The sequence below is a fragment of the Marinobacter sp. AL4B genome, from assembly GCF_019916045.1.
Taxonomy (GTDB): domain Bacteria; phylum Pseudomonadota; class Gammaproteobacteria; order Pseudomonadales; family Oleiphilaceae; genus Marinobacter.
The window spans coordinates 745,227-802,897 of the sequence record NZ_JAILWZ010000013.1; the positions used below are offsets into that span (position 1 = coordinate 745,227).

Genomic DNA, 57,671 nt, shown 5'->3' on the forward strand with positions numbered 1-57,671 from the left:
TCGGGTGAAAACCAGATTACCTGGCTTAATCTCGGCATCCTGACGCTGGGCGTGATGGTTGCGACCGGGAGCCATTTTTATACCGGGGCCTGGAAGGCATTCAAGCATCACAACGCGAACATGGATACGTTGATTGCGCTGGGCACCGGCACTGCCTGGTTGTACTCCATGTTGGTAGTGAGCATTCCAGAGGCGCTGCCCGAAATGGCGCGGCATGTGTATTTTGAAGCATCCGCGATGATCATTGGTTTGATCAATCTCGGGCAGGCTCTGGAGCTACGAGCCAAAGGCAAAACCTCTGAAGCCGTGCGGCGGCTGTTGGATCTTCGGGCGAAAACCGCTCGGGTGATTCGGGACGGCGACGAGCAGGACATTCCGGTCGAAGACGTTCAAAAAGGCGATCGTATTCGGGTTCGCCCCGGGGAAAAACTGCCGGTGGACGGCGTGATTGCAGAGGGCACAACGCGCATCGACGAGAGCATGCTCACTGGCGAACCCATGCCGGTAAACAAGGCCGAAGGTGATGAAGTGTCCGCCGGAACTTTGAACACCCACGGGTCCATTATTTATGAAGCCACGCGGGTGGGCAGTGAGACCGCGCTGGCACAAATCATTAAGCTAGTGAAGAAGGCCCAGGGCTCAAAACCGGCGATCGGTCGGTTGGCTGACAAGATTTCTGCGGTGTTCGTGCCATCAGTCATGTTGATCGCGGTGGCATCGGCACTGGTTTGGTACAACGTTGGGCCGGAGCCAGCGATGGTGCACATGATGGTCGCGGCCACTACAGTGCTGATCATCGCCTGCCCGTGTGCGCTTGGCCTGGCGACGCCGATGTCGGTAATGGTGGGGGTTGGCAAAGCGGCGGAATACGGTGTCCTGATTCGCCAAGGCGATGCACTGCAAACCGCCGGCAAGATTGACCTGGTGATTCTGGATAAAACCGGCACCATCACCGAAGGCCATCCGGCGGTGACCCGAATCCACGCGCTCGACAACGATAAAGACAAACTGCTGGCGCTGGCCGCAGGGCTGGAGCGGCACTCGGAACACCCTTTGGCAGAAGCCATTGTTGCTAAAGCCAAAGGTGACGGCATTTATCCCGAAGCGGTTTCCGGCTTTGAAGCCCTCAATGGCAAAGGAGTTCTTGGGCACGCAAACGGCCAAACCCTTCGCTTGGGCAACCGCCGCTGGCTGGAAGCCGAAGGCTTATCCGTTGATAGCCTGTCTGATGCCGCGAAAGGCATTACCGACGAAGCCGGTACGCCGCTGTATCTGGCGCTTGGCAATGACGTGCTAGGTGTGATCGGTGTTGCTGATGCCATCAAGCCCGATTCCAAGGCAGCTATTGAGCGCCTGCACGACTCTGACATTAAAGTCATGATGGTGACCGGTGATATCGAAGCCACTGCCCGGGCTATCTCAGATGCCGCCGGCATTGACGATTTCCGCGCTGAAGTGCTGCCGGAAGACAAAGCCGACGTGGTGAATGAAATGCGCAAACAAGGCTATACCGTAGCCATGGTCGGTGACGGCATCAACGACGCACCGGCTTTGGCCGCTTCGGATGTCGGCTTTGCCATTGGCACCGGCACCGATGTAGCTATCGAAAGCGCCTCGATTACTTTGATGCGGGGTTCGCTACACGGCGTTCCGGATGCCATCGAGATTTCTCAAGCGACGGTCACCAACATCCGGCAGAACCTGTTCGGCGCCTTTGTCTATAACACCTTGGGCATTCCTGTCGCAGCCGGTTTGCTGTATCCGATCTGGGGCCTTCTGATGAGCCCGATTCTGGCCGGCGCGGCCATGTCGTTGTCATCCGTGACCGTTGTATCCAACGCCAACCGTCTGCGTTTATTCAAAACCACTCAGCAACCCGTTCAGCACAAGGAGCCGAACTAATGACGACATTTCTGGTCAATACTGGCGGTATCGCACTGATGGTCGCCATTGTGTGGTGGTTCTGGCTTTCTGGTTCAGGCAAAGATTCTACTGATAGCCCACATCAGCACTGAGGTAATACTATGAAAAAACCCACTTTGGCCTTTGGTTTTACGGCGATTCTCGGATTCTCAACTGCAGCCCTTGCCGGTGGTGCAGCGCCCAGTATTCACGTTTACAAATCACCCACCTGCAGCTGCTGTGTCGATTGGATCGACCATCTCGAGGAAAACGGTTTTGACGTGACCGCCACCAACAGCAACAACATGGGCCGAATCAAAGCTGAAGTCGGCTTGATCCCCGGTCTGGGCAGCTGTCACACAGCAATCGTCAATGACTACGTGATTGAAGGCCATGTACCGGCCGGCGATATAAAACGCTTGCTCAGCGAAGCCCCCAAAGCCACCGGGCTGAGCGTACCGGGAATGCCAGTGGGCTCTCCGGGGATGGAAATGGGCGATCGAAAAGATCACTACAAAGTGATTTTGTTCAACGAGCAGGGCCAAACCCGAGTTTTTTCTGAGTACCATTGACCCTGTCAATACGATGCCGAGGCGCGAAAGCCTCGGCACAAACTGCCTATTTTTTCTCCACTCAACCGGCCTAGTGTTCTATTATTGAGTCTTACCGCAGACAGACCAATAACAAGGATAAGTTTTGAGCCTCAAAACTCGGTTTCTAGGCATCGTAACGCTGCTGATCTTAATTGCGGCAACGGCATCTTGGCTCGCCTATCAACACTTGTCTTCAAGCATTGTCGAGCGCTGGGGTAAGCAGGTCGCAGAAATCCAGGTTCGGTACGACAGCGCACGTCTTCTCCAATCTTTGGAGCGGGAGATCGGGCTTGCCCGACAAATGGCACAATCCTCAGCCATTCTCGATTGGGCAAATAATCCCGAAAACGACCAAGCAAAAAAAATAGCGCTCAAACAATTGGAAAGTTTCCGAAGCAACTTCCGGGGTAAAAGCTACTTTGCTGCTCTCAGAAACAATAACCACTATTACTTCAACAATGCAGAAAACGAATATGCGGATAACCCATTTCGTTACGTGCTCGATCCCAATAAACCCGACGACTCCTGGTTTTATCAGCTGATTGAAGAGGGGCGAGATTTTCACATCAATATCAACCCAGACCAAGAACTGGGGGTCACCATGCTCTGGATCGACGTGCTGATGCGCGATGAAAACAGCAACATACTCGGCATGGTCGGTACCGGTCTGAATCTAGACAACTTTCTGGAAAACATTGTCGATCTGAACCAAGAGGGCATCACCACGCTGTTTGTAGATTACAACGGCGCGATTCAGCTCTACCGAGACCGTAACTACATCGACTTTGCCAGTATCGTCAAACCCGAAGGCCAAAAAAACACCATCGATTTGCTGTTTGAAGCCTCCCAAGACAAGCAAAAGATTCTGGGCATGCTACAGATGCTCAAAAAACGCACGCATGAACACAATCCGATTGAGAGCGGCTTCGTCACAATTGATGGAAAAAAACACCTAGCGGGCGTTGCATTGCTACCCGCCATAGGCTGGTTCGAGATTACCCTTCTTGATTTAAATGCACTCATTCCACCCAGCTTCCTGTGGCCGCTTATTGCTGTTTTTTTAGCCAGCTTGCTGATCACCCTGTTAGTCTTTCACCAAATTATTCAATCACGAATTCTGAAGCCAGTAATGAGTTTGGAACAAGGTGTTCAACGCCTAAGAGATGGCCGCTTTGATCTGCCGTATCTGTCTAAACCGGATAACGAAATTGGTCGACTGGTCGATCACTTCGAAAAAATGACGACTGCCCTGCGGGACACTACCCATGATCTCGAGAGCAAAGTCACCCAACGTACAGAGGAGCTGTACAAACTCGCACGCATCGATGCACTCACGGGGCTCAAAAACCGCCGCGGCCTGGACGAAGCCATCAACTCCTCTGCCCACCAATCCCGGCGTGAAGACACAGGCTTGGGTCTCATCTGGCTGGACATCGACCACTTCAAGGTCATCAATGACACCAAAGGCCATCAAACTGGGGACGAGGTTCTTCAGAATGTTGCTCGCTGGCTTGAAACCTCGGTACGCCCTTATGATCATCTCGGCCGCTGGGGCGGAGACGAATTTGTCGTCGTGCTATCGCCCTGCGATGAAGAGGTTCTGGAACATATTTGCCACCGCATACGAGCCTGTATTGAACAGGAGAGTATTAACACCGGCATCCCGGTTACAGCGAGCGTGGGTGGCTATCTCTGCCAACCAAACGATAGTATGGAGACCATCCTTCGCAATGCAGACAATGCTCTTTATATTGCCAAAAATGAAGGTAGAAACCGGGTCTTCATCCAGATCGGTGCTCGCGAACACGTTCTGACCTCCCGACAAATCTGACTCACACTGGCAGAACCGTTATACTTCGCAGCATCATCCATTTTAAGCCCAGGTTACTTCTTCATGCTCAATGCCGACGCTCTCAATCAGTTGCGCCAGCTGAAAACCGATATCAAAGAAAACAAGGTGGTCTTCCCCGGAACCGTTAAGTCCACCAACGGGCGATTCGGGTTCGTCGCCCTTGATGAAGGCCGGGATGTGTTCCTGCCCCCCGAGGAAATGCAGAAAGTACTGCCGGGTGATCGGGTCAACGTTGTTGAACAGGAAGCCGACAAGGGTAAAACGCAGGGCGTCATCGACGAGCTGTTGGAAACCAACCTGACCACCTTTGTGGGTCGTTATCTGGTCAAAGGCAAAGGCCACTTCGTGGCTCCGGAAACCCCCGGCATCAATCGCTGGATCTTCATTCCGCCAAAAGAACGCATGGGCGCCGAACCCGACGATTTCGTGTATTGCCAAATCCACCGTCACCCGATCAAGGATGGCAAAGGACAGGCCAAGATTTTGCGGATTATCGGTAAAGCCGGCGAACCGGGCATTGAACGAGCCTTTACCCTTGCCAGCTTCGATCTCGCTGACTCATGGCCCGAGAATGTGCAGCAACAGGCTGACAAGCTGACAGAAGAGAGTATCACTGCCGCTGCCAATGACCGCGAAGATCGCACCGCCGAGCCCTACGTCACGATCGACAGCCCGGGCACACAGGATATGGACGATGCCCTGAAGGCAACGCCAAATGCCACCGGCTGGATATTGTCGATCGCCATTGCGGACCCTACCGCTTTGATCGAGCCAACCAGCCCGGCCGAACAAGAGGCTTATAATCGGGCCACGGCCATTTACTTCCCCGGTGAGCCACTGCCCATGCTGCCGGACAGCATCAGCACTCGCTTGTGTTCACTGATGCCCGATGTACCGCGACTGGTTCTGGTGTGCGACCTGCAAGTAAATAACGATGGCAGCCTGGGTGATTACAGCTTCCATCAAGCAGTCATCCGCTCAAAGGGTAAGCTGAGTTACGAACTGGTGTCTCACCTGATCGAAGGCCGAGAAGACGAAGAAATCAACGCTCTGCCTGACGATGTCAGCAACAGTCTGGATCAGTTGCACCAAGTCGCCACAGCGCTACGTAAGTGGCGTTCTGAACACGCACTGCTCAGCACCGACCGACCGGAATTCCGCCTGCGACTGGATGAAAACCGCCGTATTCGACTGATTGAACCGTCCGTGCAGAACGAAGCTCACCGCTTGGTGGAAGAATGCATGGTGGCCGCCAACCGTTGTGCCGCCGACTTCCTGAGCCAGCAAGGCAAGGGTTTATTCATCCAGCATCCCGGCTTGCGCGACGACCGTGCGGACAACATCCGTAAACTGTTGGAAGGTTATGCTCCGCATCTGTCCGATATCGACGCCATTAGTGCAGAGGGCTTCAAAGCATTGATGAAACAATGCGAGCAACTGGACGCAGAAGTTCCGGTGAAATCCATCCTGTCACGGCAGTTGGCGCGGGCGGAACTGAGCGCAGAGCCTGCACCGCACCAAGGCATGGGGCTGGCGGCTTATACCACCTTCACCTCGCCGCTGCGCAAGTTCTCGGATTACTACGTCCACCGACTGATCAAAGCTGCGCTTTGGGGTGCGCCCATCACCCCGTTGGACAAAAACCAGCTGGAATCGCTGCAAGCGACTCAGTTCAAGGCGCGCCAAGCCGCTAACTCACTGGAAACCTGGCTGAAGGCCGACTTCGCCAAGACACTCACGGACGAACCGATGGAAGGCACCATCAGCCGCACGGTACCGGCTGGCTTCTTCGTCCGTCTGGACTGTAATGGGTTGGAAGGCTTCGTCAGCTGCCGGGATCTGGACGGCAAGTTTGGTTTCGATCCGATTACGATGCGACTGGTGCACAATAAAAACGGTCGTATTTTTCAGATCGATCAGCGAGTAACCGTCAGCTTTGTCGGTGTGGACGAAGAGCGGCGACAGATCAACTTTAAACTGAAGAGTGCTGTCGAAGTCCCAATCGCCAAATCGTCTACATGACCACAATCAGGGCATATTTACGATCCGTTACATAAATATATATATCTACACACGGTAAGCCTCTTTAGAAAAAGGGGCTTACTTTTAATGACTTACTCATCTTTTTCGCGGCTCGTCCCGCACTGATCGCTTCAACGCCAGCCACACTGGCACTTCCTGCCTAACACCTTTATTAAAAGTTGGTTATAAAATCATCCTATTGATAATGCTTGGCCTTCCCTTTTGGCCTTCACTTCTTTCATAGGATCTCAAGGATGACGTCTCGCCCCGTTCATACCTCGCCCAAGGCACCACGTACTTTCCTTCAGCGTGCCGGCAGGGCACTTATCGGCTTGAGCATAATCGTTCTGCTCTCCGGTTGTCAGACCTTCAATTTCAGCCCCGACAGCGTTCAGGTTACCGCTCCATCAGCCCATGGAACCGCCCTGGTCCCCTTTCGTCTTGTGGGCGACGATCAACCCAATTGGTTAATCCCGGCCGACGGTTTAGCACCTGAACTTACCGTTACCCGTCAAACTGAAAAAACCGATCAAGACACCAACTGGCTTAGCGTTCTACTGTACGCAGTCACTCTGACCCTCGTGCCCGCCCACGACGAACACATCTACACCGATAGCTACGAACTCAGCTGGCAAGGTGAACCGTTGGTAAAGAGTGAAATCGAATACACCATCGATACATATTTCACACTCTATTTCCCGACCGCTTTATTCTTCGGTTCCTTAGATTCGGGCCCGGAGATACAACAACAAATTGCCCGAGATTATTTATACGACTTTCATAAAAGTCAGGTACTGACGGCAATTGATCAGCAACGCGAGGAATTCGAGCTCACCGATCCTCAAACACGAACGGAACTCGCGGAATATCTGTTAGGACCGGGGCAAAACTCGGTATACCGTCCATCGGCACTCATACGTCTCGCCGAGCTCGCTCCGAAAGAGGATGCGCTGGCCTACCACGCGGAACACGTTTCTATGCCGGGTTATATCCAAGTTCTCCCGGAATCAGACCAAGCTTGGCTCATAGGCCCTCAAGGCTTAAACGGTTTTGACCTCCAGGCCGAGCTGAATCAAGGTGTCGCGGCCGACGAATTGTTGGTCCAGGTGCTGAATGCCTATCCAGAGGGCGAATACGCAATACCCGTTGTGGTAAACGGCCAGACCACCGATATTCAGGAATTCCCCTCCGGTTATTACAACGGCCTGACAGACAATCATCGCGAAATACTCAAAGCCGGTGGCCTGCCCTCAGGCTTAGTGGACCGCATGACCAACAAAGCTCCAGACCCGCAACTGCTAATGGCCGCCCGAAGCGGCAAGTTGCGCGATGCCGACGGGAACATTCGTATCCCGACCGAAGACGAACTGCTTGAACAGTTGGTGCGCCATGATAACCAGGGCCAATACATGAGCCCGTACACCAGTGACGATGTGCTTGCTGAGTGGGTCAACTCCGCCATCAACGCCAACATTGGCGCCACCGCGGGCACCGGCGTCGGCGCCGTAGCCGGTGCCTATCTGGGCGAGAAAGCGCTTGAGCAGATTCCGTTTGTCGGGAGCTTTTTGGGCGGCGCTGTTGGTGCGGAGATCGGCAAAAGTGTCGGCCGGGAGACCGCTATCAGCGCGTCAGGCGGCTGGGAAGCTATTCGCGCCGGCTCCGACCGCAGCTTTGATGACATCGCTTCCATGGCGCGATATTTGAAAGCCAAATATGGCACGACGGAAAATTTCACCGATGCCATGAACGCCACGCGACAAATTTACCCCGAACTGGCCGAAGTCCTCGCGCAAGTCCGCTAACCCCCTAATGGAGAACGAAATGTTTAGGAAAACTACGTTGAAAACGGTCTGCGCTCTGGCAACCGCCAGCCTTGTTCTATCGGGTTGTGCGAGTAATATCGACAACGCTAAAGGCAAGCCGAGCGTTTACGAAGATGTGTCCACCACGGGCAGTGTGGGAGGCGTAGGCATCGAGAGTCAGGACGTGGTCGCCGTAACTGACAAAATGATGCGCGACATGCTGGCTAACCCTCTGCTGACCGGTCGTTCAACACCGCCACGCATAATCATCGACAACGAGTACATCAAAAACGAAAGCACGTCGGTCGTAAATACCAACATGCTCACCGATCGTCTGCGCATCGAACTAAACCGCGCTGCCAACGGCCGCATGATCTTCGTTGGTCGCCATTTCTCAGACATGGTTCAGAAAGAACGGGACCTGAAACGTGACGGCACTGTAGATGGGGGAACCATTCGCAAGACTGCCGCACAAGCCGGCGCAGATTTCCGTCTGGGTGGCCGGATTTCGTCACTGGACGCCATCGACCGCAACACCGGTACCCAGTCCCGTTACAGTCAAATTAGCTTTGAAATGGTTGATCTTGAGCTTGGCACCATCGTGTGGAGTGGTCTCTATGAAATGAGAAAGGCAGCTCGTGACAATGTGGTCTATCGATAATCGTTTCTTGAAGCCTGCACTGGCCATGGCCATTGCAGGTACGTTGGTCGGCTGCGCAAGCGGCCCCAAGGTGTACGACCGCGCCGCACTCGCTCCTGCGGAACAAGCACTGATTACCAGTAAGCCGGCGCCGTTACGTGCAGATTTTCAAAACCTGTTCGAAGAAGGCCCACGCAATAAAGTACTGAACCTGATGGAAGTCGGTGTCAAAGCTTACCGGGCTGGCTACAAAAGCGAGGCTAAGAACACCCTCACTCAAGCTCGACTCGAAATCGAGAACGTTTACGCCGACACCGATTCCGCCAGAAGAGCACGAAGTATCTGGTACGAAGAAGCCGAGAAGGACTTTAAAGGCGAACCTTATGAACGGGCCATGGTGTACTTTTATCTTGGCCTAATTTATCTGGAGGAAGGCGACTACGGCAACGCCCGGGCAAGCTTTTTGGCTGGCCTGCTGCAAGATGCTTTCGCCGAAGAGAAACAAAACAGCGCCGATTTCGCTCTGTTACTGTACTTAGCGGGCTGGTCAGCACTGCAGATGGGTAGCGAGCAACTGGCCCAACAACATTTCGAAGAGCTCAAACTGTACCGCCCCGATGCCCCAATCCCGAACGCCACCGACAATGCCTTACTGATTGTTGAAACCGGCCACTCCCCTCGAAAACTCGGCGATGGCGTCGGTCATTATCAGCTGGTGTACCGCCGAGGTAAAAATTTCAGGGATGTTGGCGCGGAGGTTCGCGATGGCGAACAATGGTCTGCCGTATACCCTATGGAAGATATTTTCTTCCAGGCTTCAACCCGAGGTGGCCGAGCCATTGACCGAATTGTTGAAGGCCAAATTCAATTTAAGGAAAACACCCGGGCTGTTGGCTCCGCACTCAGCACGATCAGCCAGGACAGCATGCTGGCTGGCGCTGGTGCCGCTGCCGGTGGGGTAATCGGCGCCGGTTTCGCCGCGGTGAGTCTGATCAGCGTAGCGGCTGACGGCCTCTCAGCCTCAGCCAACACCCGGGCGGACATACGTTACTGGGCCGGGTTGCCCGATACCGTGCACGTACTGCCTGTCACCGCAACCGAAGGACAGTCCGTTACTGTCCGTTTTCTTGATAAGCACGGGCACCAAATCCCGGGACTCAAGGACTCAACAGCGTTCACGTTTGATGGTCGCGGTGCAGGTTTGGCTTTTGCCACCTCGCGCCGACCAAGCCAAGGAGCAATACAATGAACTCTATCGTTAAGACATTCACCGCCGCCGTCATGGGATTGGGCTTACTGGCGGGTTGCACCAACTTGCCTTCGGACAGCACCCGACTCACCGAACGCACCGCACCGATTACCATGAATTCCGTGGTGTTTAGCGACTACAACCTGAGCCGTACATGGGATGGCGGTATATTTGGCGATGGTGAACGCTACCGGCTGACCGTGGCACAGCACGGCCAGCGGGCAACAGCCACAGGCACCACCGAGGTTTATGCCGTGCTTCGTAACCACACCGACTATGACTATCAGGTCGAGGCACGCACGCAATTTTTCGATCAAGACGGTGTACCCGCTGACGTTAAACCCACTTGGCAACGCCTTACCGTTTCGGCGAACAGTCTTGCGACTTACCGTGAACTGTCCACCTCCACGCAACCCCTGCAATACCGCGTGGAAGTACGGGAGCTGAACTAATGAAACGCCTGGTCATCGCACTTTGTGTGCCACTGCTGGCGCCCGCTCTGAGCGTTTCAGCCAGCACCAGCCACGAGGCAGCGCCGATGATGGCGCCTGCCCAAAAACCTCTGACCGAGAGTGATCTACAAGACGAACGCCTCGCACCTCAACGGCAAGAAAGCGCAGAAGACATCCTCAAGCGTTTCAGAGCCTCCTATGGCAGCAACATGCCAAGAGTAGCCGTGTTCTGGAACCGGGCTTTCGATGATCAAGTAAGTGACTGGAGTAGTAACAGCCGAAGCGTCGTATCGGCACGCGGCACTCTTAAAGGTGAAATCCCCGACGGCAAAGTCAATTTGCAGGGCGCCAGTCAGGCGGCGGCACAAGCCGAATACCGCTCAAACCGTAACAGGGGAGCTGCCAGCCCTGCCTTTGAGTTGCAGAGCGGTTTGGTCAGCCAGCTCACGGAGGCCGGCGTGACCGTCGTCGACCGCGACGCGATCATGAGGATTACTGATAACGCGTTGGAAACTGGTGATTTTTCTAGATTATCCCCAGATCAACGCCGCCTTGAAATGCGCGCGCTCGCTGAACACGCCGATATGTTGATGGTCTTTAACCGTTTAACCTCGCGCGCGTTCGAAATTGAAGTGCTCGATGTTAGCAGCGGCGCCATTAAGGTCATGCTCAGTTCCAACGGTGTCCCTCCTGAAAAACAGAAGGCTTACCAATGGAAAGCAACCGATCACGGCTTCCAGAAAATAGAGCAAACCGTAACCCTGAATGAAATAGGCGAGGAACTCGCGCTTCAAACGCTGGCAAAAGTAACTCGCTAAAACTCTTTTAAAGGGAAGAAAGGCTGCATGACTTTGCGAATAAAACCGGTTTTATGGCTGCTTCCGTTAGCCGCTGCTTTGAGTGGTTGTGCAAGCGCTCCTGAAAAGCCCTCGGACCCCGCGCAGATGAACGCATACCAGCGCTTAGAAGCGGGGCTCACCCTGTGTATACGATATGGCTCTATGGGCGACGAAATTCGGATTTATCCCAAAAACACTGCGGTAACCCATGTCCCCGAATCGTTCAATTACACTTGGTGGTGTCAAGACGAAGGGCGTGGTTTTAGACACTCCGATGTCAGCAGCCATCCGATCGCCGAAGCCGATAAACCCGGCGACGGAGTGATCGGTGCCTCTCTTAAGAAAACAGAGGACGGGACCATAGTCACATGGCTCGCACCGGATGGCCCAGCCCTCACCAGCGGCGCAATATCAGAGGGTGACCAGATCCTTTCCATTCAGCCCTCTCCAAACGAACCAGTTTACCCGGTGAACGACCTGTCGCTAGCTGAAATGATTTGGCTGATTCGCGGCACTCCCGGCTCAGACGTTTCGCTGACGATTCTGCGCTCTGGCAGAGATTCACCCAAGGACGTCGCGCTCACGCGAGCACTAGGAACGGGGAAAAGCTACCTCGCTTTGAAACAGCATAATGCCAAGATGAAACGGAAAGCGGCAGCTGAAGCACAAAAAGAATTGGTCATCCGAAACAACACTGGCCAGTTCATGAGTCCTTATACCAGCGATGGTGTCACCGCTGAATGGGTCAACAAAGCGATAAATGCCAACATTGGTGCGACAACAGGCAGTGCCGTGGGAGCAGTGGCTGGCGCTTATGCCGCCAACAAAGTGCTGGAGTCTGTTCCCTTTGGCAGTTTCCTCGGCGGCATGATTGGTTCAAAAGTCGGCAAGGAAGCAGGGCGGAGCACTGCCATCGATAGCATTGGCGGCTGGGAGTATGTCAGATCGACATCCGACATGAGCTTTCGCTCACTTGCCGATATGGCTCGTTACCTTAAAGCGGAGCATGGCTCGGACCCCAATTTCAACGACGTCATGACGGCGACCAGCCAGATCTATCCCGAGTTCGCCACACTTCTGGCCTATTCTCAATAATTATCGCCTTTGGAGCGGTTGGACAGCATCTTCGTCAACCGCTCATCTTTCGCCTGCCAGATCTCACCCAACCACGTCTTCATGTTCTGACGGTGCTCAGCATCGTTGCTGTAATCCCGTCCGTTCAGATGTCCGGGGATATTTTGGGTTCGAATATCCATCTGGATCTCAGGCACCTTGCCGCACAGGAAATTCCAAAAGCTTGGCGCGCCTTTCGGATAAGCGATGGTGACATCCACCAGCGTTTCGATGGAATCACCCATCGCATCCAGCACAAACGCAGCACCGCCCGCTTTAGGCACTAACAAATGCTGATACGGTGAATTCTGTTTATCGTGTTTGGCCTTGGTAAAGCGAGTGCCTTCCAAAAAGTTCATCACGCTGACCGGGGTATATCGAAATTTCTCGCAAGCCTTACGAGTGGCCTTCAAATCCTCACCACGCTTTTCCGGATGCTTGATCAGGTATTCCCGGGTGTACCGCTTCATAAACGGGAAATCGAGCCCCCACCAAGCGAGGCCAATCACCGGTACCCAGATTAGTTGCTGTTTCAGGAAAAACTTTAGAAACGGTGCCCGACGGTTAAACACGCGCTGCATGGCCAAAATGTCGACCCAGCTCTGATGGTTACTGAGTACCAGATACCAGCTTTCCCGCTTCAGATTATCCGCACCACTCACTTGCCACTTGGTACTTTGAGTCAGTTTCATCCACCCGGTATTGCAAGCCACCCAGGATTCCGAGATCCAGATAATCAGCTTGGTGCAAAGCACCCGGAAGCCTTTATGGGGAATCACCAGTTTTAGCAGTGCCGGGATATACAACAGCACGCACCAAAACACCGTATTGATGGCCAAAAGAATGGAGTTGATGACACCGATAAGAGGAGCAGGCAGAAAACTGAGCATGGTGGTCCTGTTTTGATTATTGTCGCCAAAAGATGCGCCATCATAGCAATCCGCAGGGGCCTTGGGCAGTGGCCAAACGTGACCCTTTCGCCGGCACCAAATGACAATTTCGCCATGGACTGAATATTTATTCAGCCTTACGCTTAACGCATTCTGACTCTGAAGCTCCACGGAAACACCTATGCTGAAGCCACTAAAGCTAGCTCTCAACACAGCCTCCGGTTTATCCCACAAAGGCCTGCACTACGCTAGCAACGCCTTCGATCGCGTTTTTAAAGCCACCAGTTTGGTACAGGCTGGACAAACGCCGTTCGAAACCCTGCACACCAATGGGCTCGTCAGCCTACGTTACTATCCGCCTCTGGAAGAGGATTCCATTGAAATAGACGGCATGACGATCCCGGTCGAGCCCTCAACACACAAAACCCCGATCGTGATCATTCCACCCTTGGCGGTGAACATGCTGATCTACGACTTGTTCCCGACCCGCAGTCTGATGCGCTTTCTTCGTGCCAAGGGCTTTGAGGTGTATTTAATCGATTGGGGCATCCCACAACGGGAACATACCCACTACAACTTGCACACCTATGTTGCCGAATTTCTGCCCGAATACCTGAACCGCGTGCGCGAACACAGTGGCGAGCAAGAATTATCGCTGCACGGTTGGAGCATGGGCGGCATGTTCACCATGTTTTATTCGGCACTCAGCCAGGACCAGCACATTCGCAACGCCATCGTTGTCGGCCTGCCCATCGACAGCCACGCGTCTGGCATTCTCGGCATGATGTACCAGCGGCTGGCCGACATTTCCGGGGCGGTATACCGACGCACCGGTTTCCACATCCATAAAGTAAAACCGCACTGGTTCCACACCCCGGGCTGGGCCAACACCCTTGGTTTCAAACTGACCAATCCGATTGGCAGCGCCATGGGCTATTGGGAGTTGCTGGTGCGCTTGGGAGACCGGGAGTTCGTCACCAACCACGCCACGACCTCGGCATTCCTCGACAAAATGGTTGCCTACCCTGGCGGCGTTATTCAGGACACTCTGGTTCGCGTCTGGATTGACAACCAACTGGCGAAAGGGCAAATCCAGATCGGCGACGACTTTGCGCGCTTAGCGAACGTGAACGCCAATCTACTGGCCATCGCAGGGGAAACCGATACCCTGGCAACACCTGGCGCCGCCAAGCGCATCATGGACCACGTTAGCTCTGTGGATAAAACTTTCCGGGTAGCGCCCGGTGGGCACATGGGCATTCTGGCTGGCAGCAAAGCGCCAAAAGCTAGCTGGCTGGAATTGGCGGAATGGCTGGCCGCTCGCTCGAACTGAGCCTCTCGCGGAGTTTGGTATAAGGGTGCGCCGTGACAATCCGGGCACCCTGCCCTAAACTCCAATCGATGAAATCCGTTGATATATTAAATCTCGATCTTCGATCGCTGGCCACGTTTATTGCCGTGTTGGACGAAAGCAGCGTATCCCGCGCGGCCGTTCGCCTGGGCGTTAGCCAATCTGCGGTCAGCCACACCTTGGACCGCCTGCGTTTGGCTTTCGGTGACCCACTATTTGTAAAATCAGGGCGAGGCATCGTGCCGACCGAATACGCGCTGCGCACCGGCCCTCACATTCGCCACCTGCTGGACGACCTTCGCACCCTGCCCTCAGGCCCCCCGTTTGACCCGGCCACCGCCGAGTTCACCTTTACCATTGCCGCTAACGATTACCAGCGGGACCTGCTGCTACCAGGCTTGGTGAAAATCCTGCGAGAGCAGGCACCGGGCATTCATTTACAGGTGATTCCTTCAGGCATTCCCAACCCCGATATGCTCCGAAAAGAAGCCTGCGATCTGGTGATCAGCCCCCACGCCCCGGAGGCCACCGACATCATGCAGCGAGGCTTGATGGCCGATCGCATTGTGGTGTTCTTCGACCCGAGCATGCGCGAAGCACCCGTGGGCATGGACGATTACATGAAGGCGGACCACATCACCGTGCTGTTTTCCAGCGGCGAAAGACCCGCTCTGGACAGCACTCTGGATACCCGGGGCGTTCAGCGCAAGAACACGGTGACGGTGTCTAATTTCTCGGGCTTGCCCGAACTGTTGCGAGGCACCAGCATGCTCGCTTCGGCGCCCGAGCGAATGAGCACCCAGCTGATGCGTGATTTCGCCCACGTGCCGCTGCCGTTTGAATACAACCCCTTCACCCTGCTGATGCTTTGGCACCGTCGACACCAAACCGACCCCGCCCACCGCTGGCTTCGCAACCAGGTGAACTCAGTCGCGGCGACCATGAATGGTTTGAACGACTAATCAATCGATTTCATTCATATATTAAATGAAAATCTGACCGTTATTTTTTCTGCCTTCGCCCCCTAGACTTCATCTCCTCAGCAGACGGCAAGTGTGGGGGTGTCCTTCCAAAAACCGCTCCTTCGGCACATCCCTGTGACGCTTCTGCTCCGCCATCCATGGCTGCGCACATTTTTGGAAGGACACCCCCACACTCGCCTCGCAACCCTCAACATGGCGTCAAAATCGCAATGCTCGCACTGACAAGTATCTGGACAACTGTATTATTGGCGGCAGCCGTTGCCCTCGCGCCCATGGCAATCGACATGTATTTGCCTGCATTTCCGCAAATCGGCAGCGATTTTGGTGCGAACACCGCACAAGTTCAGTTAACACTGAGCATTTACATCGCGGGCTTTGCCTTCGCGCAATTAATCTGCGGGCCATTGGCGGACCGCTTCGGGCGCAAACCCATCATGATAGGCGGTATGCTTTTGTTCGCTCTGGCGAGCATCGGCTGTGCACTGGCCACAAATATCGAAACGCTGCAATTGTTCCGATTTCTGCAAGCCTTGGGCGGCTCCGCTGGGCCAGTACTTGCCCGAGCTATTGTCAGAGATGTTTATACCCCCCGAGAAGCCGCCAAAATCCTCGCCATGCTCGCCGGCATGATGGCCCTGGCACCAGCCATAGCGCCCACATTAGGCGGTTTCATCGTCGCGATCTTTGATTGGCACTGGATCTTCATCGTCATGGCCGCCTATGCCCTGATCATGGTTGCCGTCATCGCCTTCGGCATCCCGGAACCTCTGCGACCAGAAAACCGCCAGCCATTCCGCCTGTGCAGCCTATTGCGCAACTACCGGTTAGTAAGCACCGACCCAACCTTCATCGGCTATGCACTCACCAGCGCTGCCGTCTACGGCGGCTTGTTCGCTTACCTGTCGGGTTCTGCCTTCGTGTTAATTGAGGTACTTGGCGTGCCCCCCGAGCATTTCGGCTTCTACAACGCCGTGCCGGCCGCAGGCTACTTGCTCGGCAACATCACCTCGATTCGTTTAGCGAACCGGTACGAGCCCGATCAAATCCTGCGCTTTGGTCTGCTGGGCGGCCTCACCTCCGGAGCGATCATGACGGCACTGGCCTACAGCCAAGTCCAAAGCCCATGGGCCGTGGTAATGCCGCAAGCCGCCATCATGGCCGCACTGGGTATGATCCTGCCTCAAAGCATGGCCGGGGCACTGGCCAACTTCCCGAAAATGGCCGGCTCCGCCTCGGCCTTGCTCGGCTTCACCCAAATGGCCGCCGCAGCCACTGCAGGCGCCTTAGTCGGCCACCTACACGATGGCACCCCCTTAGTCATGGCGACCATCATCACCGCCTGCGCGGCACTGGCTTTGTTCGCCTACTTGTTCCTTGTTCAGCGTTACCCTGATCAAGCCCCTCAGACTATTTATATCCAGTCCAACGAATAACAAAGATGAAAACTCATCCGATTTAAGCTAAACAGGGTAAGTACACGAACTCAAAACCAACAATGGGAGCAAAACATGCCAACCAACGTAACTTTGGACGGAAACCCGATCGAACTCAGCGGCACCTTCCCAAATGCCGGCGACAACGCCGCCCCCTTCACCCTGACCAGCAGCGGTCTGGAAGAAGTCAAACTCGACAACTGGGCAGGCAAGCGTAAAATCCTGAACATCATCCCCAGCATCGACACCGGCGTATGTGCTGCCAGCACCCGTAAATTCAACGAAAAAGCCGGCAACCTGGACAACACCGTCGTACTGGTCGTCTCCGCCGACCTGCCTTTCGCAGCATCCCGCTTCTGCGGTGCAGAAGGTCTGAACAACGTTGAAACCCTCTCAACTTTCCGTAACTACAGCTTTCAGCAAGACTACGGCGTAGGCATCCAAAACGGCCCCCTAGCCGGCCTGTGTGCTCGTGCGGTTGTGGTTCTGGACGAAAACGACAAAGTTATCCACAGCGAACTGGTCAGTGAAATCAAAAACGAGCCAGATTACGAAGCTGCATTGAAAGTGCTCTAACCAGCTGGCAGCTATACGCACTGTTCGTGCACTGGAGAAAACATCTCCGGTGCCGAAGCAGTCGTGCGGGGAGGGCCTTCCAAAAATGTGCGCAGCTATGGATGGCGGAGCAGATGCACCAAACCCATGACCTGTTAGAATCTGCGCCAAACACCCAACCGAAGGCCCCAAAACCAACGTGCAACAAGCCCTGCAAAACGCCTCCCTAGGCCGCCAGCTCTACCACATGACCTGGCCCATGCTGTTCGGCGTCCTCTCACTGATGACATTCCAACTCACCGACAGCGCCTTCGTCGGCCAACTTGGCCGCGACCCACTCGCGGCACTGGGCTTCACCGTACCCATGCAGCAACTCGTCAGCGGCATGTACGTCGGCCTCGGCATCGCCACCACCGCCATCATCTCCCGAACCTTAGGCCAGGGTGACGACCAGCGAGCACAACGCCTTGGCGGCCTCGTCATCGCCGTCGGAGCCGGCCTCGCACTAACCTTATGCATCTCCGTGTGGTTACTGCAAAGCGTAATACTCGATTTACTTGGCGCCGAGCCGGCGCTACGCCCAGTCATCCGTGAATACTGGGCACCCTGGCTCACCTCCGCCTGGGTCGGAGCCATGGTCTACTTCAGCTACTCCATTAGCCGGGCCAACGGCGATACCCGATTGCCTGGTTACATGATGATCGTCAGCAGTTTGCTCAACATCGCATTGGATGCCCTCTACATTTTCGTATTCGGCTGGGGCCTGCCCGGTGCCGCTTGGGCCACCATCACCGCCTTCAGTATTGGCGGCCTCGTTATGTACCCAATACTACTGAAACGCCAGTGGCTAAGGTTCGACCTGCTCCAACTGCAATTACTCAAAGCAGCGAAACAGCTGGGTGGCATCATGGCTCCCGCCATGGTCAGCCAACTCATGCCGCCACTGGCCGCCATACTCGCCACAGCCCTGGTCGCTGGCTTCGGCTCATCCGCAGTAGCCGCCTGGGGCCTGGGCACCCGGCTGGAATTTTTCTCCATCGTGGTCGTACTGGCACTCACCATGTCCATGCCTCCCATGGTCGGACGCTTGCTGGGTGCGGGAGAAATCGATCAAATCCGCAAACTGGTGCGCATTGCTGCGCGCTTTATCATCGGCTGGCAGTTATTCATCGGACTGGTGTGGCTTGGCGTCTCCGGCGTTGTGTCCACCTTGTTCAGCTCAGACGCCAACGTGCAAGACGTGCTGGTCAGTTACCTGCTGCGCGTGCCGCTGAGCTACAGCGGTCTAGGCGTGTGCATCCTGATGGTCTCCATCAACAACGCACTCGGCATGTCCATGCGCGCACTTTTGATATCTGTCCTGCGCCTGTTTGGCTGCTACCTGCCCTTACTCTGGATAGGCTCACAAATCGGCGGGCTACCCGGCCTGATGACCGGAGCGCTTATTGGCAACTTGCTCGCGGGCATCATGGCTTACAGCCTCTACCGTCAGGGACAAAAATCGTTAGATCGCAGCGCGGGCCAGTAGACTCCAGACAAGGCAAAGGACAGGTGGGAAAGCTTTTAAGCAACCACCTTACGACAAGCTCACAAAGTCGTAACACGGGATAAAAATTGCCATTTTTCAGTGGGATAACAGAACGCGCGCTCACGCAAATTCTGCCGCAGACAGCTCACAGGTTGTCAGAGCAAAACACCTATGCCAGCCTGATTATTGAGCAGCACAGCTCAACGACAAAGCAGCATAGTTTTACCTTGAGCTAAAGGCCGCCACTTCCCTTTAACGCTATACGGGAAGCGAACACAGGCATACGGTATAGGATTAAGGATCACCTGCCCCTTTAGCTCGTAATTCATGCAATTATTTTCAAGACGAGGATAAAGTTATGAATAACGACATTCTGGAAGGCAACTGGAAACAGCTGAAAGGTAAAGTGCGCGAACAATGGGGCAAGCTGACCGATGACGACGTTGATGAAATCGGCGGCAAGAAAGACAACTTTATCGGCAAGCTTCAGGAAAAGTATGGCCTGAAAAAAGAAGAGGCCGAAGAAGAGTGGAACAAACTCTCCAGCTAATGATTTGTTCACACGACTGACCCCGATACCGATGGCGCGCCCGCGCCATCGGTTGTTTTTTGACCTACCTTTTTATGCAAACCTCGCGCGGAAACTCTCCGGCACCGGCGTGACTTCACGGGTGTTGTAGTTGAAGAACACAAAACCGTACTTCGCCAGCGCAACCGGCTGACCGCTATCGGCCTTGGTCACCCGGAACACGAAGTCGCCACCGTATTTATTAAAATCCATCAGCCCCACGTCAAAGCGCAGCATATCCGGGTAAAACGATTCACCCTGATACATAGTGGCGAGATCGGTAACAATAATGCCGTTACCGCTCGGATCGGCCTCTTTAATGCCATTAGCCACCAAAAACTGCGCCCGGGCCTCCGAGAGCATGGAGATCAGGGCATCGTTGCCCAAATGATTGGCTCCGTTAATATCGCTGATTCTAACGGGCAGCAGAGTTTCGAAGCTGAAGGCGTCGTCCGGAAATTCCAGTTTGATTCTTGCCACGGTGGTGTCCTGTTTAACGATCGTTTTTGAAGTGGACGCATCATACCCTTGCGCTTGTGACTTCTCATCTTACGTCGGTATCGGGTATCTTGGTTTCTGTTTCTGTTTCTGCGTTCTGGCTCAGAAGTAGGGATGGCTTGGGGGAAGGCTTTCCAAAAATGTGCGTAGCCATGGATGGCGGAGCAGAAGCGTCACATGGACGTGCCGAAGGAGCGGTTTTTGGAAAGCCTTCCCCCAAGCCATACCGGCAACTTATGCACGTGCCGAAAATAACGAAAAGAGTGATCTATGAGCATTCGTCCTGCGGCCACTTTGGCCCTGACTCGTGATAGCGAGAACGGTATTGAAGTCCTCCTGCTGCAACGCACCTGGGAGGCCATTTTCCTGCCCGGTTATTACGTCTTCCCCGGCGGAGCCGTGAATGTGGAGGAGACCGAGTGCCGGGATCATGCGATCGGTGTGGAAGACTCCGCCATCAGCCAGACCATGAGTTTGGTGGAAGGTGGCGGAGTGGATTACATGCTAGCCGCGGTTCGGGAATGCTTTGAAGAGTCCGGCGTTCTGCTGGCCCTGGACAAAACCGGAAAACTGATCGGGGCAGACCACCCGGTACACGCAGATCGGGACGCGCTATTCCAGGAAACCATTTGCCTGGCGGATTTGTGCAAGAAGCATGAGCTAACCTTGCCGCTCGACCATTTGGCGTATCTGAGCCACTGGGTCACGCCACCGGGACCGCCTCGCCGGTTTGATACCCGCTTCTTTGTCGCCGCCGCGCCCGAAGGGCAAATTGCCAGCCACGACGGCTCGGAAACCATTGATCACGTCTGGATTTCACCGACGCAAGCATTGGCGGAACACAAAGCCGGGCAGCGCTTGTTGGGGCTCCCCACCATCCGCACGTTGCGGGTGCTGTGCGACTTCGACACCACAGCTGAATTGATGCGCTACGCCCACGCCAACCCGCCAGAGCCCTTCCCGACCGATCCCTGGCCAGCGATTCGCAAAGGCAAACCGGTTTTTCTTGAGCCGAACGCACCGGCTTACGACGAAGCCGTAAAACTGGACCCGGAAGGTGCAGGCTCGGTGCAGGCGCAGATTACACCGGGTGAACCGGTTGAGGTGGCGGCCGGGGTGGTTCGATTAACCGCGCCGAATCCGGGAATGATGACAGGCCCCGGCACCAACACCTACATTCTCGGTTTCGATCGTTTTACTGTGCTCGATCCCGGGCCGGCCGATGAAAGCCATATTGAACGTATTCTGGAGGTGACCGGCGGTGCGGTGGATCAGGTAGTGATCACCCACACCCATCTCGACCATTCTCCCGGCACCCGGTTGCTGAAAGAACGCGCCAACTGCCGGGTTTTCGGCTGGCCAGCGCCGAAAGGTGCCGCGCAGGACACCGCATTCACTCCGGATGATATCCCTGAACACGGAGAGCTGATCGCCACCGAAGCCGGGGTATTGAAAGTTATCCACACCCCCGGCCACGCCTCGAATCACCTGTGTTATTTACTAACAGACCAAGACCTGCTGTTTTCCGGTGACCACATCATGCAAGGCTCGACCGTGGTGATTAATCCGCCGGACGGCGATATGAAAGCTTATGTGGAATCGCTGTACGAATTGCTGGAAGAAAAGATTCAGTTCATTGCCCCGGCACACGGGTTTCTTATGGGTCAGCCAGAAGCTGTGGTGGATTATCTGATTACCCACCGCCTGTCACGGGAGCATAAGGTGTTCCGGGCGCTGGAAGCGCTGGCACCGGTATCCCTGAAAGATTTGACCGCGAAAGCCTACGACGATGTGCCAGCCGCAATACACGGGCTGGCTGCCCGCTCCGCGCTGGCACATCTTCTGAAGTTGGAAGCCGAGCATCGGGCCTACCAAAAAGAAAATCTCTGGCATACCGTAAGCCCGGCGTAATCGCTGGGCTATTTTTTAGCGATCACCCATACCGCATGAACAATGCCCGGGATATAGCCGAGAATGGTCAGTAGGATGTTGATCCAGAAGTGCTTTCCGATGCCCACCTGTAAAAACACCCCCAGTGGCGGTAACAGAATAGCAATCAAAATACGCAAAAGGTCCATACAGTTCTCTCCTTAGTCTCGGTATAACGGTCTTATGATTGAAAGATAGTTCAGTTATACACAATCAGCAGCCAGAATTCGGACCAGAATCATGAAAGTGGCATTACAGCTTCTTCACAGCCGTATTCATTACTCGCTGCGAGCCCTATCCTAGGCCCGTTTGGTCAAAGTACTCGAGGATTTATGCTGTTTCAACGTCATCACAACCGCACCACCCCCACATGGTTCGCCTACTTGGTTCTATCCATGACATCCGTGGGTGCCGTGGCCGATAGCCAAAATTCAAAGGCGGATTCCGAGCCGCCGGCTCCTCTGGTCGCCCAGTTGGCGGAGGATGAAAGTGTAGAAGACGTGGTTCAATCCGAGCCCCGGCATGACACTAAAAAGGCATCGTCGAAGACCAAAAAAACTGCAGAGCCCGACACCACAAAGAAGGCTGACGCGGAACCCACTGCAACCAAACCCAAGCAGCCGCGAAAGATTGCCCCCAATGTGGATCTCAAAGAAGTCGCGCCCATGCCTGAGCCTGAACCCGAGCCAGAACCCGCACCGGAAAACGCGGCGACAGACTCTACAGAACCCCCAGTGCCGGCTCCGACCGAAGAAATCGAGCCAGAGGTGACTGAAGCCGAGCCCATTCCTTCGGAAACCTTCGCCATACTGGGTAAAGAAGTGCTGCCCGGCACCTCGACCCGTCTTGCTTGGTCGCCAAACATTCAAATTGCCGGGCTTTCCCAGATTACACCGGTTCTGGTGGTGAACGGCGCTCACGCTGGTCCGACTCTGTGCCTGACCGGCGCTGTTCACGGCGATGAATTGAACGGCATCGAAATTGTTCGGCGGGCTATGTACGACCTGGACCCCGCCAAACTGAGTGGCCAAGTCGTTGGTGTGCCCATCGTAAATCTTACCGGTTTCCAGCAAGGCACCCGCTATCTGCCCGACCGCCGTGACCTGAACCGTTACTTTCCAGGCCGTGCCGACGGCACCTTGGCAGACCGCATCGCACACTCTCTGTTCAACAGTGTCATCCGTCATTGCGACATGTTGGTGGACATCCACACCGGCTCGCTCAAGCGCACCAACCTGCCGCAGCTGCGTGCCGACATGAACGACCCCGAAGTCGCCGAATTCACCAAGGGCTTTGATCGCATGGCCGTTGTCCACAGCTCAGGTTCTGGTGGCATGTTACGAACCGCCGCGGTCAACGCGGGCATCCGCGCGGTGACACTGGAAGCCGGCGAGTCGCTGCGCATTCAGGAACACCAGATCAAAGCCGGCGTAAACAGCCTCAACAGCCTGATGGAAAAACACGGCATGATCTCCCGGATGTTTGTTTGGGGTGACCCGCAGCCCGTGTACTACGATTCGCTGTGGATTCGCGCCCAGCACGGCGGCATTCTGTTCAGCGAAGTCGCCTTGGGCGATCGTATTTCCGAAGGGGACATCCTCGGGTACGTGTCAGACCCCATCACCAACGAGCAATACCCAATTCGCTCGGATGCCAACGGCCGCGTGATCGGTATGGCGGTAGACCAAGTGGTGATGGCAGGCTTTGCGGCCTACCACATTGGTACAGAGGCAGAAGTTCCAGGAGAGTAGTATGCTAGGCGTTTAATGCATCGAGCCAGAAGGATAATGACGTGGCTGCAGAGAACGCTGGCATCGCGCCCCGCACCCCGGGGCTGGCCTATATCGGTTTAGTACTGACGCCCCTGTTTTGGGCGGGCAACGCTGTGGTCGCACGGGGTACGGTAGACAGCATTCCGCCGCTTTCCATGTCGTTCTGGCGCTGGGTGATCGCCCTGTGCATTCTGTTGCCTTTCGGTCTACCCGGCGTTTGGCGCCACCGGCGAGTGATTCGCCAGCACCTCGGCTCTATGCTGGCCCTGGCCACCTTCAGTGTGGCGGCGTTCAATTCGTTGCTGTATTACGCAGCGCTGACCACCACCGCCACCAACATTGCTCTGATCAACTCCACCATTCCCATTTTCGTGGCCCTACTTGCCTGGATCTTGTTGGGCGACAAAACCCGCCCACTGCAGGCGTTAGGCATTGGGTTCGCAATTTTGGGTATTGTCACGGTGGTGGCACAGGGCGATCTGTCGATCCTGCTGAATCTGCAGGCACAACCCGGCGATTTGATTATGGTGGCGGCCGTGGCCAGTTGGGGGCTATTTTCGGTATTGCTGCGGCGGCAAGCCGTGCCATTGCCACCCCTGACCTTTCTGACTACCCAGATTCTGCTGGGCAGCTGTGTACTGTTTCCGTTCTACCTTGTCGATCTATTGTTCTTTTCCGGTGGCTTCAGCTGGTCAACTGACACGGCGTTGCCGTTACTGTATTTCGCCATCTTCCCCGGCATTCTGGCCTATGGTTTCTGGAACTATGGCGTGAAGCTGATCGGCCCCGCCAAAGCGGCCATTTTCATGTATCTGGTACCGGTGTTTGCCTCGGTTCTGGCCAGTGTTTTTCTGGACGAAGCACTGGGCTCAGCGCATCTGATCGGCGGTGCTTTGATACTGTCCGGGCTGCTGCTGGCAACCCGGGTAGGCCGGCGCCCGCCGGTTTAGCCTGCGTTACCACTGCGCCAGGGCCGACTCCACACGGGCCATTACCTGTTCTAATACGGCTCGAGGGCAACCAATATTGAGCCTCATAAAGCCGCTACCTGGCTCGCCAAAGGTGATGCCTGGGTTCATGCCCACGCCCGCCTGTTGCACAAAGAAACGTTTCAACCCGGCATCGTCCAGCCCCAACTCGCGACAATCTAGCCACATCAGATAAGTACCTTCCGGCGCTGACACCCGAATACCGGGCCAGCGCGTAGCAACCTGTTCCAGCACGTAGTCCCGATTAGCCTGCAGATACACCATCAGCTGATCCAGCCATTCACCTCCCTGTTGGTAACCGGCTTCAAAGCCCGTCACGCTGAAGGGATTACACTGAGGCACATGCAAAGAATCAAACACCGCTTTTATGGCCCCGCGGCGTTCAGCATCTGAAATCACCAACGCTGATAGACCCAAACCGGGCATGTTGAAACTTTTGCTCGGCGCAATGGCCGTGACCAGCGCATCGCTCTCACCCGCCAGCCGGGCCAGCATGGTGTGAGCGGGCTTGTCCGGATACACCAAATCGCAATGAATCTCGTCGGTCAGAACCAACAGTTGATGCCGACGGGCGATATCAAGAACCGCTTTTAACTCGTCTTCGGTCCACACCCGGCCCACCGGATTGTGAGGTGAGCAAAACATCAGAATGCGCGCGTCCGGCCGGGCGGCGCATTGCTCAAGGTGCTCCAGATCCATGCGGTATTGGCCGGTCTCCGCGTCCTGCACCAATGGGTTTTCGATCACCACCCGGCCACTCTGCTGCACGGAACTAAAGAACGGAGGGTACACCGGCGGCTGAATGATCACCCCTTCGCCGGGCGCAGCATAAGCCATGCAAGCAGCATGCAACGATGGCACCACACCCGGCGCCATCAGAATCCATTCTTTCTCGATCTGCCAATTGTGGCGTTCGGCAAACCAATCAATGATGGATTGGTAAAGGCTGTCCGGAAAAATCGTATACCCGTACACCGGATGCGCAGCCCGAGCCTTTAAAGCGGCGGTTACCGCCTCGGGCGCAGAAAAATCCATATCCGCGACCCACACCGGAATCACATCGTCACGGCCGAACACCGCCTTACGCACATCAAATTTCACCGAGGCGGTGTTTTCTCGTTGTATCGGCTGGTCAAAATCCATAGCTACCGTCATTCCCCATTAGCTTTACTAACAGCTACTTGTCGAAACCGTTCAGAATTGCGAACCTGCCTAGTTTTAACACAGTCCGCACCGGAAAATTTATGATCGCGCAAATACTGGCCACCATGCTACCCGTATTCCTGATTGCAGGCTGCGGAGCTTTGTACGGGCGTTACCGCACGCCGGATATTCAAGGCCTTAATGTGCTCAACATGGAGCTGTTTGTGCCCATGTTGGTGTTTGCCGTATTGGCCGACCAGCAAGCGCCCTTGCAGGATTACGGCTGGCTGGCGCTGGCCGCAACCGTGGTGGTGCTGGGCTCCGGCATCATCCTGTACCCGTTAGCCCGGGTGCTAGGCCTGAACCTGAAAACCTTCCTGCCGCCAATGATGTTCAACAACTCAGGCAACATGGGCATTCCGCTGCTGGTGCTGGCTTTCGGAGAGGCTGCGTTACCCGCGGCCATCGTGCTATTCATTGTCGAAATGCTGCTGCATTTTTCCGTCGGTCTGTACATGCTGGACCCGTACACCTCGGTGCTGAAACGCCTGCGCCAGCCCATTGTCTTTGCCAGCATCGCCGGCCTTGCGGTGAATTTCAGCGGCGTGGCCCTACCCAGCTGGCTACTGGAAGCCCTGAACATGCTCGGCGGTGTGTGCATTCCGCTGATGTTGTTCGCCCTCGGCGTACGCATGCTGGACGTCGACTTCAGCGACTGGAAGCTGGGTGTAATCGGCGCCATCGCCTGCCCTCTAAGCGGCCTTGTGCTGGCGTGGCCGCTCATCGCTGTGCTCGACCTTCCGGGCCTTCAGGTAGCGACACTTTGGGTGTTTGCCGCCCTGCCCCCGGCGGTTCTGAACTACATGGTGGCTGAACAGTATCGCCAGGAACCCCACAAGGTCGCCTCACTGGTACTGATCAGCAATCTGGGCAGCCTGGGGGTAATGCCCATCGTGCTGGGCCTGGTGTTTGCGGCAGGTTACCTCTAGGCAACTTGCAACAACCTATATTTTGGCCGATGGTTAGAGTTCAGCTTGCTGATTTCAAAACCGATACGGAGGTCTGCCCTTGAGCGTTCTGCTTCTTGTTCTCAGTGCTTTGGTGCTGATTTATTTCAGCATAGGCGGAAAAACCGCTGCAATTATTATGTCAGCAGCCACCTTGGTTGGCGTGGCACAAGACGACTGGCACATTCTCAGTTTTCTAATCGGCGGTTTGTTACTGGCGCTCGCTTTGTTGGTGGTTATGCCCAGCGACCTGCGCCGGGAAAAACTCAGCCGCCCTTTACTCGGTTGGGTACGGGGCCGGTTGCCAAAGCTTTCCTCCACTGAAGAAGAAGCCCTGAAATCTGGCTCGGTAGACTGGGACGGCGAATTATTTTCAGGCAAACCGGAGTGGAACAAGCTGTTGGATGCGGCTCCGGCGCACCTCACCAGTGAAGAACAAGCCTTCCTCGACGGCCCGGTGGAAGAGCTCTGCAACATGCTGGATGACTGGCAGATCACCCATGAAAACTACGACCTGCCGGAAGAAGCCTGGTCGTTTATTCGCAAGAACGGCTTTTTCGGCTTGGTAATCCCCAAAGAAGACGGCGGCAAGGGTTTCTCCAACACCGCCCATTCCGAAATCGTCATGAAAATTTCTACCCGCAGTGTGTCGGCCGCAGTCACCGTTATGGTGCCTAACTCTCTAGGCCCGGGCGAGTTGCTGATGCACTACGGCACCGAAGACCAGAAACAACACTATCTGCCCCGCCTCGCCGGCGGCGAAGAGATTCCTTGTTTTGCCCTGACCTCGCCCATTGCGGGCTCTGATGCCGGGGCCATCCCGGACAAAGGCATTGTTTGCAAAGGACAATGGAACGGCGAAGAAGTGATGGGCCTGAAGGTCACCTGGAACAAACGCTACATCACGTTGGCCCCGGTTGCCTCACTGATAGGCCTCGCCATCAAAGTTTATGACCCGGAAAACTTGCTCGGCGAACAGGACGAAATTGGCGTGACCTGTGTGCTGGTGCCCCGAGATACCGAGGGTGTGCACGCCGGTACACGCCACCTGCCGATGAATACGGTCTTTATGAACGGGCCGACCTGGGGCACCGAGGTATTCATTCCGATGGATCAGGTTATTGGCGGGCAAGATATGCTCGGCAAAGGCTGGACCATGTTGCTGGAATGCCTTTCCATCGGCCGCTCAATCTCGCTTCCGGCGTTGGGCACCGGAGCTGGCAAACTGGCCAGCCTGGCCACCGGCTCTTACGCCCTTTCCCGTGAACAGTTTGGCCGCACCATCAGTCAGTTTGAAGGGGTTCAGGAAGCTCTGGAACCCATCGCTGGCTACACCTACATGATGGATGCCGCGCGCCTGCTCACCGTGGGGATGCTTGACCGTGGCGTACGCCCGGCCGTGCCTTCGGCCGTGTTGAAGTACCGCAACACCGACCTGATGCGCGAAGTCATCAACCACGCCATGGACATTGTTGCAGGCCGGGGGGTGATCACCGGTCCTCGCAACTTCTTGGCTCGCGCCTATCAAGCGGTGCCGATCGGCATCACGGTAGAAGGCGCGAACATCCTGACCCGCAGCCTGATGATCTTCGGCCAAGGCTCCATCCGCTGCCATCCCTTCATTGTGGATGAGATCGAAGCCGCTGGCATGGACGATAAAGAGGCCGCGACCAAGAAATTCGACGACATTTTCTACAGCCATCTGGCTCACACCACCCGAAATTCGTTGCGGGCTTTCGTACTGGGCCTAACGAAAGGTTTGTTGGAAACCGCTCCCAGACAGGGCGATATCCAAGGCTATTACCGCCAGCTTGGCCGGTTCTCGGCAGCCTTCGCCATGATGACCGACGTAACGCTACTGACGGTAGGCGGTGGCCTGAAAGCCCGTCAACGGCTGTCTGGCCGTATGGCCGACTGTCTGGTGCATCTGTATTACGCCACCGCCGTGATCAAGCAATGGCACGAAGAAGGTTACCCGGAGGATCAGCGGGATTTGGTGGAATGGAGCCTGCAAACCTGCCTGCATGACCTGCAAAACTCCATGCGCGAAGCGATCATCAACTTCCCGGTTCCGGCGCTTCGCTGGCCCTTGCGCATTCTGGTCTTCCCACTGGGTGCTACAGGCCTTAACGGCCCGGATGACAAGCTGGGAGCGAAAGTGGCCGCCACCATCGTCGACGACACGCCTGCACGCCAGCGGGTGAGCCGCGGCACCTTTACCACTGAAGACCCGAACGACCCGTTAGGGCGAGTGCTGAATGCATACCGGCTGGCCAACGAAACCCATGAGATGCGCCAGCGTCTGCACGAAGCCATTCGTAACCGCAATGAGGATGAGCTCGATGGAATTGCTCTGTTGATGGGCCACCAGCGCAAAGAACTGGTGGACTGGGCCTGTGCCCAAGGCATCGTGACTGCTGATGAGTGTCCGAAACTGGAAGAGGCCCTGACCGCCTTGTACGACGTGATTCGCGTTGATGCGTTTGAGCCCGATGGGCTGAAGTCTCTGGCGAAAACAGCCAAGGGCAAGCGCAAAGTGGTCGAACGGCCCAAGAAAAAGCACTAACCCTTGATTGAGGGGCGTTCACTCGCCCCTCAAACCTGCCCGAAACGCCTCATCCACCAGCCAGCGCCGCAAAGTCTGGATGCCTCGCTCCCGCCGACGACTCGTCTTCCAGGCAAAGTAGAACTTATCACCGGTCATCACGGCATGGGCCGGCAGCCGCACAAAGTCTTCCGAATCCTTACGGGTGCTAAGCATGTAGTCGTTGGTCAACGCGATGCCTTGATTGAAGCGCGCTGCTTCCAGGGCCAACAACATATGGCTGAAGTGCTGAACCCGAGTGCCACCGGGCAGAGGTTGATCCACCGCGCGAAACCACTCGGCCCAATCGCCGGCCGGTCTGTTGAAAATGCTGTGCGTCGATAACAAAGGAAATTGAGCAATCTGCTCCGGCGAAATAACCAACTCACTTCGGGCATCGGGCTCTGTGTCCCAGCCCATTTCTCGCCGTATTCGCTGCCAATAATCCTGACTGCACACTGGAAACAGGCGCTCGGTGTATAGATGTTCGTAACTGTAAGCCGGGGCCGAGGTGTAAATGGTGATGAAACAATCGGCGACCCGATCCGACAACACCGGATTTTGACTGCTCATCTCCAGCGCCAGATCAATCTGCGGGTGCAACCGCTGCAACTCGGGCAACCGTGGCACCAGCCAGCGCACGGCAAAGGAGCTGAACACCGACAACCGCAGCCGCGCCTCTTCATGTCCCAGCAACTGCTCACTGGCCCGCTCGATCTGCAGCAGCGCCGAGCCAATGGCATCGAAGTACTGACGGCCTTCGTCGGTCAGGGTCACCATGCGCCCTGAACGCCAGAACAAAGGCTCACCCAGATAGGTTTCCAGCTGTTTGATCTGGTGACTGACGGCACTTTGGGTGATCGACAATTCCTCGGCGGCCGCGGAAAAACTGGTCAGCCGGGCAACCGCTTCGAACACAGGTAACGCTTTTAAGGGCGGAAGTCTCATCTATCTAAATTTCTAATAGTAAGTGAATATTCATCATTTTATCGGATAGTAAATCACAGATAGATTGGTGTTCACAGTTCACCGAGGCGATCGCCTCTTCGTCACAGCTCAATGGTTAAAAAAAAGGGGGGATTGAATGTCAGGCAAAACCGTAAATAGCGCTATCTTGTTACTGGTCATCGGCAACGCTATGGCCATTCTCTCTGATATTTTTATCAAAACGCTGGAGCCCGGTGGGTCCGTTTTTCAGTTCGCTTTTTTGCGCATCCTTATCACGCTTGTGTTCTTATTGCCGCTGATCGGCAAACTGAACCGTGATCACCTGTTCAGCGGTTTCGGCGTTCACGCGCTTCGCGCACACGTGCATCTGGCGGGTATTCTGGTGATGGTTATCGCCCTTACCAATCTGCCGCTGGCTACTGCAAACGCGTTGTTTTATGCCGCACCGATCATGGTGATGGCGTTGTCGGCCATATTCTTCAGTGAAAAACTCACCCGGTTGAGTATGGCCACCGTGATCAGCGGTTTTGCTGGCATCATCGTGATCCTGCGGCCAGTGGACTTCAACTGGGCCGCCATCGCGGCACTGGTTTCAGCTCTGACGCTGGCCATCAATGCGGTTCTGGTGCGCAAGCTGCCCCAAGAACAAAGCACAGTGCACAAGCTGTTTCTGAACTACCTACTCGTCATTCCGGCGGCTGGGGCTCTGGCACTTTGGGAAGGCGCCGAATGGCAGCCGGAAATGTTGATCAGCGCGGCAGGCTCGGCGTTCTTCATTCTGGGGTATAACATCGCGGTATTGCTGGCTTACCATCAGGTCGACGCCAATCAAGTAACCAGTGCCGAATACACCGGGCTGATCTGGGCGGTCGCAATTGGCTGGATATGGTTTGGCGAAGTGCCCGACCTATTGTTCATTGTCGGCAGCTTGATGATCATCGTGCCGTTGGTAATGATCGGCCTGCGTAACCGCAAACGTTCACCGGCGCGGGGCTTTAATCCGGCATCACGAGATCGTGAGCACTCGGCAAGCTACGAGGCACGTCAACGTTCTGAGGAAAGTTGTTCTTTTAAACAGGACTCGATCGCAAAGGTGTGATCACACTGATCACCCAGCGCACGGAGTGATTCGGCCAGCCGAAGCAAGTAATCGGTGTTGGGGCCACTGGGCCCCAACGCCTGCGCAATCTGCCGGGCAATGTCTTCTGCCGGGGCTTCGCCCAGGAACGCTTCGTTGTCTTCCGTGGCGATGTACACCAAACCTTCAGCCTGGCAGCCATCATCAAAGGTCATGGTCGTACTGAAACGCAGATAACCGTTCTTTTCCCGCACGTCCAGATGCTCGAACACCTTTGGCGATACCCGAAAAGCCATCCCCTTACACACGGCCCCAAGCTGCTCGATCAGAGTCACAACCCTGCCGGGCGCCTCCGGGGTCCCGCGATGATCGTGGGACCCTTGCCAGAAACGCCGAGCCCAGCCTTCGATAGTGGCTGGCTTTTGCTCCAGAAAGGGGAAGTCGACCTTGTAAATCAGGGACCCATAACCAAACAACCATACCGAATCGATACCCTCGAAATTCTGGCGCTTACGATTATGATCAATGGTATTGGCGGGCATGCTTATCCTCGTGTTTTAACTTCAAACACAGTGTCTCAGGCGGTCTGGGTGCTGGCAATAAAGCCGGCGATGCCGGTCAGTACAATTTCAGCCGCCATGGCAGACAGGATCAAGCCGCTTATTTTCGACATGATGTTCAGGCCAGTTTTACCCAATGCCTTCTCAAGATAACTCGACAACCGCAGTAAAACACCCAGAAAGACCAAACTGGTCACCAGTCCCATCAGACCACCGATCACTTCCGGCACCTCTTTAAGCTCAGCACCGTAAACCAGAATCGCACCAATAGTGGCTGGGCCGATCATCACCGGAACAGCCAGGGGGACCACCGCAACGTCTTCCCGATCTTCTTCTGGCAGGCTAGTTGCGTGATTTCGCGTACCGCTGGTCACCAAACTGATGGCCGTCAGGAACAACAAAGCACCGGCACCAATCCGGAACGAGTTCAGGGTAATGCCAATCGCACTGAACAGCAGCGGGCCGGCAAAGAATAAAATAAGACCAAGAATCAGTGCAGAAACGCAGGCGCGACGGATGATGGATGCTTTCTCCGACGCGGGTAACCCCCGGGTCAGTGCTAAGAACATAGTCACCACGAAGAAGGGTGCAATCAGGAACCAAAAGCGGATAGTACTGCTGAGGTAGGTGGAGAAAAACGTTTCAAGCATCCAAGGAAATCCGGCAGAGAAATGTTCTAACAAGGATAGCCCTTAGCACCGCATTCTGCCGTAAGGAACTGAACCTATTTCCCGTCCATCAGGCACTTAACGCTTGATGGACGGCTTACGCGGCTTCTTGGGCTTGGACGGCCGTCCCTTGGGACCTGTCGGGTTGCGCCCGGGCCCTTTACCTCGGCCCTTGCCGGAGCCTTTTCCGGGCGCACCACCCGCACCCTTACCGCCTCGACCAGCCCCCGGCCGTCCTCCGGGCTTGGCGCCCGGCCGCGGCGGTTTTCCGCCAGCCCCGGAACGGGCCGGTTTTTTCTTAGGCTTGCTCTGCGCAGGTTCTGTCGCTTCAGACGACGAATCCCGCACGGCATCCAGCAATGTGGTTAACTCTTTCTCGGTTAAATCACGCCACGCGCCAACGGGCAAACCACTGAGGTTCACGTTCATGATCCGCACCCGCTCCAGGCGGGTGACTTCGAAACCGAAGTGCTCCGCCATGCGGCGAATCTGACGGTTTAACCCTTGCACCAACGTGATACGAAAAACAAAGCGGGAGACTTGCTCGACCGGACAAGGCTTGGTCACCGTACCGAGAATCGGAACACCCTTGCTCATGCCCTTAATGAATTCTTTCGTCACCGGTTTATCCACAGTGACGATGTATTCCTTGGAATGATTGTTACCCGCCCGCAGGATCTTGTTCACCAAATCGCCATTGCTGGTCAAAAAGATCAGGCCTTGGGAGTCCTTATCGAGCCGGCCAATCGGAAATATGCGCTCGCTGTGGCCCACAAAGCGAACAATATTATCTCGCTCCGCACTGTCGGTGGTACTCACCACACCCACAGGTTTGTTCAGCGCGATAAAAATCAGGTCTTCTTCGTCCCGCGGCTCCACCACCTGGCCATTTACCTTCACGGTATCGCCTGGCATCACCTGATCACCGACTTGCGCCCGACGCCCGTTAATATGCACGTTGCCTTGCTCAATATAGCGATCCGCATCCCGCCGGGAGCACATCCCGCTTTCGCTGATGTATTTGTTCAAACGGGTGGATGTTTTGGTGGCCATGATGTCCTGCAGGAGATGGTTGTGGAATCGATTTCAGGAGTGCGCTCTGCACAGAGGGCATCATCCCATCGAGATGCGGGCACGGCAACCGCCCAAGGGGGTTGGTCCACAGGCTGCGGCGAACAAACATAGAACAATTACTATAATTAGACCAATTGATTACGCAAATTCACTAACAATTTTCACATGACCTTCATAGTTCGCTGCTAAAATAGAGCGTTTTTTTGTAGCTCGCTAATCGTCAGCGTATTTTTCCTGCTCGCTCCTACCGAGCCGTTGCCCTAAACGTGAGGTCGATCATGTCCACCGAATCCCGAATTCGTTGCCCGAAACTCCGTCAGCGCATTATGAGCGCCCAAGATGCCGCCGCTTTGATTCCCTCTGGTGTTAATGTCGGCATGAGCGGCTTTACTGGCGCCGGCTACCCGAAAGCGGTCCCTGGAGCTTTGGCAGAACACATTCGGGCGGCTCAGGCGCGAGATGAGCGTTTTCAGATCAGCGTGTGGACGGGCGCGTCGACCGCCCCTGAGCTGGACGGTGCACTGGCCGAGGTCAATGGCATTCAAATGCGCCTGCCCTACCAGAGCGATCCGTTATGCCGTCAGAAAATCAACGATGGCCAAATGGAATACATGGACATTCATCTGTCTCATGTTGCTCAGCATGTGTGGTCCGGCTTTTACGGCAAGCTGGATATTGCGGTCATCGAGGTGGTCGGGGTTACCGAGGACGGCCGGCTGATTCCCTCCTCGTCTATAGGCAACAACAAGACCTGGATTGATCAGGCTGACAAAGTCATTCTGGAAGTAAACCACAGCCAAAGTGCCGGGCTGGAAGGCATGCACGACATTTACTACGGTACGGCCCTGCCTCCCCGCCGAAAACCCATTCCGTTGACCCGCCCTGAAGAGCGTTTTGGTGAAAAATACCTGATGTGCCCTCCGGAAAAAATCATCGCGGTAGTGGAAACCAACGCGCCCGACCGTAATTCCCGGTTCAGCCCGCCTGACGAAAACTCGCAGAGAATCGCAAACCACTTGTTGGACTTTTTCAGCCACGAAGTCGAAGCCAAACGGCTGCCGCCGGAATTGCTGCCGTTGCAATCCGGTGTGGGGAACATCGCCAACGCCGTGATGGCCGGTTTGAACGAAGGTCCGTTCAACAACATGACTGCATTCACTGAAGTGTTGCAAGATGGCATGCTGGCAATGCTGAAATCCGGAAAGTTGACGAAAGCCTCTGCTACTGCCTTCTCCCTAAGCCCTGAAGCCAATGAAGAACTGGCCACCAACATCGATTTTTACCGCGAACGCATCGTTTTGCGTTCTCAGGAGATCAGCAACCACCCCGAAGTGATTCGTCGTCTGGGCGTGATCGCGCTAAACGGCATGATCGAAGCCGACATCTACGGCAACGTAAACTCTACTCACGTGATGGCATCCCGCATCATGAACGGTATAGGTGGCTCCGGTGACTTTGCCCGCAACGGCTACTTGTCAGTGTTCATGACGCCTTCGACCGCCAAAGACGGCAGCATTTCCACCATTGTGCCTATGGTGTCGCACGTGGATCACACCGAACACGACGTCCAGATCGTGGTTACCGAACAGGGCCTGGCAGATCTACGCGGCCTGCCACCCCGCCAGCGGGCCTTGAACATCATCGAAAACTGCACCCACCCGGATTTCCGGCCCCAGCTACGTGACTACTTTGAACGGGCCTGCAACAGCAAGCGAGGCATGCACACACCGCATCTGCTGGACGAAGCCTTAAGCTGGCACCACCGGTACGAAGCCTGTGGGCAAATGTAAGCGGCCAAACAAAAAGACAAAAAAAGCCGCGGGCCCGAAGGCGCGCGGCTAAAAGGGATCGCAGAATCGAAGGGAGCGATCAGTAAAGCTTGGCCAGTGACTTCTTGGCAAAGGCATCCACTTCATTCAAGCGGCCTTCTTTCACTTTCACCAACCACTCAGGGTCTTGCAGCAGTGCGCGGCCTACCGCGATCAATTCGAATTCGTGGTTGGTCATGCGCTCAACCAGCTCATCGATACCCGATTGCTCAACGGCTTCTTTCTTGCTGGCAAAAGTACCGCTGATGAAGTCTTCGGTCAGACCAACACTGCCCACCGACATCGTCGGGATGCCAGTCAGCTTTTGAGTCCAGCCGGCGAGGTTCAGATCGGAACCTTCAAATTCAGGTTCCCAGAAGCGACGCGTGGAGGCGTGGAAGATATCCACACCGGCATCCACCAGCGGCTTCAGAAACTGTTCGAGCTCTTCGGGGCTGTTAACCAATCGAGCTTCGTAGTCTTGCTGTTTCCATTGAGAGAAACGCAGCATGATCGGGTATTCCGGGCCCACGCGGTGGCGTACTTCTTCCACAATTTCGACCACAAAGCGCAGACGGTTTTCCATGCTGCCGCCGTATTCGTCTTCACGCTGGTTGGTGCCTTCCCATAGGAACTGGTCCAGCAGGTAACCGTGAGCACCGTGGATTTCCACACCGTCAAAACCCAGCGCTTTGGCGTCCTGAGCGGCATCACCGAAGGCTTTGATTACATCCTGGATGTCGCCTTTGCTCATGGCTTTGCCATTGGGCTTACCCGGCGCAAACAAGCCAGAAGGACTGTAGCCTGGCTCAGACGGATTCGGCTCTGTGCCTTCTTTACGAACCGCGCCCACGTGCCACAACTGCGGAAAGATCGCGCCACCCGCTTCGTGTACGGCATCAACCACCTTCTTCCAGCCGGCTAAGGCTTCTTCGCCGTGGAAAGCCGGTACGTTCGGGTAACCGTTAGCACCTGCATGGTTCACCGTGGTGCCTTCCGTGATGACCAGGCCAACCCCAGCTTCTGCACGGCGACGGTAATAATCCACCACGTTCTGCCCCGGTACACCCTTGGGTGAAAAGTTACGGGTCATCGGGGCCATGGCTACGCGGTTGCGCAACTTGAGGCTGTGGAGTTCAAACGGTTCAAACATCGGGCCTAGATTCATGCTCATAATTCGGTGCAACCTTGTTAATTTGGTTTCTTTACGCAACCCTATTCAAATTGGTTTCATAATGCAACCCTATTCGGTACACTCACCTACATGGCCAGAAAACGTTTTGATGACTCCAATTGCTCCGTTGCCCGCGCACTCAATGAAGTGGGCGACTGGTGGTCCCTGTTGATTGTGCTGCACGCTATGTACGGCACGCGACGGTTCGTGGATTTCCAGCAACAGCTGGGCATTGCGAAGAACATCCTGTGTGACCGCCTGAGCAAACTGGTGGACAACGACGTGTTGCGCAAAGTGGAAGCCGGCGAGCACGGTTCCCGTTTTGAATATCGCATCACCGAAAAAGGCCGGGACTTGTTTCCGGTGGTGGTTGCCCTGCGCCAGTGGGGCGATAAGTGGAACCCCGCGCCCGATGGCGAGCACCTGGACCTGCGCGACCGTGCTACCGGCCAACCCATTCAGCCCGTTACCGTGCGCAATAACGATGGCGAGCCCTTAACCATTCGCGACGTTTTGGTGGCCGAGGACCTGAAGGCAGCAAAAGACGCAGGTTGAACAGTGTGGAAAGCCACATGCCGTGTGGCTTTTTGAGTTATATCAATATCTCGCCCCTAACCGCCCCAACGCTTTGCGTTTTTTGCGCTAAATCAAATACACACAAGCCAACACCGGTAAATTGGAGCCATCAATTAATGGCGCAATTCTGGAGATGGTTATGTCTCGTAGTTTCAAACTCAGTGTTCTGGCAGCAGCCGTACTGGCCGTAGCTCCGGCCGCACAGGCATTCGAAGCAGGTGATTTTATTGTTCGCGCAGGCGCTATCCATGCGGCACCGGATGATTCCAGTGATCAGGTTTTTTTGTCCGGCGGCGCGGCTACCGGTTCTGAAGTTGCCGTAGACGCCAATACGCAGCTGGGTATCCGCGGTACCTACATGTTCACCAAGAACGTGGGGCTTGGTCTATTGGCCTCCACCCCGTTCAAACACAACATTTCGGGCAAAAGTGGTGCGCTTGAGGGTGCCGATATTGGCGAAACCAAACACCTACCGCCAACCATTACACTCCAGTACTACCCGATGAACAGCACCGAAAGTGTGCAACCGTATGTAGGCGTAGGCGTTAACTACACCACTTTCTTCGAAGAAAAGTCTGCTCTGGGCGATCTTGAACTGGATGACAGTGTAGGCGTGGCGGCAGAAGTGGGCGTGGACTACATGCTGAATGAACAGTTCGGGCTGAACGCCGCTATCTGGTGGGCAGATATTGATACTGAAGCGGAAATCAAAGGAGTGACCGAAAAGCTCGATGTAGAAATCGACCCCATGATCTACATGGTCGGCTTTACCTACAAGTTCTGATTCAAGCAGCTTTTCTAAAGCCAACAAAAAAGCGGGACTTTTCAGCCCCGCTTTTTTAATGTCCGAAAACCGGCTTGGCTTAGGCGCTATGGCGCTGAGCCGGGCGACCACCACGACCTTGCCCTTCACCCTGGCCTTGACGACCGCGGCCACCACTGCGACCTGCAGGCTTAGGCCCGAAGCTCTTGCCATTACCACCCTGTGGGCGACGGCTACGGGCTTTGCTCGGGTCCGCCTTCGCTTTCGGCTTCAGCGGCAGGTTGTTCTTCGGCTCAAAGCCTTCGATTTCCTTACGCGGCAGCTGCTTCTTGATCAAGCGTTCGATACCCGCCAGCAATTTGCCTTCGTCGGCACTGACCAGTGACAAGGCATGGCCTTTTTCACCGGCACGGCCGGTCCGGCCAATACGGTGCACGTAGTCTTCAGGTACGTTCGGCAGCTCGAAGTTCACCACTTGTGGAAGCTGTTTGATGTCCAGGCCACGGGCGGCAATGTCGGTTGCCACCAGCACACGCACTTCGCCGGCTTTAAAGTCTGCCAGCGCACGGGTACGGGCGCCTTGTGACTTGTTGCCATGAATAGCCGCGGCCGTAATGCCGTCTCGTTCCAGCTTCTGGGTCAGACGGTTGGCACCGTGCTTGGTGCGAGTGAAGACCAGTACCTGATCCCAGCTGTTATCACGCACCAGCTTGCTCAACAGCGCCGTTTTCTGGCTCTGATCGACCGGGTAAACCGACTGTTTGATGGTTTCAGCCGAGGTGTTCCGTGCGGCTACTTCAACCTGCACCGGGTTATCCAGCAGGCCTTCGGCCAAGCCACGGATTTCGTTGGAGAAGGTAGCAGAAAACAACAAGTTCTGACGCTTGGCTGGCAACAGTGCAAGGATCTTACGAATGTCGCGAATAAAGCCCATATCCAACATGCGGTCGGCTTCGTCCAGCACCAGAATTTCCACTTCATTGAAACGCACCGCGTTCTGCTGGTACAGGTCCATCAAACGGCCCGGTGTTGCCACCAGAACGTCCAGACCTTTGCGCAGCTTCATCATCTGCGGATTGATTTTGACACCACCAAACACCACGGCGGCTTTGGTTGGCACGTATCGGCTGTATAGGTTCACGCTGTCGTGAACCTGCGCAGCCAGCTCCCGGGTAGGCGTTAGAATCAGCGCGCGGGGGCCTTTGCCTGCGCGCGGCTTTTCAGACAAACGCTGCAACAGGGGCAAAGTAAAGCCGGCCGTTTTACCGGTACCGGTCTGGGCCGCCGCCATCACATCTTTACCCGACAGAACGGCAGGAATCGCCTGCAGCTGAATGGGGGACGGGGTATCGTAACCCTGATCGGAAGTGGCACGGACCAGCTGCTCGGACAAACCGAGGGAAGAAAAACTCATAAACGATGTACTCTTGATTAATTCTGCCTCCACGAACACCGTCGTCGGCGAATGCGGGCAGATGCCATGAAAGCTCATGGAGTAAAAGACGACTACGGTCACGCGCCGATAATGGGGTGACGTCCTCTGACAGGTCGTATGGAGTGTTCGCAAAGCGGCTTAAAAGCCTAAAACTGCGGAATCCCTAGAGGCAGGATGCGTGCACGGTACCAGAGCACTTTAGAAATAGCCATAAGTGTTTATCGTTTTGCTGCCGTACGATTTACCCCGCACAGTGGAACTAATGGCCGGCTCTGAGGTCTGTACTCGCTCATAACCGATTATTTAATCAAAGAAAATGGGAGTCGTCATGATCAGCGTTGGTATCGGCCCACTGAGCCTTTCGATTGAGCACCTGCTTCTGGTGCTGGCCTTTGTGGTTGCCCTGATCGTCGGCGCTCTGACCGGTCGCAAAAGGCAAACTCCGGTGTCCGGCACCTTGGCTGATATTTTTCTGGTAGCGATGGTCACGGCTCGAATCGGCTTTGTAGTGCGTTACTTTGAGCACTATCAAAACGATTTGTGGGGCATCATCGATATCCGCGATGGCGGTTTTGATATGGTCACCGGCCTAATTGCGGCACTGCTTTTTACCGCCTATCTGATCTGGAAACGGGCCGCCATGCGGCGCGCGCTTGGTTCCGCCGTTGTCGCGGGCCTCATCACCTGGGGGTTTACTACCGGGGTGATTGGCTTGATCCATCAGCAAACCCAAGGCTTGCCGGAGGTGGCACTGACGAATCTGAATGAGGAACCCGTCCGTTTAGAAGCCATCGCCCAGAATCGCCCCACCGTGGTGAACCTTTGGGCCACCTGGTGCCCACCCTGCATTCGCGAAATGCCGGTGCTAGAGCAAGCCCAACAACGCTATCCCGGTATCAACTTTGTGTTTGCCAATCAGGGCGAGCATCCGGAAACCATTCGTAAGTTTCTGATGGAACAGAACCTGAACCTCAGCCACGTGCTCAGCGATCGCCAAGGCCAATTCGGCCGGGTTGTCGGCAGCTACGGCCTGCCCACTACCCTGTTCTATAGCGCCGAAGGCAATCTGATCGACACGCATTTAGGCGAACTGTCCCACGCCAGCTTAGCCCGCAGCCTTGAGCGCTTTGATCATGCTCCTTAGGGAGCGGTTAATCAGCTGAACTTCAGGTAGCCATCATCAACCGCTTCTGAACACAGCACCCGAGTGTCCCGCTGATAGTCCTGAGCCGTTAACCAAGGACCATAAGTGCCCTGGCGGGGCAACTCGTCTGATGCGCGCTTCACATAACCCGCACCCAACGAGTCCATCATGGTCTCCTCACTGCGGCTGCCTTCGGCACCCGCTGGCGTTGCTACCTGGTATTTCTGAGTGTCCATGTAATCAATCAATCGGCATAGATATTCGCAAGCAATATCCACTTTTAGCGTCCACGAGGCGTTGGTGTAACCAATAATCACGCCAGCATTAGGGACACCTTCCACCATCACACTCTTATAGAGCACCTTCTCTTTGAGCACGGCATCCTGGCCATCAACGGTCGGTTTGATACCGCCTAACATTTGTAGATTCAGCCCGGTTGCCGGGATGATGATGTCGGCGGCTAACTCTTCTCCCGATTTCAGGCGGATGCCACTTTCCGTGAAGCGATCAATGTGGTCCGTCTTGATAGACGCCCTGCCCGCTTTAAGGGCCTTGAACAAATCGCCATCCTTCACCACACACAAGCGCTGATCCCATGGGTTATAGTCAGGCGTAAAGTGACGCATATCCACTTTCCCCTTCAACTCGCGCTTCACAACCCATAAGAGAAACCGTCGCATGGCTCGCGGGTTTTTGCGGGAGCGATCGTACAACTGCTTTGAGATAAAGAGGTTTCGTGAGCGGGTCAACTTGTACGACAGTTTTGCGGGCAGCACCTTTTGCATCGCAAGGGTGGCCTTATCTGTCGACGGGAGGGGCATCAGATAGGACGGCGAGCGCTGAAGCATAGTCACATGCCCGGCGTCTTCTGCCATGGTCGGCACCAGTGTAATGGCGGTTGCGCCACTGCCAATCACCACCACCTTCTTGCCCGTGTAATCCAGATGCTCCGGCCAGTGCTGGGGATGCACAATCTGGCCTTTGAAATCGGCTTCTCCCGGGAAATCCGGCTTATAGCCCTGATCGTAGTCATAGTAACCGGTACAACCCACCAAGAAGTTGGCGGTCCAGGTTTCGACTTCACCGGTTTCGGCATTCTCGGCGACCAGTTTCCAGCATTTGTCCTCGCTGGACCAGTTGGCCTCTTTCACCGCCAGACCATAATGGATGTGCTTATCGACCCCATTCTCTCGAGCGGTCTTGCTCAGGTACTCCTTGATTGAGGCACCGTCCGCCAGCACCTTACCACCGGACCAAGGCCGGAACTTGTAGCCAAAGGTAAACATATCGGAATCGGAGCGGATACCGGGATAGCGGAACAAATCCCAAGTGCCACCGAGAGACTGGCGGCGTTCCAGAATGGCGAAACGCTTGCTAGGGCACGATTTCTTGAGATGACATGCCATACCGATACCGGAAACGCCCGCGCCGATGATCAAGACATCGTAATGTTGCTGATCCATTGGTGTTCGCCCTCAATTGTTGTTTGTTCTATGACGATCTCCAACATTACGTGCTTTGCCATGCACTTCGATTGGCCGCAAACTCAGTGCCGATCAAAAATCAGGTCAAATCGTTTACCAGAAATAGTATTTCCCATAGCTAGCTAACTGCGAGATGATCACTCAATTGATACGCAGACTCGGAATAAAAACAATGCAAACGTACCTGAAGCCAACGCCATTTTTCGACTACGAATCGCCAGCCGTACAAGCCTGGTTGCAGCAACAGCTTGAAGGCGTACCAAAAGATCCAACCGAACAAATCAAAGCGCTCTATTTGGCGGTGCGGGATGGCATCAACTACAACCCCTACGTATTCAGCCCTGACCCTGAGACATTTAGCGCCAGTTATGCACTCTCAGCCGGCGAAAGCTACTGCATTCCCAAGGCGGTTCTGCTGGGCGCGGCGGCTCGTGCAATCGGGATCCCCAGCCGGTTAGGCCTTGCCGATGTCCGCAACCACCTGTCGAGCCCCAAGCTGATTGAATGGCTGCAGTCCGATGTATTCCGCATGCACGGGTTTATCGAACTCTACCTGAACGGCCAGTGGGTCAAAGCAACGCCCGCGTTCAACAAAAAACTCTGCGCTTTGATGAACGTGGACGTACTGGAATTCGACGGTGTTAACGATTCGATCTTTCAGGAATACACCGAATCCGGCGCGGCACACATGGAGTACATCAACAACCACGGCGTATTCGACGATGTTCCCCATCGCTTTATTCTGGAGGGCATTAGAGCCGCTTACGGTCATCTGTTTGAAGAAGAGGACGCCGGCCCGAATGGTCAAAGTCTTGAGAAAGACATATCCGAGCGCTCATAAAAAACCGGTAGCCGCATCCTGCGGGTACCGGTTTCAGGGGTCAGCCTGACGCTGTCAGGCTTGGCTCGGCTGTTACTGAGCTTCGTTACGAATCAAGAAGTCAAAGGCACTCAAAGACGCTTTAGAACCCTCGCCCATAGAGATCACAATCTGCTTGTACGGCACCGTGGTAGCATCGCCGGCAGCGAACACACCCGGAATCGAAGTTTCGTTGCGCTCATTGATGACCAGCTCACCGTGCTGGCTTAGCTCGATGTCGCCTTTCAGCCACTCGGTGTTCGGTACCAAGCCAATCTGTACAAACACACCTTCCAGTTCGACGTGGTGCTCTTCACCGGTGGTGCGGTCTTTATAGTTCAGGCCGCTGACCTTGCCGTTTTCACCCACGATTTCAGTGGTCTGGCCGGAGGTAACAACGTCCACATTGCTCAGGCTGCGCAATTTCTTCTGCAGCACTTCGTCTGCACGCATCTGCTCACCGAACTCGATCAAGGTGACGTGGCCGACAATGCCGGCCAAATCGATGGCCGCTTCGACGCCAGAGTTACCGCCACCAATCACTGCTACGCGCTTACCTTTAAACAGAGGGCCGTCACAGTGCGGGCAATAAGCCACACCTTTGTTACGGTACTCTTCTTCACCTGGAACGCCCATCTGGCGCCAGCGGGCACCGGTAGACAGAATTACCGTTCTGGATTTCAAAGAGGCGCCATTCGCCAGACGCACTTCATGCAAACCGCCTTTCATTGCGGCCGGAATCAACTTCTCGGCACGCTGCAGGTTCATCACGTCTACGTCGTATTCGTTCACGTGCTGCTCCATGGCAGACACAAGCTTCGGGCCTTCGGTGTAAGGCACGGAAATCAGGTTTTCGATGGACATGGTATCGCCCACCTGACCACCAAAACGCTCAGCCGCCAAACCGGTCGAAATACCTTTACGAGCCGCATAGATCGCGGCCGCAGAACCGGCCGGGCCACCACCAATCACCAACACATCGAACGCGTCTTTCTGGTTCAGCTTCTCGGCTTCTTTCGCGCCGGCGTTGGCATCCAGCTTGGCGACGATCTCTTCCAACGTCATGCGGCCCTGGCCCCAAGACTGGCCATTCAGGTACACGCTGGGCACTGCCATCACTTCGCGCTGCTCGACTTCTTCCTGGAACAGAGCGCCGTCGATGGCGGTATGCTTGATACTCGGATTCAATACACTGATCAGGTTCAAAGCCTGCACCACGTCTGGGCAATTCTGGCACGACAACGAGAAGTAGGTTTCAAACTCGAACTCTCCGTCCAACTCCTGAATCTGTTCAATCAGGTCTTGGGAAGCTTTCGACGGGTGACCACCCACCTGCAACAGCGCCAGTACCAAAGAGGTGAACTCGTGGCCCATCGGAATACCGGCGAAGCTCACGCCTACATCGGAGCCTACCCGGTTGATGGCGAAAGACGGGCGACGCACCTCCGCAGATTCTTCATCACGCAGACTGATTTTGTCTGACATGCTCGCGAGCTCATCCAGTAACTCTTTCAGCTCTTTGGACTTGTCACTGTCGTCATACGCCGCTACCAATTCAATCGGCTGCTGCAGCTTGTCCATGTATGCGTTCAACTGTTGCTTGATATTAGCGTCTAACATTTTGGCTCTTCCCCTCAACACAGGTGAAATCAAATGTTTGCGTGATTAAAGATCGCAAACTGAATATGTCTCTAAGATAAAGACTCACTATTAAAAGCTCAAATTAATTAGCCAAAAGCATTTGATAGTAAATCCCTATTCTTCTATTTCCGCCAGCCCCTACCAAACTCCCAAAAAAAAGGCCCGCATGGCGGGCCTTTCATTCGCTTTACCTATAAGGCAAAACTTAGATCTTGCCAACCAGGTCCAAAGACGGAGCCAAAGTCGCTTCACCTTCTTTCCATTTAGCCGGGCAAACTTCGCCAGGATTGTTGCGAACGTACTGAGCGGCTTTCACTTTGCGCATCAGATCGTCTGCGTCACGGCCGATACCTTCAGCAGTGATTTCCATCGCCTGGATGATTCCATCCGGATCGATCAGGAAGGTAGCGCGGTCTGCAAGGCCTTGACCTTCACGCATCACACCGAAGTTGTTGGTGATGCTGCCGTTCTGGTCGCCAACCATGTAGTAGTTGATCTTACCAATGGTTTCAGAGCTGTCGTGCCATGCTTTGTGGGTGAAGTGCGTGTCGGTGGACACGGAAAATACTTCAACGCCCATCTTCTGAAGCTCTTCGTAGTGATCTGCAACGTCGCCCAGTTCAGTCGGGCAAACGAAGGTGAAGTCGGCTGGGTAGAAGAAGAAGATCGCCCACTTGCCTTTCACGTCTGCGTCAGAGATTTCTACAAACTCGCCCTGTTTGAAGGCGGTTGCGTTAAACGGTTTAATTTCGCTGTTAATAATTCCCATCTCAGAATTTCTCCTGTTGGTACACGTGCGTGTTTAAAATCTACGGTGCCTAGAATAGGCAACGAGACACTTTTGGTAAAATTGATTATTCAAAAGATAGAGATAGATTTGAACTATCTCCTGATGCAACGTCAACGTGATGATCTATGGTAGGAGCTTAACAAATATTAGCAATAGGGATTGTAACCACTAGACTCCGCCGGAAGGTCCGCTTAAGTCTACCTTTCACGTAAAAAGGAGTGCAATGTGCACTCCTTTTCATCAGTTATCCGGCTCACAGAGCCGCCTTTAGCCTCGGGCACTCCGGCGACGAAGCCCTAAAGCAACCAGGCCCAGCCCTAACAAAGCCAGTGACGCTGGCTCTGGCACACTAATCGGCGGACGAGGTGTAAACACCAGAAGATCCTGCGACTTCGGTGCGGTCAGCACGTACATATCGAAGCCTTCGCTCTGCGAACCCAAGCCTGATAGCCAACCATCCGCAATCCCCCGAGCCCCACTATAGTTGCTCGATGTGAAGGTGCCGGTGGTCATGCCATATGACGAGTCTGTCTCGTAAATCAGCTCCCAAAGAGCCAGCTGAAAAGCGGCAGACGTACTCGCATTCGACACACTGCTCTCATACCCGGTATAGAGCTTGGTGATCGACGAAACCAGTCCCGCATCGCCAAAATGGCTGGCAGCCGTTTGCAGCTCATAGGTAGTGTTGGATTTATCCAAGTAGGTATCAAGCTCAATACAAAAAGCATCCAGCTTGCTCGACCAGGTAATAGGCGACGCACCCACCGGATTACTGGTATTGAATGCAAACATGCCCGCATAAACGTTGTAATTTTTGGAGGTTGCGGTGTCGCTCAACGAGCCGGACTTATAACCGTGTGTAGCGCCGGTATAGTCCAGATCGATGGTAGGACCGGCCAAAGCGCCGCCGGTAAAGAGGGCTCCGGATAATGCAGCCGTGATGAGAAAACCTGTTGTTTTATTCATGGCGTATTCCTTTATTCCCTTTCTGAGTTCTCGATTACTCAAAAGCAATACCCGAACCAGAACGGAAAATATGACCACTTTTCAAACAGATCTTTGCTTCAGCGCATTCAGAACGGACGCTTCAGGAAGCGTATATGTAAAAAATTCCGACACTCAGAGCCGCCAAGTACCCTAAGTCACGCGCTCAATGCTGAACCGACGACGAGAACACGTTCATTACCACAATCCCACTTATTATCAGCGCCATGCCCCCGATGGCAGGCAGGTCCAATTTCTGGCCGAACATGGCCACACCCAGCACCGAAATCAACACCACACCGGCCCCAGACCAAATGGCATAGGCCACCCCTACAGGAATCTCGTTCAACACTAACGACAAGAAATAAAACGCCATACCGTAACCCAACACCACGATGATGCTGGGGACTAAATTGGTGAAACCCTCAGAGGACTTCAGGGCAGCCGTGCCGGCCACTTCGGCAAAAATGGCAAGGGCGAGGTACACGTAGCTCATAGTAAAACCTTTTAAACAGGGCTCAGGTGTCAGTTGGCGCAATCATGCGGCCTCTATGCGCCTTTTGCCAGCGCCCGAGTGAGATCGGCCGCGGGAACGTCCTTACAACCACTCACGTTCTGGCCTGCCCACAACGGTGAAAACTCGCCACAATCGGCCTGCTCCGCAGCAGCACGCAGAGGGCCCAAAGCCGCCGAAGCCAGCGGGAATGCTGGCGCTGCCGGGCTGATCGGCCCCAGTTCGCTCATAATGCGATTCACAATGCCTCGGGCCGGTCGCCCGGAAAACACGTTCGTTAAAGCCGTTACTGCCGCGGCATCGCTTTTGATAGCCGCCCGATGAAGTGCACTTGTGTTGGCTTCCGGGCACAACAGAAAAGCCGTTCCCGCCTGCACCCCCGCTGCACCCAGCGCCATAGCAGCCGCTACCCCGCTTGCATCTGAAATCCCACCTGCCGCAATCACCGGCACTTTTACGGCTTGAACAATTTGTGGCACGAGTGCAAACGTTCCGAGCTGGCTGTTGAGATCTTCCGACAGAAAAATTCCGCGGTGCCCGCCTGCCTCCAGCCCTTGTGCAATGATGGCATCTACACCCTGAGCTTCCAGCCAACGGGCCTCGTCTACTGTGGTGGCCGTAGAGAGAATTTTTGCGCCCCATGCGCGCACCCGGTCCAGTAAATCCTGATTGGGCAGGCCATAGTGAAAACTGACAACAGCCGGTTCAAACTCCGCCAGCACATCAGCGGCTTCCCCACCAAAGGGCAAGCGCCCGGCCCCGGCCGTTATGGCGTTCGAATCAATACCAAACTCCCGATAATAGGGCGACAAAGCTGCTTTCCACTTTTCATCCTGTTCCGCATCAGGTTCAGGCTGGGTATGGCAGAAGAAATTCACGTTGAAAGGCCGGTTTGTCCGAGCCTTGATCGCCGCCAATTCCTTACGCATAGCGTCTATACCGAGCATTCCGCACGGAAGAGAACCCAGGCCCCCGGCCTCAGATACCGCAATCGCCAGCTCACTACCCTGAACGCCCGCCATTGGTGCCTGAATAATGGGAAACTCAATACCCAGAAGATCCTGAATGTTCATAAACCGCCTCTTTGAGTTAGGGGTGGAAAGATCACAATGTCATCGCCTTCCTGCCACGGTTGATATTTGACCATGACCTGCTGAAACACTGGGTGATCCAGCCAATCGCGCAGCCACTTCTGAAGCTTGGCGTAAGGCAGGCTGTAGAACACCTCGCGATCTACATGAGCAAACTGGCGCACAAACGGCATCACGGCAATATCGGCCATGCTGATACGGTCCCCCAGCAGGTATGTGCTGTGGGCCAGCCTATCTTCAAGCGCCTGCAAAAACACCTCGCCCTGTTGCCGATATTCAAGCTGGCTTCTTTCAGGATGCCGATCAGCGTATTTATAGCGGTCCAGCCAGTGCTTGAACTCGTTGTCGTTGCGCTCAATCAGGGCACTCGCGCTGGCCCGGTCGGTGTTGAGCAATCCGTGCGGGTCGCTCTGCCGCAGCGCCCATTCAAGAATGTCCCGGCTTTCCTCAATCACCCTGCGTTGGCTGCCGTCATCCTCAACCAACTCCAGCACAGGCACCGTGCCTTTTGGGCTGATGGCCAGCATTTGGGCGGGTTTGTTTTTCAGGACGATTTCCCGCAGCTCAACCTGCAAACCAGCAAACACCAGACCAAGGCGGGCGCGCATGGCGTAGGGGCAACGGCGGAAGGAGTACAAACGATGCAACGAGGTAGTGATAATAGGTTACCTGGCTAAAACAGTTGAAGGATCCATATTAAAGCGTCAGTTAACCTATTATTTGTCCGTTTTTCAAACGTTCAATCGGCTGGAGAACCGACCGCACGCGAGACAAAATAATGCCTGCCCAGGATGACGATTAAAATGCCTCCAAGCACTAAAGCCGATGATTCAGCTAGGCGCAGAGTAATCGCCTCTTGGGCGACGATGACACCTCCCACCGCAGCGATGATGGGAACAAACAACTGAACCACAGCCGCCTGCGTCACCGACAACCCTCTGAGTGCGAAATACCACACCGCGTAGCCCGCGCCAGAGGCAATGGCACCCGACACTATCGCTAGCAGAACACCCTGCTGGGTTATCTCAGCATCCTGCAGCGTGAAAACAAGCAAGATCAGAACAAAAGGTGACGTTCTCAAGAAATTATAAGCCGTGTCTGCAAGCGGCTGCGTTGAAGACCTTCCAACGAGCGTGTACCCGCCCCATGCGATACCCGAAAGCGTCATGAGCAGGAACCCCGTCAGAGATGGTGTGGTGACGCTAGGCAAGATCAAATAAACGAAACCTGAGAAGGCAATGAATAGCCCCAACCACTCGGCAAAATGAAGCCGGTTCCCGGAAACAACACCAACGGCAATCATGGTGATTTGAACCGCTGCAAACAGGATTAACGCGCCGGTGCCGGTGTCTAGAGAAAGGTATCCATACGAAAAAGCCAGCGCATAGACAAATAACATACATGCGGCCAACCAACTCCCTTTAGGTTGGCTTTTCTTTGGTTTCTTCGTCATGGCAACTACGACCATCAGAATGGCGATGCCAGACAGAAGCCTTATCGTCGTGAAACTGGCTGCATCAATGGTGTTTCCGCCCAAGGCTAAGCGGCAAAGCACGGAATTCCCCGCAAATGCCAGAAGCGCAAAAACGGTGCAAGCACTGATTTTTATCGTATTTTTATTCATCATCCAATGCTTCACCGACTGATTAAATTGACGACTTTCTGGCGTTCAGAAAACCCTATAACGACTCCATCAAGGCAAACATTCGATCGATCATAGGCTCGGCCAAATGGTCTACACCCGGACGATTAAAATAGCTGCGCAACCCTGTAAATTGAACTTGAAAAAAACGCGCATACTCCAGCCCCGACACACGGCTGCTCAGCTCTCTACGACTGATTGCTTGTTCAAACAATTTCGTTAAATAAACCTCAAACTCAGCCGACAAATCTACACTTAGATTGCGTAACGGAGACTCCGTTTCAGAAAACTCACCATTGGCTTTAACCAACATACAAATAGCACTCGGGCTACAGCTCTTTTCTTTAACGATCACACTTTCCACAAAGGCGCGTAACCCCCCGAGTACCGAATCAGAGCCGGCTACAAAACCCTCGATCTTGGTTTTCATTAATACGGTGTAAGCTTTCAGAGATTCGCTGTACAGCCCCTCTTTCGAGCCAAATGCTGAGTATATGCTACCCGGGCGCATGTTCACGGCGTCTTGCAAATCACGCGTGGATGTTGCGTGAAAACCCTTTTTCCAGAAGAGCTCGCTAGCAACTCGCACAACGCTTTCGCGCTCGAACTTGACCTTATTTGCCATACTTTCTTCTACCAAAATGAGCGATTGCTCAATTTTAACTTGAGCAATCGCTCAAATACAACTACAGTGGCTCCCGAAATCATCCAAAACCGTTAGGAGTGACTGATGACAGACTTTACTCTGTACACCAAAGAAAACGCACCAGAAGAAGCGAAGCCGTTACTGGAGGATTCCATAGCCGGGTTTGGCATGATCCCTAACCTCCATGCGGTCATGGCAGAAGCACCCATGCTGCTTAAGGGCTACCAAGTACTGCATGGCTTGTTTCAAAAAACCTCGTTTAATGCTGAAGAGCTAACCGTGGTTTGGCAGTCCATTAACGTAGAACACGATTGTCATTACTGTGTTCCTGCACACAGCGGAATTGCCGCTTCAATGAAGGTTGATCAGGACATTGTTGATGCGCTTGTTAACCAAACACCGCTGGCAGATCCTAAGCTGGAAACCCTGCGTGAAACGACGCTCGCTATGACGCGTGAGCGCGGTGTTATCAGCGATGAGCAAATCGAGAAGTTTTTTGCAGCGGGTTACGGCAAGCAGCAGCTACTTGAAATTATTGTAGGCCTATCTCAGAAAGTGATGAGCAACTACACGAATCACCTTGCCGATACGCCCGTAGATGATGCGTTTAAGAAATACGTGAAGTAAATGCAATCCTGATTGTGGGCAATGCAGCCCATGTTAACGCCCCAATTTTTCATGTTTTGACTGGGATTTTGGGGCGTTGCTGAGCTTTCCTCGCTAAAGCTTACCAGCTTATTAACATAGCAAGAGTAAGCAGGCCTACATAGTTGAACGTAGCAACATATCTAAACCTTGTTGGTAAAGATTTTTTAAAGAAATAAAATGTCGTGAAAAATATAAAAATCATACATGGAACAGTAACCAATATAATCGCGAAGCCATGCGCTATGCCCGCACCCGCGGCATCGTTATTCGAAGTAAAATCCGAGAAGAAGTTAGATAAAATGGCGAGCCAAGCAATAATCTGAAACGAAAGGATAACAAATGCTTTACGCGGAATACGTTGAGGTTCTGTAGTTTTCATACTGACTCACTAACATTTGTTTTTTTTCGGTGGGCCGGGGATGGTATTCCCCCTAAATCAGACACGCCCAATCCGTTCGTTCCTTCGAACCCTACCGGAGTCCGGTAACCAAGGCCACTATACTCTGTGCGATCTCTGGCCCTTTGTATTCTTCGATAAAGTGCCCCATGTCCGGATAAACGTGCAAGTGTTCGGCCATTCTTGGCAATGCTTCAATCCACTGCTCCCTGACTGATTTCTTACCACATGGATCGTATTCTCCAATGTGGGCTGCCACGGGAATATTACGCCCCTCTGGCCCCCAGAATTTCGGAAGCTGTTCCTGCATTTTGCGATAGAACTCGTGATTGTTCTGCGTCCCATGTGTCTTATCTTCGTATTCGTATCCATGCCCCCAATACGGCGTTTGAAGCAAATTACGTTTTGAACTTCGAGCGTTGGCGCTACTTCTCAACGACTCGGAAAAGACATAAGCCGGAGTGCCCTTCGAAAATCGCCGGAGTGCAAAACGGCCCTGAAACACAAGGGACTTCCCATACAGCGCTGCCAACGAACCTGGGTTAGCTTCCTGCAATACGAATGCCGCCACTCCGCCCCATAACCTATCCGGAATAAGCCACCCGAAACTGTTCCATGGCATTAGCTTTAGTGGCCAATTTGCATACGTAATCCCTTCCGAAGGCATTGGGAAGATGGTGGTGTTCAGCACCACGAGGGCGTCTACCCGATCCATTTGGTCCAGGAAGGCCCCAACGCCGATTGGGCCGCCCCAATCGTGGACCACCAGAACGACGTTGCGTAAATCCAAGTGCTCAATCAGCAATCTAAGATTTGCCGAATGGTGCATATCCACCATCTCGAAATCAGCCTGATCCGAAATGCCCATACCAATATGATCGGGACAAATGATTCTCAGGTCTGGATTTTGACCCAGCAACGCATCTCGGGCATGCCGAAAAGTGTACGAGCATTCTGGGTTGCCGTGGACGAACAAGACTGTTTTATCGGCTTTCCCATTCGCTGGACCATAGTCGGAATAGAACAGCTTTTTACCCTTATCGAAGCCATCGGTAATTTCGAACCAACGATCCGCTCCATCGGCACAGTAATCTTCGGGCAACGATCGAAGCGGTGAATTGGACTTAATTTGAATTGGCATATCAGATTCCCGGCATCTGCCTTTGATGGCTTACGATTAGCTCAGGCATAGTAACCGATCTCTCTGTGCATAACGCTGTATTAGAGGCCATTTCTCCCAGCCCGCGCCGCTAGGACGCCAGCGGTAAATGCGATTGCGACTTCCAACACAAGATAGGCATACATCAGGGTGTTCGCCGTTCCATCAGTCAAGATTCCATAGGCGCGTGCAACGGCCATGCACAGCATCAAAAGCAAGACTCCGATGAGCCCTTGGCGCAGGTCAGAACGGGACAGCAAAAGGAGCAAAACACCAACCGCAATTGACATCCCACCATAGGTTGCGCGCATGTCAATCAGGCCCGATGCCGATGATGGCATCGAACCTGTTACCGCTTGGGAAAGATACCCCGGAGCCAAGGCAAAACCGAACCCATAGGCAACAAACACAATTGCCGATAGCACTACAATTAGTTTACTTCCGGTATTGTTCAAAGGCTTCTCCTGGGTTCTAGCGCTGAAATAAGCGGCGGCCCATCAGGAACCACCGGGCTTAGCCAACCTCACCACAACATTGCTGTGTTGCGATCCAGCTTCGCTCTCCTGCCGCGAACCGAAAAGATTGACCCATTGCCCTTGAACCAGCAGCAACGACCCGTTGCCAGCATTGTTCCCATTGCTCGTAGTGTAATTGCCAGCATAATTGAATTGAAATTGGTCGGGCGAGCCTGCGACTGGCTTGAGCTCATAACCTATGGACAACTCATTTGAAGAAGCAAAACCTTTGTCCTCGCCCGATACGCCAGTCTTTAAAAGGCGCGACTTCTTCAGAAAATTTGGCAACAGCTCAGAGGGTGCACTATCGGTTTTGGTGGCCTGACACTCGCAGTACCGAACCTCCAGCACCAGTGAGCTACTTTCGAGATAGTCTTCAGGGGCCGAGTTTCCGGCAAGGGCAAAGCTAGAGAGCAGGGATAGAAAGAGCAGATTAACGCGCAGAATAATTTGTGATGCGATCCGTTGCATGTGACCTCCTGTGTTTACGTTTTAACACCAACAGCATACGCGGCTTCGGAATGAAGGCGAAGCCGCAATGTAGCAGACGTTGCCGTGCCTGTGATTATTAGGAATCTGCTCTCGCAGCCTCCAATGCTAAAGGAATATAGTGAGCAAGTTGTTTGGATTCAATGTCGTTGACGGAGTAAAGCTTCAAGTGCCTACGGGCTTTGCGGCGGTTTTGGAGGAGCGGAGCGGCGGAGAAACCGCCCGGCAACAGCCATTTGTTAGCTGATGAACTTAGCCATGGCACGGTTGTGCGCTGCGGCTCCAGCCTCAAGACCTGCTTTGACACCGGCCCGGTTCTTTTCTGGTTGGTTCTGACTTGCTTTCAGCTTACCTGTAAGAGTCTCAATCTCGATTTCTACACCAACGATCGCCTGTACCAAGCGTTCGGTAAAATCTGTTGGTGCATCATCAACGGACCAGGGATTGCCCATGCCCGACTCATGTTGGTCTGTAAGTCGATGGAGATGATGTGTCAACCAGTTCGAATCCTCAACAACGCGAGCAGTCCCTTCTACATGGACAGCCAAATAGTTCCATGTTGGAACAACACGACCTGTTTCTGCCTTGGTCTCATACCATGAGGGTGACACGTAGGCATCAGGCCCTTGAAAAATTGCAAGAACCCGAGCGCCATCATGCAAACGCTGCCAGACAGGATTGTTTCGAGCCAGATGACACTGAAGCTGCCCAAGGGAGCCATCTTTTCCAGAAATCAGATGAAAGGGGACATGGTTGGCTTCAATTCCACCCTCATCCGCGACTACCAGCAGACCAAACCCGTAGTCCCGAATATATTGCTGTAGCTTGCTTGTGTCGTCTTCCTTGAAGTGGCTCGGTACATACATTCCTTCAAACTCCTTGATCGAGGTCTCGCCCAGCTAACGCGAAGCTTTGCGGCAATTTTGCGGCCGCAAAGCGGTGGGAAAATTGTCCGGCAACAGCGGCTGGTTATGCATTACTCGTAGTGGCTCCAGAGCCTGAGAACTTTCACCACTCGCTCGTCATCGAGCACTTGGTAGACCAGACGATGCTGAATATTGATGCGGCGTGAATAGGCCCCCGCAAGATCACCAATGAGCATATCAAATGGAGGCGGCTTGCGGTATGGGTCTTCCGCTATCAGCGCTAATAGTTCCTGGGCTTTTGGCTTGAGGCCGCTGGAGGCCAACTTCTTTGCATCTTTCTGGGCTTGCTTTGTATAGACCAACTTCCATGTCACCAGTCCAGCTCCTCATCGCATTCATCCACGGGGGTATCCATCCCCTCACGAATAGACTCCCGCATGCCCGGTACGGACAATAGGTACAGTGTTTCCTGAATTGCAGACCAATCTTCTTCGGACACCAAGACGGCTCTGTTTCGTTTACCCATGATGATGATTGGTTGGTGGGACTCGGCAGTTTCGTCGATCAACCGATAAAGATTGCTGCGCGCCTCAGTTGCTGTGATTCCGGTCATGACGCACCTCTTGCGTGTTTAACTTTTAACCAATTGTACGCCTTTACGTACGTGCGTCAAGACGAACGCCCTGCATAACGCCGCGCTCACCGGCAATTTGTAGTACAGCGTAAAATTGTCCGAGTGCAGCGCCTTGTTATACCCTTGAACTACACATTCATTTCATTTTGTAATTCTTTTAATTGATCAAGAATCCGAATAAATTTTTGACCAAAAGGCGTAACTAAATATTCAACTTTTGGCGGAATCTCGTTGTATTCAATTCGCTTAATGATACCAAATTCAATGTTTTTTCTAAGGCATTCATTAAGTACTTTTGTTGATAACCCTTCAACACTTCGTACCATTTCTCCTGGGCGATTGATATCTTCCGCCAAAAGCTGATACACCGTAAGTGACCACTTACATCGAAAAACACTCTCTACCATTCGCGCACTTCGTTCGGGGGGAGAGTTTCTCAAAAATATTTTTCTGTTACTAATCATAAAGATGTACCTAATTGTACCTACGTTACTCAATTGTACCTACTTTTTAGGCATAACGAATACTTGTAATCTTTCATTTCACTTTGCACAAACCCAAAAGGATTACCAGATGAAAAATACAAGCCAACCTACAGCACTTATCATAGGTGGTTCAAGTGGAATGGGATTTGAAAGCGCGAAATTATTATTGAAGCGTGGCATAAAAACAACCATCGTCGGTCGAAATCTAGAAAAATTAAACCAAGCAAGTCAGAAGCTTTCTGAATATGGAAGTGTTGAAACACTACAAGCAGATTTATACAAAGAAGAAGATGTTCAAAATATCATTGAATTTGTTAACAGCAATAATCAGCAGATTAAATATTTATTAAATTCTGCAGGTTATTTTAAACCAACTCCATTTATTGAACATAGTAATGACGACTATGATGTCTATCAAGAATTAAACCGAGCTATCTTCTTCGTATCACAAGCAGTTGCAAAAAACATGATTGCTCATGACGGAGGATCTATCGTAAATATCGGTTCTATGTGGGCAAAACAAGCGATTAAAGCTACCCCTTCCTCAGCATACTCAATGGCAAAAGCAGGTTTACATGCGCTTACTCAACATATGGCAATGGAATTAGCTGATCATAATATTAGAGTAAATGCAGTATCACCCGCTTTAGTAAAATCAACGATATTCGAATCATTTATTGACCCTAACGCAATGGATGAAACACTAGCCACTTTTAACGGTTTTCACCCAATAGGGAGAATAGGTCAGCCAGAAGATATAGCCAAAGCAGTTAACTTTTTATTAAGTGATGAAGCAAGTTGGGTTACCGGGGCTATTTGGGATGTTGATGGAGGAGTGATAGCAGGACGAAACTAAGCCTGTCAGGTAGCCAATATCTCATTGGTTACCTGTATTTGATTGTAAGATATAACGCTTTTGTTTAGCGGCGACTACAGAGCACAGCGCAGTAGGCGTCGGGTGTAGGGCCGCTAGGCGCGGAACGCACTACAACAATTTGTTATGCAGTGCCCAGTCGTCGCACGACATTCGATACACCCGCACAGGTCGGGCATGGAACTCTCGAATCGTATAGTCTTCGAACCCGACCTTCTCCGTGACCCTGACCGAAGCTGTATGCTCCGGCTCGATAATAACAATTACCGACTCGCAGTGTTTTTGGTCGAAAGCATACTGGAGAACACCTTTTACAGCTTCTGTTGCATACCCCTGATGCCAGAACCTACGCGCCAGACGATAACCTAGGTTGATCTCCTCAGCATTGCCAACCAACTCCGGCCCAACGCCACAGAAGCCGATAAAATTCCCTGATTCTTTTTCACACAATGCCCATGGCCCTATCCCACGAGAGGCGTAACACTGAAGGCACCAATCAACGAATTTTCGGGTGGCTTCTTCGTCACAAACTCCACGGACGGAGAACTTCATGACTTCTGGATCACTGAGCATTGCGGTAAGCACCGGAACGTCTTGATGGGACAGCTTCCTTGCAATCAACCTCTCTGTTTCAAACAGTGGCACCTATCTCTCCCTATGCATAACGCCCGCTTAAAGGGCAGTAACACGTAGGCTAAACTTGGAGCGAAGCGACAGAGTGCCTACATGTTACTGTCCCTGCGAGCCTGCGAGCGATTTAATGCGATTGTTATGTGCATCTCAATTAGCCAAATGAAGCACGTACAGGCCGCCTAGAATGGTAACAAACAAGCTTATACCAATGAGCCCGATGGGCTTTTCAAACCATGTTTTTTCAGATCTTCTGAGTTGAATGGTAGCTTCAGTGTTTTCTACGGCTAGTCTTAAATCTTCCCGAATAAATGTGCCGGGCTTCGATTCCTGAAGATACTTCCTTAAAACCAAAACCAAGCCGCATAAATTTTTTAAACTTGCGTCAGAAAGGTAACTTC

Annotated in this window: 57 protein-coding genes (2 of these 57 cut by a window edge); 29 read left to right on the top strand and 28 right to left on the bottom strand. The window is 53.9% G+C overall.

Features of this window, described 5'->3' with window-relative positions; genetic code table 11:
• The 10 genes from K5L82_RS13760 to K5L82_RS13805 form a co-directional block, all read left to right on the top strand.
• A protein-coding gene (locus K5L82_RS13760) for a heavy metal translocating P-type ATPase (protein ID WP_223134531.1) crosses the window boundary here: on the top strand, nt 1-1,902 show its 3' portion. 690 nt of this gene lie to the left of the window's left edge; only the last 1,902 of its 2,592 coding nucleotides appear in the window; its start codon lies beyond the left edge, outside the window; its stop codon occupies nt 1,900-1,902.
• A 122-nt stretch (nt 1,903-2,024) separates the two neighbouring features.
• On the top strand, nt 2,025-2,474 hold the full coding sequence (locus K5L82_RS13765) for a DUF411 domain-containing protein (RefSeq protein ID WP_223134532.1): 450 nt from the start codon (nt 2,025-2,027) through the stop codon (nt 2,472-2,474).
• Nucleotides 2,475-2,598: 124 nt separating this feature from the next.
• The gene (locus K5L82_RS13770) at nt 2,599-4,326 is read left to right on the top strand and encodes a diguanylate cyclase (protein ID WP_223134533.1); all 1,728 of its coding nucleotides are present in this window, start codon (nt 2,599-2,601) and stop codon (nt 4,324-4,326) included.
• 63 nt (nt 4,327-4,389) lie between these two features.
• Nucleotides 4,390-6,369: a ribonuclease R family protein gene (locus tag K5L82_RS13775; RefSeq protein ID WP_223134534.1), complete on the top strand. Its 1,980-nt coding sequence runs from the start codon at nt 4,390-4,392 to the stop codon at nt 6,367-6,369.
• A 254-nt stretch (nt 6,370-6,623) separates the two neighbouring features.
• The gene (locus K5L82_RS13780; protein WP_223134535.1) at nt 6,624-8,171 is read left to right on the top strand and encodes a carboxyl-terminal protease-like protein; all 1,548 of its coding nucleotides are present in this window, start codon (nt 6,624-6,626) and stop codon (nt 8,169-8,171) included.
• A gap of 19 nt (nt 8,172-8,190) precedes the next feature.
• Nucleotides 8,191-8,832, top strand: a complete 642-nt coding sequence (locus K5L82_RS13785; protein WP_133007044.1) for a penicillin-binding protein activator LpoB — start codon at nt 8,191-8,193, stop codon at nt 8,830-8,832.
• Complete coding sequence (locus tag K5L82_RS13790) at nt 8,816-10,060, top strand: hypothetical protein (protein ID WP_223134939.1); 1,245 nt, start codon at nt 8,816-8,818, stop codon at nt 10,058-10,060. Before K5L82_RS13785 ends, K5L82_RS13790 begins: the two co-directional genes overlap by 17 nt.
• A complete protein-coding gene (locus K5L82_RS13795; RefSeq protein WP_133007043.1) occupies nt 10,057-10,512 on the top strand; it encodes a YcfL family protein in 456 nt (151 codons plus the stop codon). Before K5L82_RS13790 ends, K5L82_RS13795 begins: the two co-directional genes overlap by 4 nt.
• Nucleotides 10,512-11,330: a hypothetical protein gene (locus K5L82_RS13800; RefSeq protein ID WP_223134536.1), complete on the top strand. Its 819-nt coding sequence runs from the start codon at nt 10,512-10,514 to the stop codon at nt 11,328-11,330. The genes K5L82_RS13795 and K5L82_RS13800 overlap by 1 nt, the downstream gene beginning before the upstream one ends.
• Nucleotides 11,331-11,357: 27 nt before the next feature.
• The gene (locus tag K5L82_RS13805; protein ID WP_223134537.1) at nt 11,358-12,446 is read left to right on the top strand and encodes a S41 family peptidase; all 1,089 of its coding nucleotides are present in this window, start codon (nt 11,358-11,360) and stop codon (nt 12,444-12,446) included.
• Here K5L82_RS13805 and K5L82_RS13810 read toward each other — a convergent pair.
• On the bottom strand, nt 12,440-13,354 hold the full coding sequence (locus K5L82_RS13810) for an acyltransferase (protein WP_223134538.1): 915 nt from the start codon (nt 13,352-13,354) through the stop codon (nt 12,440-12,442). The two genes, K5L82_RS13805 and K5L82_RS13810, sit on opposite strands and share 7 nt — an antisense overlap.
• A 181-nt stretch (nt 13,355-13,535) precedes the next feature.
• On the opposite strand from K5L82_RS13810, the gene K5L82_RS13815 reads away from it, so the two are divergent.
• The 6 genes from K5L82_RS13815 (at nt 13,536) to K5L82_RS13840 (ending at nt 19,754) form a co-directional block, all read left to right on the top strand.
• Nucleotides 13,536-14,687, top strand: a complete 1,152-nt coding sequence (locus tag K5L82_RS13815) for an alpha/beta fold hydrolase (RefSeq protein ID WP_223134539.1) — start codon at nt 13,536-13,538, stop codon at nt 14,685-14,687.
• 68 nt (nt 14,688-14,755) lie between these two features.
• Nucleotides 14,756-15,667: a LysR family transcriptional regulator gene (locus tag K5L82_RS13820; protein WP_223134940.1), complete on the top strand. Its 912-nt coding sequence runs from the start codon at nt 14,756-14,758 to the stop codon at nt 15,665-15,667.
• Between the two features lie 230 nt (nt 15,668-15,897).
• Complete coding sequence (locus K5L82_RS13825; protein ID WP_223134540.1) at nt 15,898-17,121, top strand: Bcr/CflA family multidrug efflux MFS transporter; 1,224 nt, start codon at nt 15,898-15,900, stop codon at nt 17,119-17,121.
• Nucleotides 17,122-17,196: 75 nt separating this feature from the next.
• Complete coding sequence (tpx, locus tag K5L82_RS13830; protein ID WP_133007036.1) at nt 17,197-17,697, top strand: thiol peroxidase; 501 nt, start codon at nt 17,197-17,199, stop codon at nt 17,695-17,697.
• A gap of 178 nt (nt 17,698-17,875) precedes the next feature.
• Complete coding sequence (locus tag K5L82_RS13835) at nt 17,876-19,204, top strand: MATE family efflux transporter (RefSeq protein ID WP_410505862.1); 1,329 nt, start codon at nt 17,876-17,878, stop codon at nt 19,202-19,204.
• A 358-nt stretch (nt 19,205-19,562) separates the two neighbouring features.
• Complete coding sequence (locus tag K5L82_RS13840; RefSeq protein ID WP_133007034.1) at nt 19,563-19,754, top strand: CsbD family protein; 192 nt, start codon at nt 19,563-19,565, stop codon at nt 19,752-19,754.
• A gap of 72 nt (nt 19,755-19,826) precedes the next feature.
• On the opposite strand, the gene K5L82_RS13845 is transcribed toward K5L82_RS13840, so the two are convergent.
• Nucleotides 19,827-20,252 (bottom strand): thioesterase family protein, encoded by a 426-nt coding sequence (locus K5L82_RS13845; RefSeq protein ID WP_223134542.1) that lies wholly within the window; start codon nt 20,250-20,252, stop codon nt 19,827-19,829.
• Nucleotides 20,253-20,540: 288 nt separating this feature from the next.
• On the opposite strand from K5L82_RS13845, the gene K5L82_RS13850 reads away from it, so the two are divergent.
• On the top strand, nt 20,541-22,181 hold the full coding sequence (locus tag K5L82_RS13850; RefSeq protein WP_223134543.1) for an MBL fold metallo-hydrolase: 1,641 nt from the start codon (nt 20,541-20,543) through the stop codon (nt 22,179-22,181).
• 8 nt (nt 22,182-22,189) lie between these two features.
• Here K5L82_RS13850 and K5L82_RS13855 read toward each other — a convergent pair whose 3' ends face one another.
• Entirely contained in the window at nt 22,190-22,348 is a 159-nt protein-coding gene (locus K5L82_RS13855; RefSeq protein ID WP_004581060.1) for a YqaE/Pmp3 family membrane protein, read from the bottom strand.
• 183 nt (nt 22,349-22,531) lie between these two features.
• Here K5L82_RS13855 and K5L82_RS13860 point away from each other — a divergent pair, with 183 nt between their 5' ends.
• Both K5L82_RS13860 and K5L82_RS13865 read left to right on the top strand, forming a co-directional pair.
• Nucleotides 22,532-23,950 (top strand): succinylglutamate desuccinylase/aspartoacylase family protein, encoded by a 1,419-nt coding sequence (locus tag K5L82_RS13860; RefSeq protein WP_262492657.1) that lies wholly within the window; start codon nt 22,532-22,534, stop codon nt 23,948-23,950.
• Between the two features lie 41 nt (nt 23,951-23,991).
• The gene (locus K5L82_RS13865; protein ID WP_223134544.1) at nt 23,992-24,921 is read left to right on the top strand and encodes a DMT family transporter; all 930 of its coding nucleotides are present in this window, start codon (nt 23,992-23,994) and stop codon (nt 24,919-24,921) included.
• A gap of 6 nt (nt 24,922-24,927) precedes the next feature.
• On the opposite strand, the gene K5L82_RS13870 is transcribed toward K5L82_RS13865, so the two are convergent.
• Complete coding sequence (locus K5L82_RS13870) at nt 24,928-26,103, bottom strand: MalY/PatB family protein (protein ID WP_223134545.1); 1,176 nt, start codon at nt 26,101-26,103, stop codon at nt 24,928-24,930.
• Between the two features lie 101 nt (nt 26,104-26,204).
• On the opposite strand from K5L82_RS13870, the gene K5L82_RS13875 reads away from it, so the two are divergent.
• Together K5L82_RS13875 and K5L82_RS13880 are read left to right on the top strand one after the other, a co-directional pair.
• On the top strand, nt 26,205-27,092 hold the full coding sequence (locus K5L82_RS13875; protein ID WP_223134546.1) for an AEC family transporter: 888 nt from the start codon (nt 26,205-26,207) through the stop codon (nt 27,090-27,092).
• A gap of 79 nt (nt 27,093-27,171) precedes the next feature.
• Nucleotides 27,172-29,676 carry an acyl-CoA dehydrogenase gene (locus K5L82_RS13880; RefSeq protein WP_223134547.1) on the top strand — a complete coding sequence of 835 codons (2,505 nt, stop codon included), beginning with the start codon at nt 27,172-27,174 and terminating at the stop codon, nt 29,674-29,676.
• A gap of 18 nt (nt 29,677-29,694) precedes the next feature.
• Here the strand turns inward: K5L82_RS13880 and K5L82_RS13885 are convergent, their stop codons facing one another.
• Entirely contained in the window at nt 29,695-30,642 is a 948-nt protein-coding gene (locus K5L82_RS13885) for a LysR substrate-binding domain-containing protein (protein WP_223134548.1), read from the bottom strand.
• Between the two features lie 136 nt (nt 30,643-30,778).
• On the opposite strand from K5L82_RS13885, the gene K5L82_RS13890 reads away from it, so the two are divergent.
• Entirely contained in the window at nt 30,779-31,741 is a 963-nt protein-coding gene (locus K5L82_RS13890; protein ID WP_223134549.1) for a DMT family transporter, read from the top strand.
• Here K5L82_RS13890 and K5L82_RS13895 read toward each other — a convergent pair.
• From K5L82_RS13895 to rluF, 3 genes are all read right to left on the bottom strand, one after another.
• Nucleotides 31,687-32,262, bottom strand: a complete 576-nt coding sequence (locus tag K5L82_RS13895; protein ID WP_133007025.1) for a gamma-glutamylcyclotransferase — start codon at nt 32,260-32,262, stop codon at nt 31,687-31,689. The genes K5L82_RS13890 and K5L82_RS13895 overlap by 55 nt on opposite strands.
• Nucleotides 32,263-32,297: 35 nt before the next feature.
• Nucleotides 32,298-32,930, bottom strand: coding sequence for a MarC family protein (locus tag K5L82_RS13900; RefSeq protein WP_133007024.1), 633 nt, complete (start codon nt 32,928-32,930; stop codon nt 32,298-32,300).
• A gap of 96 nt (nt 32,931-33,026) precedes the next feature.
• The gene (gene rluF / locus K5L82_RS13905; protein WP_223134550.1) at nt 33,027-34,001 is read right to left on the bottom strand and encodes a 23S rRNA pseudouridine(2604) synthase RluF; all 975 of its coding nucleotides are present in this window, start codon (nt 33,999-34,001) and stop codon (nt 33,027-33,029) included.
• A gap of 299 nt (nt 34,002-34,300) precedes the next feature.
• On the opposite strand from rluF, the gene K5L82_RS13910 reads away from it, so the two are divergent.
• Nucleotides 34,301-35,812 carry an acetyl-CoA hydrolase/transferase family protein gene (locus tag K5L82_RS13910; protein ID WP_223134551.1) on the top strand — a complete coding sequence of 504 codons (1,512 nt, stop codon included), beginning with the start codon at nt 34,301-34,303 and terminating at the stop codon, nt 35,810-35,812.
• A 79-nt stretch (nt 35,813-35,891) separates the two neighbouring features.
• On the opposite strand, the gene K5L82_RS13915 is transcribed toward K5L82_RS13910, so the two are convergent.
• On the bottom strand, nt 35,892-37,004 hold the full coding sequence (locus K5L82_RS13915; RefSeq protein WP_223134552.1) for an NADH:flavin oxidoreductase: 1,113 nt from the start codon (nt 37,002-37,004) through the stop codon (nt 35,892-35,894).
• A gap of 90 nt (nt 37,005-37,094) precedes the next feature.
• Between K5L82_RS13915 and K5L82_RS13920 the strand changes: the two genes are divergently transcribed.
• Together K5L82_RS13920 and K5L82_RS13925 are read left to right on the top strand one after the other, a co-directional pair.
• Nucleotides 37,095-37,559: a winged helix-turn-helix transcriptional regulator gene (locus K5L82_RS13920; protein WP_133007021.1), complete on the top strand. Its 465-nt coding sequence runs from the start codon at nt 37,095-37,097 to the stop codon at nt 37,557-37,559.
• Between the two features lie 160 nt (nt 37,560-37,719).
• A complete protein-coding gene (locus tag K5L82_RS13925; protein WP_223134553.1) occupies nt 37,720-38,364 on the top strand; it encodes an OmpW/AlkL family protein in 645 nt (214 codons plus the stop codon).
• Nucleotides 38,365-38,443: 79 nt separating this feature from the next.
• Here the strand turns inward: K5L82_RS13925 and K5L82_RS13930 are convergent, their stop codons facing one another.
• Nucleotides 38,444-39,757, bottom strand: a complete 1,314-nt coding sequence (locus K5L82_RS13930) for a DEAD/DEAH box helicase (RefSeq protein WP_133007019.1) — start codon at nt 39,755-39,757, stop codon at nt 38,444-38,446.
• A gap of 349 nt (nt 39,758-40,106) precedes the next feature.
• Here K5L82_RS13930 and K5L82_RS13935 point away from each other — a divergent pair, with 349 nt between their 5' ends.
• Complete coding sequence (locus K5L82_RS13935; RefSeq protein WP_223134554.1) at nt 40,107-40,922, top strand: TlpA disulfide reductase family protein; 816 nt, start codon at nt 40,107-40,109, stop codon at nt 40,920-40,922.
• Nucleotides 40,923-40,933: 11 nt separating this feature from the next.
• Here the strand turns inward: K5L82_RS13935 and K5L82_RS13940 are convergent, their stop codons facing one another.
• Entirely contained in the window at nt 40,934-42,385 is a 1,452-nt protein-coding gene (locus tag K5L82_RS13940) for a flavin-containing monooxygenase (protein WP_223134555.1), read from the bottom strand.
• Nucleotides 42,386-42,578: 193 nt separating this feature from the next.
• On the opposite strand from K5L82_RS13940, the gene K5L82_RS13945 reads away from it, so the two are divergent.
• On the top strand, nt 42,579-43,247 hold the full coding sequence (locus K5L82_RS13945; protein ID WP_133007016.1) for a transglutaminase-like domain-containing protein: 669 nt from the start codon (nt 42,579-42,581) through the stop codon (nt 43,245-43,247).
• Nucleotides 43,248-43,319: 72 nt separating this feature from the next.
• On the opposite strand, the gene ahpF is transcribed toward K5L82_RS13945, so the two are convergent.
• From ahpF to K5L82_RS13985, 8 genes are all read right to left on the bottom strand, one after another.
• On the bottom strand, nt 43,320-44,885 hold the full coding sequence (gene ahpF, locus K5L82_RS13950) for an alkyl hydroperoxide reductase subunit F (RefSeq protein WP_223134556.1): 1,566 nt from the start codon (nt 44,883-44,885) through the stop codon (nt 43,320-43,322).
• A gap of 226 nt (nt 44,886-45,111) precedes the next feature.
• On the bottom strand, nt 45,112-45,675 hold the full coding sequence (gene ahpC / locus K5L82_RS13955) for an alkyl hydroperoxide reductase subunit C (protein WP_133007014.1): 564 nt from the start codon (nt 45,673-45,675) through the stop codon (nt 45,112-45,114).
• A 288-nt stretch (nt 45,676-45,963) separates the two neighbouring features.
• Nucleotides 45,964-46,662, bottom strand: a complete 699-nt coding sequence (locus tag K5L82_RS13960) for a PEP-CTERM sorting domain-containing protein (protein WP_133007013.1) — start codon at nt 46,660-46,662, stop codon at nt 45,964-45,966.
• A 184-nt stretch (nt 46,663-46,846) separates the two neighbouring features.
• Entirely contained in the window at nt 46,847-47,176 is a 330-nt protein-coding gene (locus K5L82_RS13965) for a DMT family transporter (RefSeq protein ID WP_133007012.1), read from the bottom strand.
• A gap of 53 nt (nt 47,177-47,229) precedes the next feature.
• A complete protein-coding gene (locus K5L82_RS13970; RefSeq protein ID WP_223134557.1) occupies nt 47,230-48,267 on the bottom strand; it encodes an NAD(P)H-dependent flavin oxidoreductase in 1,038 nt (345 codons plus the stop codon).
• Nucleotides 48,264-48,932: a glutathione S-transferase gene (locus K5L82_RS13975; protein WP_262492658.1), complete on the bottom strand. Its 669-nt coding sequence runs from the start codon at nt 48,930-48,932 to the stop codon at nt 48,264-48,266. The genes K5L82_RS13970 and K5L82_RS13975 overlap by 4 nt, the downstream gene beginning before the upstream one ends.
• A 92-nt stretch (nt 48,933-49,024) precedes the next feature.
• On the bottom strand, nt 49,025-49,912 hold the full coding sequence (locus K5L82_RS13980; RefSeq protein WP_223134559.1) for a DMT family transporter: 888 nt from the start codon (nt 49,910-49,912) through the stop codon (nt 49,025-49,027).
• Nucleotides 49,913-49,964: 52 nt separating this feature from the next.
• Complete coding sequence (locus K5L82_RS13985) at nt 49,965-50,567, bottom strand: TetR/AcrR family transcriptional regulator (protein WP_262492659.1); 603 nt, start codon at nt 50,565-50,567, stop codon at nt 49,965-49,967.
• Between the two features lie 90 nt (nt 50,568-50,657).
• On the opposite strand from K5L82_RS13985, the gene K5L82_RS13990 reads away from it, so the two are divergent.
• A complete protein-coding gene (locus tag K5L82_RS13990) occupies nt 50,658-51,200 on the top strand; it encodes a carboxymuconolactone decarboxylase family protein (protein ID WP_223134560.1) in 543 nt (180 codons plus the stop codon).
• Nucleotides 51,201-51,691: 491 nt separating this feature from the next.
• Here K5L82_RS13990 and K5L82_RS13995 read toward each other — a convergent pair whose 3' ends face one another.
• The 7 genes from K5L82_RS13995 to K5L82_RS14025 form a co-directional block, all read right to left on the bottom strand.
• Nucleotides 51,692-52,759, bottom strand: coding sequence for an alpha/beta fold hydrolase (locus tag K5L82_RS13995; protein ID WP_223134561.1), 1,068 nt, complete (start codon nt 52,757-52,759; stop codon nt 51,692-51,694).
• An 80-nt stretch (nt 52,760-52,839) separates the two neighbouring features.
• Nucleotides 52,840-53,232: a DUF4345 family protein gene (locus K5L82_RS14000; RefSeq protein WP_223134562.1), complete on the bottom strand. Its 393-nt coding sequence runs from the start codon at nt 53,230-53,232 to the stop codon at nt 52,840-52,842.
• A gap of 42 nt (nt 53,233-53,274) precedes the next feature.
• Nucleotides 53,275-53,763, bottom strand: a complete 489-nt coding sequence (locus tag K5L82_RS14005) for a hypothetical protein (RefSeq protein WP_223134563.1) — start codon at nt 53,761-53,763, stop codon at nt 53,275-53,277.
• Between the two features lie 257 nt (nt 53,764-54,020).
• Nucleotides 54,021-54,647 (bottom strand): FMN-binding negative transcriptional regulator, encoded by a 627-nt coding sequence (locus K5L82_RS14010; protein WP_223134564.1) that lies wholly within the window; start codon nt 54,645-54,647, stop codon nt 54,021-54,023.
• A gap of 110 nt (nt 54,648-54,757) precedes the next feature.
• On the bottom strand, nt 54,758-55,021 hold the full coding sequence (locus K5L82_RS14015; RefSeq protein WP_223134565.1) for a Txe/YoeB family addiction module toxin: 264 nt from the start codon (nt 55,019-55,021) through the stop codon (nt 54,758-54,760).
• Nucleotides 55,018-55,260, bottom strand: coding sequence for a type II toxin-antitoxin system Phd/YefM family antitoxin (locus tag K5L82_RS14020; protein ID WP_223134566.1), 243 nt, complete (start codon nt 55,258-55,260; stop codon nt 55,018-55,020). Before K5L82_RS14020 ends, K5L82_RS14015 begins: the two co-directional genes overlap by 4 nt.
• A gap of 149 nt (nt 55,261-55,409) precedes the next feature.
• Nucleotides 55,410-55,745 (bottom strand): winged helix-turn-helix transcriptional regulator, encoded by a 336-nt coding sequence (locus tag K5L82_RS14025; RefSeq protein ID WP_223134567.1) that lies wholly within the window; start codon nt 55,743-55,745, stop codon nt 55,410-55,412.
• Nucleotides 55,746-55,854: 109 nt separating this feature from the next.
• On the opposite strand from K5L82_RS14025, the gene K5L82_RS14030 reads away from it, so the two are divergent.
• The gene (locus K5L82_RS14030; protein WP_223134568.1) at nt 55,855-56,622 is read left to right on the top strand and encodes an SDR family NAD(P)-dependent oxidoreductase; all 768 of its coding nucleotides are present in this window, start codon (nt 55,855-55,857) and stop codon (nt 56,620-56,622) included.
• 129 nt (nt 56,623-56,751) lie between these two features.
• On the opposite strand, the gene K5L82_RS14035 is transcribed toward K5L82_RS14030, so the two are convergent.
• Together K5L82_RS14035 and K5L82_RS14040 are read right to left on the bottom strand one after the other, a co-directional pair.
• On the bottom strand, nt 56,752-57,285 hold the full coding sequence (locus K5L82_RS14035; protein WP_223134569.1) for a GNAT family N-acetyltransferase: 534 nt from the start codon (nt 57,283-57,285) through the stop codon (nt 56,752-56,754).
• Between the two features lie 135 nt (nt 57,286-57,420).
• On the bottom strand, nt 57,421-57,671 hold the 3' portion of the coding sequence (locus K5L82_RS14040; protein ID WP_223134570.1) for a hypothetical protein. Its footprint extends 64 nt past the window's final position; the window shows 251 of its 315 coding nt (coding positions 65-315); its start codon lies beyond the right edge, outside the window — the gene reads right to left on this strand; its stop codon occupies nt 57,421-57,423.

Bases quoted from the DNA above. Each gene is read 5' to 3' on its own strand.
- K5L82_RS13765 (WP_223134532.1), top strand. From the start codon at position 2,025: ATGAAAAAACCCACTTTGGCCTTTGGTTTTACGGCGATTCTCGGATTC.
- K5L82_RS13775 (WP_223134534.1), top strand. From the start codon at position 4,390: ATGCTCAATGCCGACGCTCTCAATCAGTTGCGCCAGCTGAAAACCGAT.
- K5L82_RS13780 (WP_223134535.1), top strand. From the start codon at position 6,624: ATGACGTCTCGCCCCGTTCATACCTCGCCCAAGGCACCACGTACTTTC.
- K5L82_RS13785 (WP_133007044.1), top strand. From the start codon at position 8,191: ATGTTTAGGAAAACTACGTTGAAAACGGTCTGCGCTCTGGCAACCGCC.
- K5L82_RS13790 (WP_223134939.1), top strand. From the start codon at position 8,816: ATGTGGTCTATCGATAATCGTTTCTTGAAGCCTGCACTGGCCATGGCC.
- K5L82_RS13795 (WP_133007043.1), top strand. From the start codon at position 10,057: ATGAACTCTATCGTTAAGACATTCACCGCCGCCGTCATGGGATTGGGC.
- K5L82_RS13800 (WP_223134536.1), top strand. From the start codon at position 10,512: ATGAAACGCCTGGTCATCGCACTTTGTGTGCCACTGCTGGCGCCCGCT.
- K5L82_RS13805 (WP_223134537.1), top strand. From the start codon at position 11,358: ATGACTTTGCGAATAAAACCGGTTTTATGGCTGCTTCCGTTAGCCGCT.
- K5L82_RS13810 (WP_223134538.1), bottom strand. From the start codon at position 13,354: ATGCTCAGTTTTCTGCCTGCTCCTCTTATCGGTGTCATCAACTCCATT.
- K5L82_RS13815 (WP_223134539.1), top strand. From the start codon at position 13,536: ATGCTGAAGCCACTAAAGCTAGCTCTCAACACAGCCTCCGGTTTATCC.
- K5L82_RS13820 (WP_223134940.1), top strand. From the start codon at position 14,756: ATGAAATCCGTTGATATATTAAATCTCGATCTTCGATCGCTGGCCACG.
- K5L82_RS13825 (WP_223134540.1), top strand. From the start codon at position 15,898: ATGCTCGCACTGACAAGTATCTGGACAACTGTATTATTGGCGGCAGCC.
- tpx (WP_133007036.1), top strand. From the start codon at position 17,197: ATGCCAACCAACGTAACTTTGGACGGAAACCCGATCGAACTCAGCGGC.
- K5L82_RS13840 (WP_133007034.1), top strand. From the start codon at position 19,563: ATGAATAACGACATTCTGGAAGGCAACTGGAAACAGCTGAAAGGTAAA.
- K5L82_RS13850 (WP_223134543.1), top strand. From the start codon at position 20,541: ATGAGCATTCGTCCTGCGGCCACTTTGGCCCTGACTCGTGATAGCGAG.
- K5L82_RS13855 (WP_004581060.1), bottom strand. From the start codon at position 22,348: ATGGACCTTTTGCGTATTTTGATTGCTATTCTGTTACCGCCACTGGGG.
- K5L82_RS13860 (WP_262492657.1), top strand. From the start codon at position 22,532: ATGCTGTTTCAACGTCATCACAACCGCACCACCCCCACATGGTTCGCC.
- K5L82_RS13870 (WP_223134545.1), bottom strand. From the start codon at position 26,103: ATGGATTTTGACCAGCCGATACAACGAGAAAACACCGCCTCGGTGAAA.
- K5L82_RS13875 (WP_223134546.1), top strand. From the start codon at position 26,205: ATGATCGCGCAAATACTGGCCACCATGCTACCCGTATTCCTGATTGCA.
- K5L82_RS13885 (WP_223134548.1), bottom strand. From the start codon at position 30,642: ATGAGACTTCCGCCCTTAAAAGCGTTACCTGTGTTCGAAGCGGTTGCC.
- K5L82_RS13890 (WP_223134549.1), top strand. From the start codon at position 30,779: ATGTCAGGCAAAACCGTAAATAGCGCTATCTTGTTACTGGTCATCGGC.
- K5L82_RS13895 (WP_133007025.1), bottom strand. From the start codon at position 32,262: ATGCCCGCCAATACCATTGATCATAATCGTAAGCGCCAGAATTTCGAG.
- K5L82_RS13900 (WP_133007024.1), bottom strand. From the start codon at position 32,930: ATGCTTGAAACGTTTTTCTCCACCTACCTCAGCAGTACTATCCGCTTT.
- rluF (WP_223134550.1), bottom strand. From the start codon at position 34,001: ATGGCCACCAAAACATCCACCCGTTTGAACAAATACATCAGCGAAAGC.
- K5L82_RS13910 (WP_223134551.1), top strand. From the start codon at position 34,301: ATGTCCACCGAATCCCGAATTCGTTGCCCGAAACTCCGTCAGCGCATT.
- K5L82_RS13915 (WP_223134552.1), bottom strand. From the start codon at position 37,004: ATGAGCATGAATCTAGGCCCGATGTTTGAACCGTTTGAACTCCACAGC.
- K5L82_RS13920 (WP_133007021.1), top strand. From the start codon at position 37,095: ATGGCCAGAAAACGTTTTGATGACTCCAATTGCTCCGTTGCCCGCGCA.
- K5L82_RS13925 (WP_223134553.1), top strand. From the start codon at position 37,720: ATGTCTCGTAGTTTCAAACTCAGTGTTCTGGCAGCAGCCGTACTGGCC.
- K5L82_RS13930 (WP_133007019.1), bottom strand. From the start codon at position 39,757: ATGAGTTTTTCTTCCCTCGGTTTGTCCGAGCAGCTGGTCCGTGCCACT.
- K5L82_RS13935 (WP_223134554.1), top strand. From the start codon at position 40,107: ATGATCAGCGTTGGTATCGGCCCACTGAGCCTTTCGATTGAGCACCTG.
- K5L82_RS13940 (WP_223134555.1), bottom strand. From the start codon at position 42,385: ATGGATCAGCAACATTACGATGTCTTGATCATCGGCGCGGGCGTTTCC.
- K5L82_RS13945 (WP_133007016.1), top strand. From the start codon at position 42,579: ATGCAAACGTACCTGAAGCCAACGCCATTTTTCGACTACGAATCGCCA.
- ahpF (WP_223134556.1), bottom strand. From the start codon at position 44,885: ATGTTAGACGCTAATATCAAGCAACAGTTGAACGCATACATGGACAAG.
- ahpC (WP_133007014.1), bottom strand. From the start codon at position 45,675: ATGGGAATTATTAACAGCGAAATTAAACCGTTTAACGCAACCGCCTTC.
- K5L82_RS13960 (WP_133007013.1), bottom strand. From the start codon at position 46,662: ATGAATAAAACAACAGGTTTTCTCATCACGGCTGCATTATCCGGAGCC.
- K5L82_RS13965 (WP_133007012.1), bottom strand. From the start codon at position 47,176: ATGAGCTACGTGTACCTCGCCCTTGCCATTTTTGCCGAAGTGGCCGGC.
- K5L82_RS13970 (WP_223134557.1), bottom strand. From the start codon at position 48,267: ATGAACATTCAGGATCTTCTGGGTATTGAGTTTCCCATTATTCAGGCA.
- K5L82_RS13980 (WP_223134559.1), bottom strand. From the start codon at position 49,912: ATGATGAATAAAAATACGATAAAAATCAGTGCTTGCACCGTTTTTGCG.
- K5L82_RS13990 (WP_223134560.1), top strand. From the start codon at position 50,658: ATGACAGACTTTACTCTGTACACCAAAGAAAACGCACCAGAAGAAGCG.
- K5L82_RS13995 (WP_223134561.1), bottom strand. From the start codon at position 52,759: ATGCCAATTCAAATTAAGTCCAATTCACCGCTTCGATCGTTGCCCGAA.
- K5L82_RS14005 (WP_223134563.1), bottom strand. From the start codon at position 53,763: ATGCAACGGATCGCATCACAAATTATTCTGCGCGTTAATCTGCTCTTT.
- K5L82_RS14010 (WP_223134564.1), bottom strand. From the start codon at position 54,647: ATGTATGTACCGAGCCACTTCAAGGAAGACGACACAAGCAAGCTACAG.
- K5L82_RS14020 (WP_223134566.1), bottom strand. From the start codon at position 55,260: ATGACCGGAATCACAGCAACTGAGGCGCGCAGCAATCTTTATCGGTTG.
- K5L82_RS14025 (WP_223134567.1), bottom strand. From the start codon at position 55,745: ATGATTAGTAACAGAAAAATATTTTTGAGAAACTCTCCCCCCGAACGA.
- K5L82_RS14030 (WP_223134568.1), top strand. From the start codon at position 55,855: ATGAAAAATACAAGCCAACCTACAGCACTTATCATAGGTGGTTCAAGT.